Source organism: Rhodoferax sp. (genome assembly GCF_012927445.1).
In the GTDB taxonomy this organism is placed as follows: domain Bacteria; phylum Pseudomonadota; class Gammaproteobacteria; order Burkholderiales; family Burkholderiaceae_C; genus Rhodoferax.
The window spans coordinates 1-57,671 of sequence record NZ_JABBPD010000008.1 but is presented as its reverse complement, the minus strand read 5'-3'; the positions used below and the strand labels follow the sequence as shown (position 1 = coordinate 57,671).

General features: G+C 58.5%; 53 protein-coding genes (1 of these 53 running past the window's edge). 30 read left to right on the top strand and 23 right to left on the bottom strand.

The genetic code is table 11. From position 1 onward, the window contains the following. The 11 genes from ntrB to HHJ17_RS15810 all read left to right on the top strand — a co-directional run. A protein-coding gene (gene ntrB / locus HHJ17_RS15860) for a nitrate ABC transporter permease (RefSeq protein ID WP_296506458.1) crosses the window boundary here: on the top strand, nt 1–354 show its 3' end. The gene continues 603 nt to the left of window position 1, outside the view; only the last 354 of its 957 coding nucleotides appear in the window; its start codon lies off the left edge, out of view; it ends in the stop codon at nt 352–354. Further along, nucleotides 351–1,175: an ABC transporter ATP-binding protein gene (locus HHJ17_RS15855; protein ID WP_296506457.1), complete on the top strand. Its 825-nt coding sequence runs from the start codon at nt 351–353 to the stop codon at nt 1,173–1,175. Before ntrB ends, HHJ17_RS15855 begins: the two co-directional genes overlap by 4 nt. 23 nt (nt 1,176–1,198) lie before the next feature. Continuing rightward, nucleotides 1,199–3,682, top strand: coding sequence for a nitrite reductase large subunit NirB (gene nirB, locus HHJ17_RS15850; protein WP_296506456.1), 2,484 nt, complete (start codon nt 1,199–1,201; stop codon nt 3,680–3,682). 86 nt (nt 3,683–3,768) lie between these two features. Further along, complete coding sequence (gene nirD / locus HHJ17_RS15845; RefSeq protein ID WP_296502573.1) at nt 3,769–4,164, top strand: nitrite reductase small subunit NirD; 396 nt, start codon at nt 3,769–3,771, stop codon at nt 4,162–4,164. Continuing rightward, nucleotides 4,161–7,067, top strand: coding sequence for a nitrate reductase (locus HHJ17_RS15840; RefSeq protein ID WP_296506455.1), 2,907 nt, complete (start codon nt 4,161–4,163; stop codon nt 7,065–7,067). The genes nirD and HHJ17_RS15840 overlap by 4 nt, the downstream gene beginning before the upstream one ends. A gap of 66 nt (nt 7,068–7,133) precedes the next feature. Then, nucleotides 7,134–8,048: a DNA-binding protein YbiB gene (ybiB, locus tag HHJ17_RS15835; protein ID WP_296502567.1), complete on the top strand. Its 915-nt coding sequence runs from the start codon at nt 7,134–7,136 to the stop codon at nt 8,046–8,048. Then, nucleotides 8,045–8,842: a uroporphyrinogen-III C-methyltransferase gene (gene cobA, locus HHJ17_RS15830; protein WP_296502566.1), complete on the top strand. Its 798-nt coding sequence runs from the start codon at nt 8,045–8,047 to the stop codon at nt 8,840–8,842. Before ybiB ends, cobA begins: the two co-directional genes overlap by 4 nt. A gap of 141 nt (nt 8,843–8,983) precedes the next feature. After that, entirely contained in the window at nt 8,984–9,709 is a 726-nt protein-coding gene (locus HHJ17_RS15825; protein WP_296502563.1) for a methyl-accepting chemotaxis protein, read from the top strand. Beyond that, nucleotides 9,624–11,006: an NAD(P)/FAD-dependent oxidoreductase gene (locus tag HHJ17_RS15820; RefSeq protein ID WP_296506453.1), complete on the top strand. Its 1,383-nt coding sequence runs from the start codon at nt 9,624–9,626 to the stop codon at nt 11,004–11,006. The genes HHJ17_RS15825 and HHJ17_RS15820 overlap by 86 nt, the downstream gene beginning before the upstream one ends. Nucleotides 11,007–11,167: 161 nt before the next feature. Next, complete coding sequence (gene rpsU, locus HHJ17_RS15815) at nt 11,168–11,380, top strand: 30S ribosomal protein S21 (RefSeq protein ID WP_011465162.1); 213 nt, start codon at nt 11,168–11,170, stop codon at nt 11,378–11,380. A 115-nt stretch (nt 11,381–11,495) separates the two neighbouring features. Further along, on the top strand, nt 11,496–11,957 hold the full coding sequence (locus tag HHJ17_RS15810) for a GatB/YqeY domain-containing protein (protein WP_296506452.1): 462 nt from the start codon (nt 11,496–11,498) through the stop codon (nt 11,955–11,957). Nucleotide 11,958: 1 nt separating this feature from the next. On the opposite strand, the gene pmbA is transcribed toward HHJ17_RS15810, so the two are convergent. After that, nucleotides 11,959–13,353, bottom strand: coding sequence for a metalloprotease PmbA (gene pmbA / locus HHJ17_RS15805; RefSeq protein WP_296506451.1), 1,395 nt, complete (start codon nt 13,351–13,353; stop codon nt 11,959–11,961). Between the two features lie 66 nt (nt 13,354–13,419). Between pmbA and yjgA the strand changes: the two genes are divergently transcribed. Together yjgA and mog are read left to right on the top strand one after the other, a co-directional pair. Beyond that, on the top strand, nt 13,420–14,046 hold the full coding sequence (gene yjgA / locus HHJ17_RS15800) for a ribosome biogenesis factor YjgA (protein WP_296506450.1): 627 nt from the start codon (nt 13,420–13,422) through the stop codon (nt 14,044–14,046). Next, on the top strand, nt 14,043–14,654 hold the full coding sequence (gene mog, locus HHJ17_RS15795) for a molybdopterin adenylyltransferase (RefSeq protein ID WP_296506449.1): 612 nt from the start codon (nt 14,043–14,045) through the stop codon (nt 14,652–14,654). The genes yjgA and mog overlap by 4 nt, the downstream gene beginning before the upstream one ends. Before the next feature lie 77 nt (nt 14,655–14,731). Here mog and cysE read toward each other — a convergent pair whose 3' ends face one another. Both cysE and HHJ17_RS15785 read right to left on the bottom strand, forming a co-directional pair. Next, a complete protein-coding gene (gene cysE, locus HHJ17_RS15790; RefSeq protein ID WP_296506448.1) occupies nt 14,732–15,505 on the bottom strand; it encodes a serine O-acetyltransferase in 774 nt (257 codons plus the stop codon). Between the two features lie 9 nt (nt 15,506–15,514). Then, complete coding sequence (locus HHJ17_RS15785; protein WP_296506447.1) at nt 15,515–16,348, bottom strand: RNA methyltransferase; 834 nt, start codon at nt 16,346–16,348, stop codon at nt 15,515–15,517. A gap of 145 nt (nt 16,349–16,493) precedes the next feature. Here HHJ17_RS15785 and HHJ17_RS15780 point away from each other — a divergent pair, with 145 nt between their 5' ends. Then, complete coding sequence (locus tag HHJ17_RS15780) at nt 16,494–17,411, top strand: inositol monophosphatase family protein (protein ID WP_296502541.1); 918 nt, start codon at nt 16,494–16,496, stop codon at nt 17,409–17,411. 28 nt (nt 17,412–17,439) lie between these two features. Here the strand turns inward: HHJ17_RS15780 and HHJ17_RS15775 are convergent, their stop codons facing one another. Beyond that, on the bottom strand, nt 17,440–20,418 hold the full coding sequence (locus HHJ17_RS15775) for an EAL domain-containing protein (RefSeq protein WP_296506446.1): 2,979 nt from the start codon (nt 20,416–20,418) through the stop codon (nt 17,440–17,442). Between the two features lie 256 nt (nt 20,419–20,674). Between HHJ17_RS15775 and HHJ17_RS15770 the strand changes: the two genes are divergently transcribed. From HHJ17_RS15770 to HHJ17_RS15755, 4 genes are all read left to right on the top strand, one after another. Continuing rightward, nucleotides 20,675–20,989 (top strand): BON domain-containing protein, encoded by a 315-nt coding sequence (locus HHJ17_RS15770; protein WP_296502534.1) that lies wholly within the window; start codon nt 20,675–20,677, stop codon nt 20,987–20,989. 291 nt (nt 20,990–21,280) lie between these two features. After that, nucleotides 21,281–21,430 carry a hypothetical protein gene (locus HHJ17_RS15765; protein WP_296506445.1) on the top strand — a complete coding sequence of 50 codons (150 nt, stop codon included), beginning with the start codon at nt 21,281–21,283 and terminating at the stop codon, nt 21,428–21,430. 37 nt (nt 21,431–21,467) lie between these two features. Next, nucleotides 21,468–22,046: a BON domain-containing protein gene (locus HHJ17_RS15760; RefSeq protein ID WP_296502526.1), complete on the top strand. Its 579-nt coding sequence runs from the start codon at nt 21,468–21,470 to the stop codon at nt 22,044–22,046. Nucleotides 22,047–22,255: 209 nt separating this feature from the next. After that, entirely contained in the window at nt 22,256–22,651 is a 396-nt protein-coding gene (locus HHJ17_RS15755) for a hypothetical protein (protein WP_296502523.1), read from the top strand. A gap of 43 nt (nt 22,652–22,694) precedes the next feature. On the opposite strand, the gene HHJ17_RS15750 is transcribed toward HHJ17_RS15755, so the two are convergent. From HHJ17_RS15750 to HHJ17_RS15740, 3 genes are all read right to left on the bottom strand, one after another. Then, nucleotides 22,695–31,415, bottom strand: a complete 8,721-nt coding sequence (locus tag HHJ17_RS15750) for a glucoamylase family protein (RefSeq protein ID WP_296502520.1) — start codon at nt 31,413–31,415, stop codon at nt 22,695–22,697. Nucleotides 31,416–31,418: 3 nt separating this feature from the next. Next, nucleotides 31,419–31,661 (bottom strand): hypothetical protein, encoded by a 243-nt coding sequence (locus HHJ17_RS15745; RefSeq protein ID WP_296502518.1) that lies wholly within the window; start codon nt 31,659–31,661, stop codon nt 31,419–31,421. A 1,232-nt stretch (nt 31,662–32,893) separates the two neighbouring features. Next, nucleotides 32,894–33,268, bottom strand: a complete 375-nt coding sequence (locus tag HHJ17_RS15740) for a carboxymuconolactone decarboxylase family protein (protein WP_296506443.1) — start codon at nt 33,266–33,268, stop codon at nt 32,894–32,896. A 92-nt stretch (nt 33,269–33,360) separates the two neighbouring features. Here HHJ17_RS15740 and HHJ17_RS15735 point away from each other — a divergent pair, with 92 nt between their 5' ends. From HHJ17_RS15735 to HHJ17_RS15725, 3 genes are all read left to right on the top strand, one after another. Beyond that, nucleotides 33,361–34,260 (top strand): LysR family transcriptional regulator, encoded by a 900-nt coding sequence (locus HHJ17_RS15735; RefSeq protein WP_296506442.1) that lies wholly within the window; start codon nt 33,361–33,363, stop codon nt 34,258–34,260. Between the two features lie 389 nt (nt 34,261–34,649). Next, entirely contained in the window at nt 34,650–35,162 is a 513-nt protein-coding gene (locus HHJ17_RS15730) for a DUF6088 family protein (protein WP_296506441.1), read from the top strand. Nucleotides 35,163–35,355: 193 nt separating this feature from the next. Then, nucleotides 35,356–35,784: a DUF6088 family protein gene (locus HHJ17_RS15725; RefSeq protein WP_296506440.1), complete on the top strand. Its 429-nt coding sequence runs from the start codon at nt 35,356–35,358 to the stop codon at nt 35,782–35,784. 31 nt (nt 35,785–35,815) lie between these two features. Here HHJ17_RS15725 and HHJ17_RS15720 read toward each other — a convergent pair whose 3' ends face one another. The 5 genes from HHJ17_RS15720 to HHJ17_RS15700 all read right to left on the bottom strand — a co-directional run bounded on the left by HHJ17_RS15720 (nt 35,816) and on the right by HHJ17_RS15700 (nt 39,072). Then, a complete protein-coding gene (locus HHJ17_RS15720) occupies nt 35,816–37,147 on the bottom strand; it encodes an MFS transporter (RefSeq protein ID WP_296506439.1) in 1,332 nt (443 codons plus the stop codon). Between the two features lie 4 nt (nt 37,148–37,151). Then, a complete protein-coding gene (locus tag HHJ17_RS15715; RefSeq protein WP_296506843.1) occupies nt 37,152–37,952 on the bottom strand; it encodes a helix-turn-helix transcriptional regulator in 801 nt (266 codons plus the stop codon). Nucleotides 37,953–38,154: 202 nt separating this feature from the next. Beyond that, nucleotides 38,155–38,502 carry a hypothetical protein gene (locus tag HHJ17_RS15710; RefSeq protein WP_296506438.1) on the bottom strand — a complete coding sequence of 116 codons (348 nt, stop codon included), beginning with the start codon at nt 38,500–38,502 and terminating at the stop codon, nt 38,155–38,157. Then, nucleotides 38,499–38,801, bottom strand: coding sequence for a hypothetical protein (locus HHJ17_RS15705; RefSeq protein WP_296506437.1), 303 nt, complete (start codon nt 38,799–38,801; stop codon nt 38,499–38,501). The genes HHJ17_RS15710 and HHJ17_RS15705 overlap by 4 nt, the downstream gene beginning before the upstream one ends. A gap of 58 nt (nt 38,802–38,859) precedes the next feature. Then, entirely contained in the window at nt 38,860–39,072 is a 213-nt protein-coding gene (locus HHJ17_RS15700; protein WP_296506436.1) for a hypothetical protein, read from the bottom strand. A gap of 303 nt (nt 39,073–39,375) precedes the next feature. On the opposite strand from HHJ17_RS15700, the gene HHJ17_RS15695 reads away from it, so the two are divergent. The 5 genes from HHJ17_RS15695 to HHJ17_RS15675 all read left to right on the top strand — a co-directional run bounded on the left by HHJ17_RS15695 (nt 39,376) and on the right by HHJ17_RS15675 (nt 42,542). Next, on the top strand, nt 39,376–39,678 hold the full coding sequence (locus HHJ17_RS15695; RefSeq protein ID WP_296506435.1) for a hypothetical protein: 303 nt from the start codon (nt 39,376–39,378) through the stop codon (nt 39,676–39,678). Between the two features lie 191 nt (nt 39,679–39,869). Continuing rightward, nucleotides 39,870–40,475, top strand: a complete 606-nt coding sequence (locus HHJ17_RS15690) for a DUF4755 domain-containing protein (RefSeq protein WP_296506433.1) — start codon at nt 39,870–39,872, stop codon at nt 40,473–40,475. A gap of 75 nt (nt 40,476–40,550) precedes the next feature. Then, nucleotides 40,551–40,847, top strand: a complete 297-nt coding sequence (locus tag HHJ17_RS15685; RefSeq protein ID WP_296506431.1) for a hypothetical protein — start codon at nt 40,551–40,553, stop codon at nt 40,845–40,847. Between the two features lie 311 nt (nt 40,848–41,158). Beyond that, nucleotides 41,159–41,884 carry a hypothetical protein gene (locus HHJ17_RS15680; protein WP_296506429.1) on the top strand — a complete coding sequence of 242 codons (726 nt, stop codon included), beginning with the start codon at nt 41,159–41,161 and terminating at the stop codon, nt 41,882–41,884. 82 nt (nt 41,885–41,966) lie between these two features. Beyond that, nucleotides 41,967–42,542: a DUF4755 domain-containing protein gene (locus HHJ17_RS15675; RefSeq protein WP_296506427.1), complete on the top strand. Its 576-nt coding sequence runs from the start codon at nt 41,967–41,969 to the stop codon at nt 42,540–42,542. A gap of 494 nt (nt 42,543–43,036) precedes the next feature. Here HHJ17_RS15675 and HHJ17_RS15670 read toward each other — a convergent pair whose 3' ends face one another. Both HHJ17_RS15670 and HHJ17_RS15665 read right to left on the bottom strand, forming a co-directional pair. Beyond that, nucleotides 43,037–43,894, bottom strand: a complete 858-nt coding sequence (locus HHJ17_RS15670; RefSeq protein ID WP_296506425.1) for a hypothetical protein — start codon at nt 43,892–43,894, stop codon at nt 43,037–43,039. Further along, nucleotides 43,833–44,483 carry a hypothetical protein gene (locus tag HHJ17_RS15665; RefSeq protein WP_296506422.1) on the bottom strand — a complete coding sequence of 217 codons (651 nt, stop codon included), beginning with the start codon at nt 44,481–44,483 and terminating at the stop codon, nt 43,833–43,835. Before HHJ17_RS15665 ends, HHJ17_RS15670 begins: the two co-directional genes overlap by 62 nt. Nucleotides 44,484–45,416: 933 nt before the next feature. Between HHJ17_RS15665 and HHJ17_RS15660 the strand changes: the two genes are divergently transcribed. Then, the gene (locus HHJ17_RS15660) at nt 45,417–45,653 is read left to right on the top strand and encodes a hypothetical protein (protein WP_296506419.1); all 237 of its coding nucleotides are present in this window, start codon (nt 45,417–45,419) and stop codon (nt 45,651–45,653) included. Nucleotides 45,654–45,946: 293 nt separating this feature from the next. On the opposite strand, the gene HHJ17_RS15655 is transcribed toward HHJ17_RS15660, so the two are convergent. From HHJ17_RS15655 to HHJ17_RS15625, 7 genes are all read right to left on the bottom strand, one after another. Continuing rightward, a complete protein-coding gene (locus HHJ17_RS15655) occupies nt 45,947–47,278 on the bottom strand; it encodes a hypothetical protein (protein WP_296506417.1) in 1,332 nt (443 codons plus the stop codon). A gap of 196 nt (nt 47,279–47,474) precedes the next feature. Beyond that, nucleotides 47,475–48,683 (bottom strand): MFS transporter, encoded by a 1,209-nt coding sequence (locus HHJ17_RS15650; protein ID WP_296506415.1) that lies wholly within the window; start codon nt 48,681–48,683, stop codon nt 47,475–47,477. A 155-nt stretch (nt 48,684–48,838) separates the two neighbouring features. Continuing rightward, nucleotides 48,839–49,420, bottom strand: a complete 582-nt coding sequence (locus HHJ17_RS15645) for an HAD domain-containing protein (protein WP_296506414.1) — start codon at nt 49,418–49,420, stop codon at nt 48,839–48,841. A gap of 501 nt (nt 49,421–49,921) precedes the next feature. Next, nucleotides 49,922–51,259, bottom strand: coding sequence for a hypothetical protein (locus HHJ17_RS15640; RefSeq protein WP_296506412.1), 1,338 nt, complete (start codon nt 51,257–51,259; stop codon nt 49,922–49,924). A 31-nt stretch (nt 51,260–51,290) separates the two neighbouring features. Continuing rightward, complete coding sequence (locus tag HHJ17_RS15635) at nt 51,291–53,051, bottom strand: P-loop NTPase fold protein (protein WP_296506408.1); 1,761 nt, start codon at nt 53,049–53,051, stop codon at nt 51,291–51,293. Nucleotides 53,052–53,084: 33 nt separating this feature from the next. Beyond that, nucleotides 53,085–53,243 (bottom strand): DUF4113 domain-containing protein, encoded by a 159-nt coding sequence (locus tag HHJ17_RS15630; protein ID WP_296506841.1) that lies wholly within the window; start codon nt 53,241–53,243, stop codon nt 53,085–53,087. 227 nt (nt 53,244–53,470) lie between these two features. Continuing rightward, nucleotides 53,471–53,662, bottom strand: coding sequence for a hypothetical protein (locus HHJ17_RS15625; protein ID WP_296506405.1), 192 nt, complete (start codon nt 53,660–53,662; stop codon nt 53,471–53,473). A gap of 200 nt (nt 53,663–53,862) precedes the next feature. On the opposite strand from HHJ17_RS15625, the gene HHJ17_RS15620 reads away from it, so the two are divergent. After that, a complete protein-coding gene (locus HHJ17_RS15620) occupies nt 53,863–54,927 on the top strand; it encodes a hypothetical protein (protein ID WP_296506403.1) in 1,065 nt (354 codons plus the stop codon). A gap of 227 nt (nt 54,928–55,154) precedes the next feature. Next, nucleotides 55,155–55,451, top strand: a complete 297-nt coding sequence (locus tag HHJ17_RS15615; protein ID WP_296506401.1) for a hypothetical protein — start codon at nt 55,155–55,157, stop codon at nt 55,449–55,451. A gap of 35 nt (nt 55,452–55,486) precedes the next feature. Here the strand turns inward: HHJ17_RS15615 and HHJ17_RS15610 are convergent, their stop codons facing one another. Further along, on the bottom strand, nt 55,487–56,035 hold the full coding sequence (locus HHJ17_RS15610; protein ID WP_296506400.1) for a DUF6088 family protein: 549 nt from the start codon (nt 56,033–56,035) through the stop codon (nt 55,487–55,489). Nucleotides 56,036–56,338: 303 nt separating this feature from the next. Beyond that, nucleotides 56,339–56,551 carry a hypothetical protein gene (locus HHJ17_RS15605; RefSeq protein WP_296506397.1) on the bottom strand — a complete coding sequence of 71 codons (213 nt, stop codon included), beginning with the start codon at nt 56,549–56,551 and terminating at the stop codon, nt 56,339–56,341. A 199-nt stretch (nt 56,552–56,750) separates the two neighbouring features. Here HHJ17_RS15605 and HHJ17_RS15600 point away from each other — a divergent pair, with 199 nt between their 5' ends. Beyond that, a complete protein-coding gene (locus HHJ17_RS15600) occupies nt 56,751–56,948 on the top strand; it encodes a hypothetical protein (protein WP_296506395.1) in 198 nt (65 codons plus the stop codon). The last annotated feature ends 723 nt before the right edge of the window (nt 56,949–57,671 follow it).

The window sequence follows — 57,671 nt, the reverse complement described above, 5'->3', positions numbered from 1 at the left end:
ATCATCAACACCGCCGTCGGCGTGCAGCGGGTGCCGCAGGACTACATGAACGTGGCGCGCGTGCTGAATTTGAGCGAATGGAAGATCGTGACCAAGATTCTGTTCCCCTCGGTGCTGCCTTACATGCTGACCGGCGTGCGCCTCGCCGTCGGTACCGCCTGGCTGGTGATCGTGGCGGCCGAGATGCTGACCGGCGGCGTCGGCATCGGCTTCTGGGTCTGGGACGAGTGGAACAACCTGAACGTCAAAAACATCATCATCGCCATCTTTGTGATCGGCATCGTCGGCCTGATCCTGGAATACGCCCTGATCAAAATCGCCACCGCATTTACGTTTGAAGAGGTGAAATCATGACCGCCAACTACATTGAAATCTCCGGCGTCGAGCAAACCTTCAAGACCCGCAAAGGCCCATTCTGCGCGCTGCAAAACGTCAACCTGACGGTCGCCAAAGGCGAGTTTGTGGCGCTCATCGGCCACTCGGGTTGCGGCAAGTCCACGCTGCTGAACCTGATTGCCGGGCTGACCCTGCCGACGCAAGGCCACCTGTTGTGCGCCAACCGCGAAATCGCCGGCCCCGGCCCGGAGCGGGCGGTGGTGTTCCAGAACCATTCGTTGTTGCCCTGGTTGACCTGTTTCGAGAACGTGTATCTCGGCGTCGAGCGGGTCTTTGGCGCCGCCAACAAAACCACCGGCGCTCCATCGGAGAGCAAAACCCAGCTCAAGGCCCGCACCGACGCCGCGCTGGCGCTGGTCGGCTTGACGCCCGCCGCGCAAAAACGACCCGGCGAAATCTCGGGCGGCATGAAGCAGCGCGTCGGCATTGCCCGCGCCCTGGCGATGGAACCCAAAGTGCTGCTGATGGACGAGCCGTTTGGGGCGCTGGACGCCCTGACCCGCGCCAAGCTGCAGGACGAGCTGCTGGAGATCGTGGCCCGCACCCACAGCACCGTGGTGATGGTGACGCACGATGTCGACGAAGCCGTTCTGCTGTCCGACAAGATCGTGATGATGACCAACGGCCCGTCCGCCACCATCGGCGAAGTGCTCAGTGTCGAGCTGCCGCGTCCGCGCAACCGGGTGGCGCTGGCCGACAGTGCGCAGTACCTGCATTACCGCAAAGCGGTGATTGATTTCCTCTACACGCGCCAGGCGCATGTGGAAAAAGCCGCCTGAACCCGATCAGATTAGGAGCCATCATGGACATGCGCGTAGAACCCAAGACCAAACAAAAACTCGTGATGATCGGCAACGGCATGGCCGGCGTTCGCACGCTCGAAGAGCTGCTGAAAATTGCGCCCGACCTGTACGACATCACCGTGTTTGGCGCCGAGCCGCACCCCAACTACAACCGCATTTTGTTGTCGCCCGTGCTGGCCGGCGAGCAGACCATTGACGAGATTATTCTCAACTCGTGGGACTGGTACACCGACAACGGCATCACGCTACACGCCGGCAAAAAAGTGGTGGCGGTGGACCGCGCCCGGCGCCTGGTGCGCGCGCTGGATGCGCAAGACAAGGTCACCGAAGTCCATTACGACCGGCTGCTGATGGCCACCGGCTCCAACCCCTTCATCCTGCCGATCCCCGGCAAGGATTTGGCGGGCGTGATTGCCTACCGCGACATTGCCGACACCAACGCCATGATTGAGGCGGCCACCCAATACAAGAACGCCGTCGTCATCGGTGGCGGCTTGCTGGGGCTGGAAGCGGCCAACGGCCTGATGCTGCGCGGCATGCGGGTCACGGTGATTCACGTCATGCCCACGCTGATGGATCGCCAGTTGGACAGCGTGGCGGGCAAGCTGTTGCAAAAGTCACTGGAAGAGCGCGGCCTGCGTTTTGTCATGGGTGGCCAGACCCAGGCGCTGATTGGCGACCAGGATGGCGGATTGGGGGGCCGGGTCATGGCGCTGCAGTTCAAGGACGGCAGCGAGATTCCGGCCGACCTGGTGGTGATGGCGGTCGGCATTCGCCCCAACACCGAGCTGGCCGAAACCATGCACCTGCATGTGAACCGGGGCATTGTCGTCAACGACACGCTGCAGACCGTGACCGATGCCCGCATTTATTCGGTGGGCGAATGCGCGGCGCACCGCGGCATTGCCTACGGCCTGGTGGCGCCGCTGTTTGAGCAGGCCAAAGTGGCGGCCAACCACCTGGCCGAGTTTGGCATTGGTCGCTACATGGGCTCGCTAACCTCGACCAAACTGAAGGTCACCGGCATTGACCTGTTCAGCGCCGGTGAGTTCATGGGCGGCGAAGGCACCGAAGAAATCGTGATGAGCGACCCCTTCGGCGGTGTCTACAAAAAGCTGGTGCTGAAAGACGACAAGCTGGTCGGCGCCTGCCTCTATGGCGACACGGTCGACGGCAGCTGGTACTTCAAACTGCTGCGCGACGGCCGCTCGATTTCCGATATTCGCGACAAACTGATGTTTGGCGAATCCAACATTGGCGACGTCGGCCACCAGGGCCACAACAAGGCGGCCGCGATGCTGGATGCCGACGAAGTCTGCGGCTGCAACGGCGTCACCAAAGGCACCATCTGCAAGGCGATCAAGGAGAAGGGTTTGTTCACGCTGGACGAGGTGCGCAAGCACACCAAAGCCAGCGCCTCGTGCGGCTCCTGCACCGGTCTGGTGGAGCAGCTGTTGATGTTCACCGCCGGTGGCGACTACTCGGCCACGCCGAAGATGAAAGCCATGTGCGGCTGCACCGAGCACGGGCACCAAGCGGTGCGCGAAGCGATCGTGGCCAACAAACTGCTCACTATTGCCAGCGTCTTCAACTTCATGGAATGGAAGACGCCCAACGGCTGTGCCTCATGTCGCCCAGCGGTCAACTACTACCTGATCAGCAGCTGGCCGAAAGAGGCCAGAGATGACCCGCAAAGCCGCCTCATCAACGAGCGCAGCCACGCCAACATCCAGAAAGACGGCACCTACTCCGTCATCCCGCGCATGTGGGGGGGAGAGACCAGCGCCGACGAGTTGCGCCGCATCGCCGACGCCGTCGACAAATACAAGATTCCGACCGTCAAGGTCACCGGCGGCCAGCGCATCGATTTGCTGGGCGTGAAGAAGGAAGATTTGGCCAACGTCTGGAAAGACATCGGCATGCCAAGCGGCCACGCCTACGCCAAGGCGCTGCGCACGGTGAAGACCTGCGTCGGCTCGGAATGGTGCCGCATGGGCACACAAGATTCAACCCAGATGGGCAAGGACCTGGAGCGCGCCATGTGGCGCATGTACGCCCCGCACAAAGTGAAATTTGCCGTGAGCGGCTGTCCGCGCAACTGCGCTGAAGCCGGCATCAAGGACGTCGGCATCATCGGCGTCGACAGCGGCTGGGAGATGTACATCGCCGGCAACGGCGGCATCAAAACCGAGGTGGCGCATTTCTTCACCAAGCTCAAAACCGCCGAAGAAGTGCTGGAGTACACCGGCGCGTTTTGCGAGTTGTACCGGCAGGAAGGCTGGTACCTGGAGCGCACCGTGCATTACGTGTCGCGCGTCGGGCTGGACTACGTCAAGAAGAAGATTCTGGACGACCACGCCAACCGCAAGGCGCTGTGGGAACGCCTGCAGTTTGCGCTGGATGGCGAGCCGGACCCGTGGTTTGAATTCAACAAGGCCGAGGTCGATATCCGCCAATTCGACAAGCTGGCGATTCCTGCCTGAAGCCCCTGAATTTATATGAAATTTGCCTCTAGCCCCCGTGCTATATGCGCAAGCAGCTATTTAAACAATAGCAAAGGGATTGACACATGAGCAACTGGAAAAAAATCTGCCTGGTCACGGACATTCCCGTGTTGGGCTCGCGCTGCATCCAACGGCCGCAAGGCATGGACGTGGCGGTGTTTCGCAACGACCAGGACGGCGTCTTTGCCCTGCTCGACCGCTGCCCGCACAAAGGCGGGCCGCTGTCGCAAGGCATTGTGTTTGGCTCCAGCGTGGGCTGCCCGCTGCACAACTGGACCATCGGACTGTGCACCGGCCAGGCGGCCGCGCCTGACGAGGGCTGCACGCCCAAGTTCAGCGTCAAAGTGGAGAGCGGCGTGGTGCATCTGGATGGCGACGAATTGGCGACCCACGCCCTCGACTTGGTGGCCCCGGTCGCCGGGCCCGGCTGCAAAGAAACAGTGGCACTGGACAAAGCATGAATTTACCCACGGTGCGTGAAACCAAATCGACCTGCCCATATTGCGGCGTCGGCTGCGGCGTCATCATCGAGTCCAGCGCCAACCAGATTACCGGCGTGCGGGGCGACCCGGATCACCCGGCCAATTTCGGCCGACTCTGCACCAAAGGCGCCACGCTGCACCTGACCGCCAGTGCCGCCGTCAACCAGCAAACCCGGCTGCTGCAGCCGATGCAGCGCCTGCAGCGGGGCGCCCCGGCGCAGCGCGTGGGTTGGGACGCGGCGCTCGATTTAGCCGCCGATAAATTCGCCAGCATCATCACCGCGCACGGCCCGGATGCGGTGGGCTTCTACATCTCCGGCCAGCTGCTGACCGAGGACTATTACGTCTTCAACAAGCTGGCCAAGGGGCTGATCGGCACCAACAACATCGACAGCAACTCGCGCCTGTGCATGAGCAGCGCGGTGGCCGGCTACAAGCAAACGCTGGGCATGGACTCACCGCCCGCCTGCTACGACGATGTGAAGCAAGCTGGCACGATTTTCATCGTCGGCGCCAACACCGCCTACGCGCATCCGATTCTGTTTCGCCAGATTGAAGACGCCAAAAAAGCCAACCCGGCGTTGAAGATCGTGGTGTGCGATCCGCGCCGCACCGACACCGCCGAAATCGCTGACTTATTTCTTCCCATTCAGCCCGGCACCGATGTCATGCTGTTCAACGGCATGCTGCACCTCATGCTGTGGGAAGGCTGGCTGGATACGGCTTACATGGCGGCCCACACCAGCGGCTTCGACGCGCTCAAGGCCACCGTGCGCGACTGCACGCCCGATGTGGTGGCGCAGACCTGCGGCATTTCCAAAGAAGACCTGTTCACGGCGGCCCAACTGTTTGCGGGTCTGCACGGCCCGGCACTCTCCCCGCGGCCAAGCGATGCCGCTGGCCGCGCTGCCGCTGAAGTTCGCCGCACGCCCACGCTCAGTCTGTACTGCCAGGGCCTGAACCAATCCAGCAGCGGCACCGCCAAAAATGCGGCGCTGATCAACCTGCACCTGGCGACCGGGCAGATCGGCAAACCCGGCGCTGGTCCGTTTTCACTGACCGGCCAGCCGAATGCCATGGGCGGGCGCGAAGTCGGCGGCATGGCCAATTTGCTGTCCGCCCACCGCGACTTGAGCAACCCGGCGCACCGGGCGGAAGTGGCGGCGCTGTGGGGCGTGCCGGACGTACCGTCCAAGCCCGGTAAAACGGCGGTCGAGATGTTCCAGGCCGCCGCCGACGGTGAAATCAAAGCTCTGTGGATTGCCTGCACCAACCCGGCGCAATCCATGCCCGACCAGGCCACCGTGCGCCGCGCGCTGGAGCGCGCCGAGTTCGTCGTGGTGCAGGAAGCCTTTGCCAGCACCGCCACTTGTCGCTACGCCGACCTGCTGCTGCCGGCGACCACCTGGGGCGAAAAAGAAGGCACCGTCACCAACAGCGAACGCCGCATCTCGCGCGTGCGTGCCGCCGTCCCAGCCCTGGGCGGCGCCCGCCACGACTGGCAAATCGCCGTCGATTTCGCGCAACGGCTCGAAGCCTTGCTGCCGCAGCACCGAGCAGCAGCGCCCGCAATCGGGTCCACCACCCTCTTCCCCTACCCCAACCCAGAAACCATCTGGAACGAACACCGCGAATCCACGCGCGGCCGCGACCTTGACATCACCGGCATGACGTACCCGATGCTGGAGCAAGCGCCCCAGCAATGGCCTCTGGCTGAAGGCCAAACCCAAGGGAAAGTCCGCCTCTATGAAGACGGCATTTTTCCCACCGCCGATGGCCGCGCCCGCTTCGTCAACACGACGTACAAAGCTGTCGCCGAGCCACGCGAAGCGCGCTACCCGTTTTCGCTCACCACCGGCCGTCTGCGCGACCAATGGCACGGCATGAGCCGCACCGGCACCTTGGGCCGCCTGTTCGGTCATGTGCGCGAACCGGTTCTGCAGATGAACCCGCAGGACATGGCGCGCCGCCTGTTCAAGGAGGGCGATCTGGTGCACGTCACCAGCAAACGCGGCTCGATTCTGGTGCCGGTGCAGGCCAGCAGCGAGCTCGGACTGACCCAGGTCTTCATGGCGATGCACTGGGGCGAGGAATTCCTGAGCGGCCTCAGCGCCACCGGCCAGCGGCTGGCGGGTGTCAACGCCCTCACCACCTCGGCTTTTTGCCCGGACGCCAAGCAGCCCGAGTTCAAACACGCCGCCGTCAAGGTCTTGAAGGCGGAGCTGCCGTGGTCCCTGCTGGCCGTGGCCTGGTTGCCTGCGGAGCACCTGCTGTCGGCGCGCACCGAGCTGCAGCAGTTGATGACCCGCTTTGCCTACGCCAGTTGCGTGCCTTTCACCAACAACGCGCCGCTGGATGCCCCGGCGCAGGAGCGCAGCGGCCTGCTGTTTCGCGCCAGCGCCCTGGAAGCCCCACCCGATGAACTGCTGGCGCAGATTGAGTCTCTGCTCAACCTGGACAGCCCGTATGTGGTGCGTTACGCCGACAAAAAACGCGGCCAGCGCCGCGCCGCCCTCTTGCAGCGCAGCGCCAGCAACACCACGCTGGAAGGTTTTTTGCTGGCCGGCGACACCAGCGCCCAAAGCTGGATCACCACGCTGCTGCAAGACGAGCTGCCCGCGCAAGCCTACGGTCGCGCCCTGCTGCTGCCGGGCGCCCAGCCGCCGGTGCAGCTGGTGTCGCGCGGCAAACAGGTGTGCGCCTGCTTCAACGTGACCGATGTGGCAATCGAGGCGCAGTTAAGCCAGTGTCAGGGTTCCAGCCAGGAACGGCTGGCTTCACTGCAGTCCGCTTTGAAATGCGGCACCAACTGCGGCTCCTGCGTGCCGCAACTGCAGCGCATGGTGCGCGCCACCCTGGCCCCCCGCCTGCAAAGCGCCTAGGCCGGCCGGCTTAGGCGCATATAAGCTCATAGCCCAAAGTTATCAGCATTCACGGACAATCCACGCATGGGCATTGGCAAATACATCAAGGAAATCGGGCGCGGCAAGGACGGCGCACGCCCACTGACGCGCGAACAGGCGACTGATCTGTTTGGCCAGGTGCTGGACGGCGAGGTGACCGATTTAGAGGTTGGCGCGTTTTGCCTGGCCATGCGCATCAAGGGCGAAACGCCGGATGAGATGGCCGGCTTTCTGGACGCCACCCATGCCCGCCTGCACAAGATTCCCGTGCAGGGACGCACCGCCGTGGTGCTGCCCAGTTACAACGGTGCACGCAAACTGCCGGTCCTGACGCCGCTGCTGGCGCTGCTGCTGGCGCGCGAAGGCTTGCCCGTGATCGTGCACGGCACACCAACCGAGTCCACCCGGGTTTCAGCACAAAATGTGCTCCTGGCCCTTTCTGTACCTGCGCAGACAGCTATTGAACCGATAGCAAATGGCAGCGTGCAGTTTGTCCCGACCGGCCTGCTCTGCCCCGGCTTGGCGCGCCTGCTGGACGTGCGCCGCGTGGTCGGCCTGCGCAACCCGGCGCACAGCCTGGTCAAGCTGATGAACCCATGTGACCGTCCCGCCGTGGTGGTGGGCAGCTACACCCACCCGGAATACGCACTGTCGATGGCCGCCACGCTGCGACTGGTGCAGGCAACCGCCCTGCTGTTGCGCGGCACCGAAGGCGAACCCGTGGCCGACCCGCGCCGCACCCCGGCCATGGACGCCTTTGCCAATGGCGAGGTGACCCGGGTGCAAGAGCCACAGGGCGGCTCACTGGTCAGTGTGCCCGGTTTACCGGCCCCCGATGAACAAAGCACGGCGAACTGGATCCAATCCGTACTGGCCGGACAAGAACCCATTCCAACGTCGATTGCCTTGCAGGTGGCACACATCGTGCAACTGTCTGACCCAACGAGGAAGACACCATGACACATATCACAACGCCCCATCCCGGCCACGGCAGTTGCACCTTGGTAGGCGCCGGCCCGGGCGACCCCGAGTTGCTCACGATCAAGGCCTTGAAAGCCATCCAGACCGCCACCGTGCTGCTGGTGGACGATCTGGTCAGCGACGCCATCGTGGCTCTCGCCTCGCCCAAGGCCCGCATCGTCCATGTCGGCAAGCGCGGCGGCTGCAAATCCACGCCGCAGGCTTTCATTGAAAAACTCATCCTGATGGCCGTGCGTGAAGGCGAAACCGTGGTGCGCCTGAAGGGTGGCGATCCGTTCGTCTTTGGCCGCGGTGGCGAAGAGGTGGAACACCTGCAGGCGGCGGGCATCCCGGTAACGGTGGTCAATGGCATCACGGCCGGCCTGGCCGCCGTGACCTCGCTGGGCGTGCCCTTGACGCACCGCGAACATGCGCACGGCGTGGTGTTTATCACCGGCCACGCCAAGCCCGGTGACAGCGGCACCGACTGGAAAGCGCTGGCCGCCACCGCCCACAGCGCCCGGCTCACCCTGGTCATCTACATGGGCGTCAGCGGCGCCCAGCACATCCAGGATGAGTTGCTGTTTGGCCTGCCGGCAAACACCCCGGTGGCCGTCATCCAGAATGCCAGTCTGGCGAGCCAGCGCCATGCGGTCTGCACCCTGGCCGAACTGGAGCACACCATCACCCGCGAAAAACTGACAAGCCCCAGCGTGATCGTGGTGGGCGACGTGCTGCAGGGCACGCTGGCATTGCAACAAGCACTGCCGGAGGCGCGGGCGGCCTGCGCTTGAGCCTGGCCCCGCCTTCATCAAGCCGGGCCCGTTAGCCGCGTTTTTCCTGGTGTACGCCAGCGACAGGGTCTGAACAGTTTTGATTCAGATCAACATCTGGCTTCAATATTGCTTACCCTGGTAATTACCCTTGGAGAAGCCATGATGTTTGCCCCTACCGTTTCAGTCAAAGCGCACACAAAGCCTTCATTCCTGCCCTCCGCACCTGTGCTGCCTCTCCATGTCGGACCGACGGCAGCCAACGAGCCGATGTCACTGGTCAATCTGGCGGCACGCCAGCGCATGCTGTCACAACGCATGATTTTGCAAACCGTGCTGGCCGCCAGTGGCAGCAGCAGCCACCTGCAGGCGGCGCAAAAAACCTGCCAGTTGTTTTGCGACAGCCAGGTCCAATTGCGCGGCACGGTAACCAAATTTGATGCAGTCAGCGCCCAATTGGTGCGCGACACCTACCAAGGGTCGCAAGGGGTCGGTCCCGTCATTGAGCAATTCATGCAACAGATGCACACCACGCTGCAATGCATCAGCAACGGGGACTCGCACAAGCACTCACTGAATGCCCTGATCACCAGCACCGACACCGTCCTCGAGGCGCTGAACACCGCGACCACGACCTTTGACAACATCAGCAAGGGTAAATCGACCTTGCTGATGAAAGAACTGACCAGCATCGTGTCCGACATCCAGACCGTGGCCCGCGAAGCCAAAGTCGTCAGTTTCAACGCCCAGGTGATGGCCGCACGCGCCGGCCAGCACGGGCGGGAGTTTGCCGTGGTGGCCAATGTGCTGTCGGGCATCACGGTGGAAATTGACGACATGTCACGCAAGGCGATTGATCTGGTGGCCCGCAACAAACAGGCCAGTTGAGGTCCTACTGCCTCTAAGAGCTGCGTCTACACTGCGGCCCATGCAAAATTTTGATGTTGTGATCGTGGGCGCCGGTGCGGCCGGGCTGTTCTGTGCGGGCGTGGCGGGGCAACTGGGCCTCAAGGTGCTGGTGGTCGACCAGAGCGACAAGGTGGCGGAAAAAATCCGTATCTCGGGTGGCGGGCGCTGCAACTTCACCAACCTGGGCACCACACCGGCCAATTTTTTGGGCAACAACCCGAATTTTTGCCGCTCAGCCTTGTCACGCTACACGCCGCGCGACTTCGTCGGCTTGCTGCAGCGGCACCAGATCCCGTTCCACGAAAAGCACAAAGGTCAGCTGTTTTGTGACCGCTCCGCCGAAGACATCATCCAGCTGCTGCTGGCCGAGTGCGATGCCGGGCAGGTGACCCGCTGGCAACCATGCAGCATCAAGAATATCGTGTTTTCAGCCGCTAGCCCAGAAGCTGCGGGCGCAGGCAGCTATGAAATAAATAGCGATCGTGGCGTCATTCAGGCGCGCTCGGTCGTCATCGCCACAGGCGGCTTGTCGATCCCGAAAATTGGTGCCACCGATTTCGGCTACCGCATCGCCCGCCAGTTTGGCCTGCGCATGGTCGAACCGCGCCCCGCCCTGGTGCCGCTGACCTTTGACGGCGATGCCTGGGCGCCCTACGCCCAGCTGGCCGGCCTGTCGCTGCCGGTGCAGATCGAGGTCGGGGCCAAAAAAGAAAAGATGAGTTTTCTGGAAGACCTGTTGTTCACCCATCGCGGCTTGAGTGGCCCGGCCGTGCTGCAAATATCGAGCTACTGGCAGCCGGGCGCGCCGATCCGGCTCAACCTGGCGCCCAACACCGATGTGCTGCATGCGCTCCTTGACGCCAAGGCCCGCTCGCGCAAACTCATCGCCAATGAACTGGCCAGCCAGGTGCCATCGCGCCTGGCCGACGCCTGGGTTCAGCAAGGCAGCAGCGCCGGCCACAACTGGCAGCGCCCCATCAGCGACGCCACCGACAAGGCGCTGGCCGCGCTGGCAGAGCGCCTCACCCGCTGGGAACTCACCCCCACCGGCACCGAAGGTTATAAAAAAGCCGAGGTCACCGCCGGCGGCGTCGATACCCGGGATTTGTCGTCACAGACGCTGGAATCAAAGCAACCGGGGTTGTATTTCATTGGCGAAGTGGTCGATGTGACCGGCTGGCTGGGCGGCTACAACTTCCAGTGGGCCTGGGCCAGCGGCTTTGCCTGTGCACAGGGTTTGGCGGCCACGCTGTTGAAGGAACGCGCCAACACGTAACTCAGCGCCTTGAATTCATTGCAGATAACGCTATAATCCTAGGCTTTGCTGGCAAACCCCCGCTGCCTGATCAACTTTAAAGCGGGGAAATCGCACGATGTTCGTCAAATGGCTCGATCTCCCTTTGATAGAAGTCTGCATATTCTGGATAACTTTACGTAATGACAACGATCCGTGTAAAAGAAAACGAACCCTTTGACGTAGCTCTTCGCCGCTTCAAGCGCACCATTGAAAAGCTCGGCCTTTTGACTGACTTGCGCGCACGCGAATTCTACGAAAAGCCAACTGCCGAGCGCAAGCGCAAGAAGGCTGCTGCCGTCAAGCGCAACTACAAGCGCATTCGCGCCATGCAGTTGCCCAAGAAGATGTACTGATCCAGTACGCCTTCCAAGGCTCAAAAAAAGCTCACCGGGGACGCTCAGGTGGGCTTTTTTTATTTCAGAATCAAAACTGTTCGTACCGCAACTCACCTCACAAGGACTTCATCCAATGTCACTCAAAGACCAAGTTACCGAAGACATGAAAAATGCCATGCGCGCCAAAGACAGCGAGCGCCTGGGCACCATCCGCCTGCTGCTGGCCGCGGCCAAGCAAAAAGAAGTGGATGAGCGCGTGGTGCTGGACGACGTCGCCATGGTGGCGATCGTTGACAAGCTGATCAAGCAGCGCAAAGACTCGGTGGCCGCCTTTACCCTGGCCAACCGCATGGACCTGGCGGACAAAGAATCGGCTGAGATCAAGGTGTTGGAGGCCTACCTGCCGCAGCGCCTGAGCGCGGAAGAGGTGGCGACTGAGGTCAAGGCCATCGTGGCCGAGCTGGCCGTGGAACTGGGCCGCAATGCCGGCCCTGGCGACATGGGCAAGGTCATGGGCGCCGTCAAAGCGCGCCTGGCTGGCAAAGCGGAGATGGGCCAGATTTCTGCGGCGGTCAAGGCCGCATTGGCCAGCTAACTCAGCTTCCGGCTACCTTCATGCGGTTGACCAGGATGGAGCCGACCGTCTTGGCGCCGTAGTTGTAGGTATCGGCCCCCACCGCCTTGATGCCCTTGAGCATGGCTTTCATGTTGCCCGCGATGGTGATCTCATGCACCGGGTACGCAATGCGGCCCTTCTCGACCCAGAAGCCGCTGGCACCGCGTGAGTAGTCGCCGGTGACATAGTTCACGCCGCTGCCCATCAACTCGGTCACAAACAAGCCGGTGCCGAGTTTTTCCAGCATCGCATCCAGGTCATCCCCGGCACGAGTCAAGCGCGACGTCAGGGTCAGGTTGTGCGAGCCACCGGCATTGCCAGTGGTTTTCATGCCCAGCTTGCGCGCCGAGTAGCTGCCCAAAAAGTAACCCTGCACACAGCCAGCTTCCACCACCTGGCGCGCCTTGACTTTGACACCCTCGTCATCGAACGGCGAACTGCCTTTGCCGCGTTTCACAAACGGGTCTTCCAGAATATCAATGTGCTTGGGCAGCACTTGCTTGCCCAGCGAGTCGAGCAAGAACGAGCTCTTGCGGTACAGCGCGCCGCCACTGATGGCCTGCACAAAGCTGCCCAGCAAGCCCGCTGCCAGCGGGGATTCAAACAAAACAGGACATTCAGTCGTGGCAATCTTGCGCGACTTCAGACGGCTCAAGGCGCGCTCGGCGGCATAGCGCCCAATCGCCTCGGGCGAGGCCAGGTCGTCCGGGTGGCGCATCGAGCTGTACCAGGCATCGCGCTGCATGTCGTTGCCCTTGCCGGCAATCGGCGACACCGAGAGGGAGTGACGCGAACTGGCATAGCCACCGCGAAAACCCCGCGTGTGCGCGCTGAAAAAATGCGACTGCTGGGCCGACACGGCTGCCCCCTCGCTGTTGGTGATGCGCTTGTCGGTTTGCAAGGCCGCCGCTTCGCAGGCCATGGCCAGTTGTGCGGCTTGTTCGCTGTTGATCGTCCAGGGGTAAAACAGGTCCAGATCCGTGCGCTGCCTGGACGCCGGGGCCACGTCTTTGGCATCCGGCAAGCCGGCCATGGGGTCGGCGGCGGTGAAGCGGGCAATGTCGTAGGCCGCCTGCACCGTTTGCTGAATGGCGGCCTTGGAGAAGTCGGAGGTGCTGGCATTGCCGCGACGTTTGCCCATATACACCGTCACGCCCAGCGACTTGTCGCGGTTGCGTTCTACATTTTCCAGTTCGCCTTTGCGCACCGAAACGCTCAGGCCGCAGCCCTCGGAGGCTTCAGCGCCGGCATCGGTCGCGCCCAATTTTTTGGCATGCGCCAGCGCAGTGTCCACCAACTCTTCAAAATAAGGGCGGCTGTAGCTGAAGCCGGTGTCAGCGCGGGGCTGGACGGAGGTCGTATTTGGTTTCTTCATATCGGAGGCTATGATACTTGGCTCTGCGAAACCCTGTGTCCGCCTTCTCTCTCCATTGTCCATACCATGTCATCACGCAAATTCAAAAAAGGCTACTTCGTCAGAGGTGAGTTCGTCGCCGAAGGCAGCGAACGCGATCTGGAGCTCAAACGCGAGCTCAAAGGCACCGACGATCAAAGCCGGACCGACCTCAAGCGCGAAAGCCTGGAACTGCAAAAGCTGGGGGAAGACCTGCTGACGTTGCGCGCCGACCTGATGAAACGACTGGCCTTGACCGAAAAGCTCAAGGATGCCATCGTCGAGGCCAAGCGCATTACCAATTTTGAAGGCAAACGCCGCCAGATGCAGTTCATTGGCAAGCAGATGAGGCTGATCGACGAAACCGGCATTTACAACATTCGTGCCGCACTGGCCGAACAAAACAATGGCTCCGCCCGCGAAAACTACGCGCTCCACCAGGCCGAGACCTGGCGCGACCGCCTGATCGCGGAAGAGGATGCGTTTGGCGAATGGATCACCCAATTCCCGGGCACCGACACGCAACAGTTGCGCGCCCTGATTCGCCAGGCGCGCAAAGACGCCAAACCCGAAAAACCCGGCGAGGCCATCCGCCACGGCCGGGCCTACCGCGATATCTTTCAAATTGCGCGCGAGCAATTGCTGGGCGTCGACCAGACGGATGAAGCACCATGACCACCCCCGCCAGCCAGCCGTTTGACACCATCAAAATCGGCATCGTCTCCATCAGCGACCGGGCCTCCACCGGCGCTTATGTCGACAAAGGCTTGCCAGCCCTGCAGGACTGGCTGACCCGGGCCTTGCAAAATCCCTTGCAGTTTGAGCCTCGCCTGATCCCGGACGAACAAGCCACCATCAGCGCCACGCTGATTGAACTGGTTGCGGCCGGTTGTTCGCTGGTGTTGACCACCGGCGGCACCGGCCCGGCCCTGCGCGATGTCACACCCGAAGCCACCCTGGCGGTAGCGCACAAGGAAATGCCCGGTTTTGGCGAACAAATGCGCCAGATCAGCCTGAAGTTTGTGCCGACCGCGATTCTGTCGCGGCAGGTGGCGGTGATCCGCGACCAGAGCCTGATCATCAACCTGCCGGGGCAGCCCAAGTCGATTCAGGAGACACTGGAAGGCCTGCGCGACAGCAACGGCGAGCTGCTCATGGCCGGCATCTTTGCCGCGGTGCCCTACTGTGTGGACCTGATTGGCGGACCGTACCTGGAAACGGTGGAGTCGGTATGCAAGGCCTTCCGGCCCAAAGCGGCGATTCGGCCGACACCAACCGCCTGACCTGCTCCGGCCTTGATTGATCCCGGGCTACGCCGGTATTCATCCTCTTTCGTGACAAGCTCAACCGCAAAGCGGGCTTACTTGCCCACCAGCTGGTTGAGCTTGTCCGCCTCAAAGTGCTCACTGCGGGCGGCGTCGCCCGGTACGCAATTGGTCGCCGACCGATTGGCCTGCAGGGTCTCGATCGCCTTCCAGAGCAAGGCAATCTGATGCTCCTGCGTGGAGGCGTTATCAATCAGGCCCCGCATGGCCTGACTGAGCGGATCGTCATTTTGCGTCACGCCGTAGGCAGAAAACCCCATTTTGGAAGCGGTTTCTTCGCGCTTGACATCCAGTTCGGCCTGAATGATGCGCGCCGGGTTGCCGACCGCCGTGGCGCCGGCTGGCACCGGCTTGGTCACCACCGCATTCGACCCCACCTTGGCGCCATCGCCCACCGTGAAGCCGCCCAGCACCTGCGCCCCCGCCCCCACCACCACATTGCGGCCGAGCGTCGGGTGACGTTTGACCCCCTTGTACAGCGAGGTGCCGCCCAGGGTGACGCCCTGATAAATGGTGCAGCCGTCGCCAATTTCAGCCGTCTCACCGACCACCACGCCCATCGCATGGTCAAAGAAAACCCGCTCGCCGATCTTGGCACCGGGGTGGATTTCAATGCCGGTCAGGAAGCGGGCGAGGTGAGAAATAAAGCGCCCCAGCCATTTGAAGCCATGGCTCCAGCACCAGTGGGCACGCCGGTACAGCACCAGGGCATGCAGGCCGGGGTAACAAGTCAACACCTCCAGAAAGGTGCGCGCCGCCGGGTCGCGGTCAAGAATGCATTGAATATCAGAACGGAGTCGAGAAAACATCGGCTTAGTCTAGTCTTTTGAGGGTGTCGCAGCGTCTGGCAGGGGCTTCAAGCCGGCGGCCGACTGGTCCATCATTTTGGCAATGCCGCGCAGAATATGAATTTCTTCCTGCGTGACTCCGGCCCGGTTAAACAGCTGGTTGAGCCGGGGCATCAGTTTTTTGGGCGCCAGCGGGTCCAGAAAGCCAATCGCGACCAGGGAGCGTTCCCAATGCGCCAGCATGCCCGCCACCTGCTGCGCGTCCGCCAGCACGGGCACCGCCGTCGCTTCCTGCACGGCATAGGCGCCCAAGGCCAGGCGCCATTCATAGGCGATCACCTGCAACGCCGCCCCCAGGTTGAGGGAGCCAAACTTGGGATCACTCGGAATGCTCAGGCAAGTGTGGCAGCGGTAAACGTCTTCATTGCTCATGCCGAAACGCTCGCAACCAAACAGAAAAGCGATGCCTTCCTGCGCAGAAGGCCCCTGCAGCAAGCCGTTATTTTCAGTAAAATCAGGCTCTAGTCCATATGCTGCTTGCGCAGCACGCTCCTTCTTCGATAGCATCTCAAAATGTTCACGCGGCGTCACGGTAGGCGGACCAAAGTCGCGTGGCGTCATGGCGGTGGCACACAAATGGGTCATGCCATCCAGCGCCTCGTCCAGCGTGGCGACAATGCGGGCGTTTTTGAGTACATCCAGTGCGCCGCTGGCGCGCTGGATGGTTTCCTCGCGATTGAGCACGTTGGCCCAGCGCGGTGCCACCAGCACCAGGTCGGTAAAGCCCATGGTTTTCATGGCCCGGGCCGCAGCCCCCACATTGCCAGCGTGGCTGGTGTTGATCAGAATAAAACGTGTTTTCATAAACTTGCTCACGAAGCCAAAATGCAGCCGGAAATTGGAGAAATCGCCGGGGCGGGTAAAATCCCGCTATTGTCGCTGCCCGCATCGCCGGACAGTCCCGTCACGCTCTTACACACAATTTATGGCATCCCCTAATCTTCACCCCATGATCAATGTGGCCGTCAAGGCCGCCCGCAATGCTGGTTCCATCATTAATCGCGCCGCGCTTGATGTTGAAGCAGTTCGTATTTCGCAAAAGCAGGTCAATGACTTCGTCACTGAAGTCGATCAAGCCGCTGAAGCGTCCATCATCGAGACGCTGCTCGCGGCTTACCCCGGTCACGGCATCTGGGCTGAAGAATCAGGTCGGGAACATGGTGCCAAAGATTCTGAGTTTGTCTGGATCATTGATCCACTCGACGGCACCAGCAATTTCATTCATGGCTTCCCCGTTTACTGCGTCAGCATTGCGCTGGCCGTCAAGGGCAAGATTGAACAGGGCGTCATTTACGACCCCAGCCGCAACGACTTGTTCACCGCCACCAAAGGGCGCGGCGCTTATTTGAACGACCGCCGTCTGCGTGTCTCCAAACGTGTTCGCCTGGAGGAGTGCCTCATTTCCAATGGCTTCCCGTTTCGCCCGGGTAACGACTTCAATACCCACTTGAAAATGATGGGCGACATGATGCAGCGTACCTCCGGTCTGCGCCGCTCCGGCTCCGCCGCGCTGGATCTGGCCTATGTGGCCGCTGGTTACAGCGATGGCTTTTTTGAGCCCGGCCTGCAGCCGTGGGACGTCGCTGCAGGCGCTTTGATGGTGACCGAAGCTGGCGGTCTGGTCGGCAACTTTTCAGGCGATGCAGATTTTCTCGAACAAGAAGAATGCATGGCGGGCACCCCCCGAATCTATGGCCAGATGGTCGGCATTCTGGGCAAATACAGCAAGTTTGCCAGCGCGGGCGAAAAAGCCACCGTGCGCCAGGCAGCGCAAACACCCGACGCAGGAGCAGAGACTACGCCCGACGCAACCACAAACAGCGCAGTAGCCACTCCTGACGCCCCAGCGACTGACGCACCCTTTTAAGGCCACCGTAGCGCCACAGCAAGGGGCGCTACGTTCTTGCGGACAGGTCCCCCAGCTGCAGTTGGTTTATCGGGACCGGCTTGCCAAACAAGTAGCCCTGAAACAGGGCGCAGCCGTTTTCCAGTAAAAACGCGCGCTGGCCGGCGGTTTCGACGCCTTCGGCCACCACGTTCAATCCGAGGCTTTGCCCCAAGGCCAGCACGGTACGGGCAATGGCGGCATCGTTCGGGTCGGTCAGCACATCGCGCACAAACGACTGGTCAATCTTGAGTTGCTGCAACGGCAACAGCTTGAGGTAGGACAAAGACGAATAACCCGTGCCGAAATCGTCCAGCGAAAAACTCACGCCCACCGTTTTCAGCTCGGCCATTTTCAAGATGGCATCCTGGGTGTCGGTCAGCAACAGGCTTTCCGTCAGCTCCAGCTTCAGGCGCAGCGGATTCGCCCCGGTCTGGCGCAGCAAGTCCTGCACCTGTTGCACAAACTCCGGGTGCCTGAACTGGCGGGCGCTCACGTTCACCGCCATGGTCAAGCCCTCGGTGGAGGCCTGCGCCGACCAGCACACCAGCTGCTCACAGGCGACTTCCAGCACCCATTGACCGAGCGGCAAAATGAGCCCACTCTGCTCCGCCATGGGAATGAATTCAGCAGGCGACACCAGGCCGCGCGTCGGATGTTGCCAGCGCACCAAGGCCTCCACGCCCACCACTTGTGCATGCACATCGACCACCGGCTGGTAGAACAGCACCAGTTCGTGCCGTTGCAAGCCGTGGCGTAACTCCAACTCCAAAGCAGTGCGTTGGGCCACCAGGGCCTGCATCGCCGGATCGAAAAAACGCAGCGTATTGCGCCCTGCCGATTTGGACTCGTACATGGCCAGATCAGCCTGTTTGAGCAATTCGTCCAGGGTTTGATGGTGGTCTTCAAACAGGGTGACGCCAATGCTGGGCGTGCTGTGGTGCTCCAGCGCGCCCAGCAGATAAACCTGGTTCAGCTGGGCCATAATTTTTTTGCCTACCTGCTCCACCTGGGCGGTAGCGGCCGCCATGTGGGCGTCCAGGTTTTGCAGCATCACCACAAACTCGTCGCCGCCCAGGCGCGCCACGGTGTCGGCCTCGCGAACACTGGCCACCAGACGTTGCGCGACCTGCTTGAGCAGCAAGTCCCCGACATCGTGGCCCTGCGTATCGTTGAGATCCTTGAAGTTGTCCAGATCGATGAACAGCAGGGCACCGGTCGACTTTTCGCGCCCGCTGGTCACCAACGCCTGTTGCAGGCGATCCATCAGCAAACGGCGGTTGGGCAGGTCCGTCAGCACGTCGTAAAACGCCAGCCGCTCAATTTTCTCCTTGTCGAGTCGGTGCGCCGAAATATCACGTCCAATGCCCCGATAGCCCTTGAAACGCCCCTCGGCATCAAAAATCGGACTGCCACTGATGGCGACCCACTTCAGTGAGCCATCTGCACGCCTGCGCTGCATTTCAAAATCGTGAAAGGTTTCATGCGCTTCCAGCGTCGCCCGGTGCGCCGCCCACTGCGCCTGGCTGACACCCTCTGCATCGATATCCCAGCGTGTCGTGCCGATATGAATTTGAGTGGCCAGGGTGCTGGGGGATTCGAGATGACGGTCCACCCGAATGAAACAAAATTGTTCGTCCTGCTCCCAATACCAGTCCGACGAGAGTTCGGTCAGGGCGCGAAAACGCGCTTCGCTGTCACGCAGACGCTCTTCCGACTGTTTGCGCAAGGTGATGTCGGTGGTGAATCCATTCCATAACACTGCGCCATCGGCCTCCCGCTCGGGCATCGCCTGCGAAAGCACCCAGCGCACTTCGCCATCCGGAAAAAGCAGCCGGTATTCGTGGCTCCAGGATGTGATGTCCTGTGAAGCCGTCTCGGTCGAGATGAGGTAGTCGTCCTGGTCCTCCGGGTGAATGAGTCTCAGGATGCAGGCGGGGTCCTGCATGACTTGCGCCGGCGTCAAGCCCCTGTAAATCTCAAGCACCAGATCGCTGATGTACGGACACATGAATGAGCCATCGGCGTTGACCCGCAACTGAAACACCACACCGGGCAAGCGGCTCGTTATTTTTTGAATGAACCCGAGTCTTTCCTGCAGGGCCAGGGAGGCTTCACGCTCGTCCGTGATGTCCTGCACCACGCCAAAGGCCTCCGCGCCATCCCCGGACCAGGGGCGCATGCGCGAACGCTGCCAGTGCGTCCGGCCGTCCGGGTGATGCCAGCGGTACTCCACGATGGCGCCATCCACTTTGCGGCGGGCCTCCACAAACTTTGGCAGATCTTCGGCATGAATACGGCTGCGCCCGGCCGCTACACCCAGAATCGTTCCTGGCTCAAGCCCGGCCAAACGGTACATGCCGTTGGACCAGCGCAAACTACCAGGCTCAGAACCCGACGTCCAGTAACCCACCGAGGCGAGGCTTTCCATCGACTGAAACAACGCGATCTGCTGATTGAGCCGGTTATTGGTCGCTTTTAAAAGCTGCTCGCTGGCCAGCAAGGCCGTTTGTACGGCCCGCTCAGCACTCACATCCTTGAGATAACTCAAAAAATAGGCCACGCCACCGATTTCGATATGCGAGGCATTCAGCTGCAAGATGAGCCTCTCGCCGTCCGGCCTGAGGAACGACACATCCAGATTGCGCAGACGCCCGGAATCACGCATGGGGTCTAGCACGGCCTTACGATGCCGGGTATCGGTCCAGATGCCAATGTCGACCGTGGTGCGCCCCAGAACGTCCTGCAGGGACAGCCCGGTCAGGCGAGACCATTCTTCGTTCACATCCACGTACTCACCGTCACATTCGCGATTGAGCGAAATGGCCACCAGGCTCTGACGGAACACCACCGCCAGTTGCTCCTGCGAACGCATGCCAACGACGGACGTCGAGGCATCGGCCATCCATTGCAGACGGCGCTGCGCCACCTGCAATTCGTCGCGCAGGCGCTTGACTTCTTCAGATAAATTTTCCGGGATTGAACTCATTTCAGAACCTGCATCAACAAAACACCACGCGCGGATCTCATTGTGCCGTACTGCTTATCCCAGCAACCCATCTTCTGAATCACGCTTGGACAGATCAAGACAGGGAAGGTATTCAGGAAAACTGGCGGACGCCTAAAGACTTGACGGACCCGCTTGTCAACTGAAGTTCTTCTCATTATTATATTTTTGGTGGTAATGCTGGCGCCATCACCCATTGATCAAACCCAAGCCCACACCAACTCACAGGAGATTTACCATGATCATTCGCACCACTCTTGCCGCAGCCGTTGCCGCGGTCGCCCTCCTCACAGCGTCTGGCTGCGCGGTCACCCGCGGCCAGGAAACCGTTGGCGCCTACGTTGACGACACCGCGATTACGACTTCCGTTAAGGCGCGCTTCGTCGAAAACAAGCAAGTCGATGCCAGCAGCATCCGGGTCGAAACGCTCAAGGGCGTCGTCATGCTGTCGGGCTTCGCCAAGAACGCGACAGAAAGGACCACGGCCGAGAGCATCGCGAGGGCGGTCAACGGCGTGAAGGCCGTTAAGAACGAGATCGCTATCCGCCCGTGAGCCTTTACACCGGCTCGCACTGGTGATAAAAAATGACGAAACAGCCTTTGATTTTCGCCTGCCCCTTGTCACAGCCCGTCAGCGCCTTTTGAGAGATTGGGTGTCTGCCCTTCTTGAATAGTTGTCAGGCGGCAACTATAAAGATGGGGTGGTTTCATGTAGGACATGGTCAAAGCCAGAAAGTCATTCCATTAAGCGTCGTCCGACCTGGATGCAGCAGTGATATGTCATGGTTTCGGAGTGCAGCAGGTGCACCACTTGGGGGTCACCCTCCTCAGCCGAGGCTTGACCTTGGCTGAGGAGGGCAATCCGGGGCATGATGCCCAAACTCTGCGCATCGCCATGCGCGTGGACAGGGCGCTATCGCAGGGTGCTGCGTTAGCTCAATTTACCCACTCGGTTGAAGAAAAGATCATTCAGATGGTTGACGAGGAAAAATAAATACCCGCCAGCTGTTTTTACACGGAGAAACTTTCACATGAAAACCAGACTTGGATTACTTGTTTCGGCTACTACGCTTGCCGCTGTGATAAGCGTCTTGGTCGGCGGCTGCAGCAAACCGGCAGACGAGACGGGGATGCCGCCACCGAGCACCACTGTCGGGACCGAGATTGACGACAGCGTCGTGACAACCCGGGTTAAATCCGCGTTGCTGGCCGACCCGGATATCAAGAGTTTTGATTTCAAGGTTGAAACCCGCAAGGGCGAAGTCCAACTGAGCGGCTTTGTCGACAACCAGGCACAAATCGATCGCGCGACCACCGTCATACGCGGGGTGGCCGGTGTCAAAAACATCGAGAACAAACTGAGCCTGAAGGGCGAAGCGACGACGGTAGGCAACAAAGTCGATGACGGGATCATCACATCCAAGGTCAAGGCCGCGTTGCTTGCCGATGTGAATATCAAGAGCTTGGACATTGCGGTCGAAACCCGCAAGGGAGAAGTCCAACTCAGCGGCTTTGTCGACAACCAGAGCCAGATCGAGCGTGCCATCGAAACTGCGCGCGGTATCGAAGGTGTGCGCAATGTCCGCAATGAAATGAGCATCAAAAAATAGAACGACCTCTAGCCGTCACCCCTTAACGAAATAGCTGATGAAACCCATGGGTAAATCTGGATCAGTCGTTCGCGTGGTGGCCGTGCTCACGCTCGGTGCAGCGGTGACATGAAGAGTCCCTCAAACTTCAGGACCGCCTACCCGCCATCCAGTAATTTTGGTGGCGTGTAGCGTCGTAGTCGTTAACCATTCACACAAAGGAGTTCAGCATGATCACCGTTCCATCATTAATTCGCAACCTCGCTCTTGCCGCAGCGGGCGCCTTGCTTTGTTCCACTGCCGCGCAGGCGGCAAAGACCGGTGCGCTAGTCGACGCGCAAGCGCGCTACCGGCAGGACATGGCGGACTGCAACAGCGGAAAATCAAACCAGGACCTCGCCACCTGTCGACGGGAAGCACGAAACGCCTTGGCCGAAGCCAGGCGCGGCGGCCTGAAGGATGACCCTGCCCAGTACCAGCAGAATGCACTGCGGCGCTGCGATGCCCACAAAGGTGACGACCGCACCGATTGCGAGGCGCGCATGCGCGACGATAGCCGCATTGAAGGCAGCGCTGCCGAGGGCGGTATCCTGCGCGAAGGCGTGACGGTCGTGCCGGGAAAATAAGGACAGAAGTTGCGCTAAGGGCAACGCCAGAGGGGGCTTGATGTCAAGGAGGATTGGCGACTGACGCGCCAGCCATTAGCGGGAGAGTCTCATCCAGCAAAGGAATCACGAAGCAGGTATCCGGCGCCAGGCCAAGCCAAGGCAACGGTTGCCCCGGGCGCAGCAGCTGTGCACTCCATTGTTCCGTCGCGGCCAGCGCGGCGAGCGGCGTGGCGCGGACAAGAATGAAACGCATCGTCCGGCCATCACGGAGCAACGTCAGTTCGGCCTGCTGCCAATACGTGGGCAGGCAAGGCAGGAAACACAAGTCCTGCGCACCTTGCCGCAAACCAAAAATCGACTCGATCGCCGCGCGGTGCATCCATGCGGCAGCACCCGTATACCAGCTCCAGCCGCCGCGACCGACATAGGGTGGCTGGGTGTACACATCGCCGGCCATCACGTAGGGCTCGATGCCGTACACCGCGCCATGCGTCGGGTGGTGTGCGCGATGTGCTGGGCTCAAGTAGGTGAAGTAGCGGTAGGCAACGTCGCCGTCAAGGCGTGAATCTGAAGGCGCCGCCGCAAGATCAGTCTGGACCTGCGCCTGCGCCATCAACGCCCACACACCGGCGTGCGAATATTGGCCACCATTTTCGCGAACGCCAGGTGGATAAGCCTGGATGTAGCCGGCGCTAGGGAGTGCCTGCTCGAGCGGCGGGTCAAGCAACTTGATCAGCCCGGCCTCATGATCGACCAGATGCGCCTCCACCGCCGCCAGTGCCAGCCGCTGCAGGGCCGGTGGTGCGGCCTTGGAAAGCACAGCCCAGGCTTGTGCAATCAAGTCGATGCGTGCCTCGGGATTGGCGTGCGAGCCCAGTGTTTGTCCATCGTCAAAGAAGGCGCGCTTGAACCATTGCCCGTCCCATGCGGGGCCGTTCAACGCAGTCTTCCAGCCCTGCGCGGCAGTCTCCCAACTCCGCGCTCGCGCTTCGTCACCGCGCTCGCGCGCCATCGGCGCAAAGTCGGCCACCAACTGGCACAGGAACCAGCCCAACCACACCGACTCGCCACGCCCCTCAATGCCGACCCGGTTCATGCCGTCGTTCCAGTCGCCGCTGCCCATCAAGGGCAAGCCGTGCGCCCCCACACGCAAGCTGCGATCGATGGCAAGCGCAGCATGCTCGTAGACCGACGCGTCGTGGTTGCTGATCGTGGGGGTGTAATACGCATCCTCGGCACCCTCCGGAATAGCGGCTCCTTCGATGAACGGAACGTGCTGATCGAGCAGCGTGACATCACCGGTCGCTCGCAGGTAGTGCACACAGGCGTACGCCAGCCACAGCAGGTCGTCGGAAAAATGCGTGCGCACGCCGGCGCCCAGGGGCGCGTGCCACCAATGCTGCACGTCGCCCTCGGCAAACTGGCGTGATGCGCCCAGAATGATTTGCTGGCGCAGCATTTCGGGGGCAGCCCAGGCCAGCGCCAGCGCATCCTGCAACTGATCACGAAAACCGGTGGCACCACCAGCCTGGTAGAAGCCGGCTTTGGCCCACAACCGGCACGACACCGTCTGGTACAGCAGCCAGCGGTTCACCATGGCGTCGAACAAGGGATCGGGCGTCTTCACCGTGGTCGCACCAAGCAATTTATCCCAAGTGCGGCGCACCTGCGCCATGCGCAGCTCGGCGGCGGTTGCCGCGGCCAGGGCGGCCAGCTGCCGGGCAGCGCCCTCATTCTCGGCATAACCCAGCAGGAACACCCGCTGCACCGATTCACCAGCGGCCAAGACAAGGTGGGTCGAAAGGGCCGCGCACGGATCAAGCCCGTCGCCGCTGCGCTGACCGAAATGATCGGGCAACACCAGACCGCCGCGCGCGTCGAAACACTCGCGCCGATCGCAGGTCCAGTCTTCGGTCTCGTCTGCTGCGCCGGCGAGGCCGAAGAACGCGGTGCCATCGCCGAAGCCGGCCGAGCGTTCCCGTTGCGTACAAAGCAGGGCAGTAAGTTTCTGTCCACGATCGGCGTCGGGCTCGACACTCCACTCTGGCAACAGGGGAAGACGCTGACGGTACAAGGCCGTGCGCACCGTGCTGCGGTCAGCGCGGTTCGCGCCCATCATCCACTCGGCAATCCCGATGACGCGCAGTTGCAGCGCCCGGGGACCACGGTTGAGGAGCCGCAACTGCACCTGCTTGACGGAAGTCTGTGCATCCACACACCACGACGCCGTTACCTCCAGATCCCCACGACGGTGACTGATGATGCTGTAGCCCTGCCCATGCGCCACCTGGTAAGTCACGCTATCGTCACCCCAAGCGTTTGGCGCCACGCTCCACACCTCAAGGGTCTTGCTGTCCTGCAGCAAGAACCATTCGGCCGGGGGGTCGGCCACGGGATCATTCGACCACGCGGTGAGCTGGTTCAAGCGGCTGTTCACCGCCCAGGTGTAGCCGCCACCGGCTTCCGAAATCTGGGCGCCAAAAGCCGGGTTGGACAGCACATTGATCCAGGGCCGCGCGGGGCGTAAATTGGCGCTGACTTCAAAACGAAACTCGCCCGAGCTGGCCATAAACTCGCCCACCGGTGCAGGTACAGCAGCATGACCCGAGGTGACCGCTACCGCGGTGCTTGACCTGTCGTGCCGTTGCTCGAAGTCCTGCTCATGCAGCTCGTTCAATTCCTGCACATGGACCACCAGCGGGCGGCCATCGGCATGCAGGCGCACGCGTGCCTGGGCTTGCAGTGTGCTCAGTTCCTCGCGCGATAGCTCGTCAACGCGCAGCATATGGAAGCCTGTGACGGAAGGGCCGGCTTGCGCGCCGCTGTCGGCCATATGGCGCTCGCGCAGTGCAGCGATCTCGCGGTGCAACGGCATCAGGTACGAGGTTGGCTCAGCGTTCACCACCACCAAGTCGCAGGCGATTCCGCCCCAAGACCACAGGCTCAGGGCCTGGGCCAGCGAACGCAACAAGCCCAAGCCTTGCATCACGCTGGCCGACACGAGGATGAGGGGACGATCACCCGAGATATTGAAGCGCCACAGCAGACGCCGGTCACAGACCTCGACCGCTGCGTCTTCGACGCGGAGCGCGCTGACCGGCGGGCGCGTCAGGCTCAGCACCAGCGCAGTGGTCAGCGTCTGGATGGCGGCGAAGTTCTCGCCGCTGATGCGCAGGGCACGCAAACGAATGCCGGTCAGCGTGGCGGACATCAGCGAAGCGCGTTGAATGTGACTGTGTTGCCGGTACTTGTCGATCACGGCGCGCAAAGTACCGCTGTTGCTGGACGCCGCCGTGGCGAAAGTCAACTGAGCTTTCGCGTTGGGCGCAATGCGAAGCTGGACGGCCATGGCACATACCGGGTCGAGGCCAGTGTCAAGCCGTGTTGTCGAATCGATTGACGCCGCCGGCAAGGGGTCGAAAGAGGCCAGTGGCTGGCTCGTACCATGGTTACGCCCGCCCCAGCGCTGCCGGTCGGTCGTCAAACGTACGCCCACCACCTGCGGATCGGTTTCGGCCAGGAAATGGGCGGCCTGCAATCCCTGCTCGGTGGGCAGGCGGGGCTTGCGTTCAAACAACAGCGCCTGGTGCGTGCCCAGCCACTCCGCGCGTACGAAGAGGTTCGTAAATGCAGGGTGCGCTTCATCGGCGCGCGGGTCAGCCAAGGTGACTTCAAAGGCCGAGATCAGTTCAATGTCGAGCGTGCGGTCGCTCAGGTTGCGCAGCTCAACCTGCCGAAACTCAATATCGTCTTCCGGGCTGACCCACACCGTGGTATGGGTCTGCAACTCGGGCCAGACCGCGTCGAAACACACGCGGTCAGCGTGGTAAGTAGCCTGGTAGTCCGCCGCCGGATCGGGCGCCGGGTGATGCGTAATCGAGACCGGTCGCTGTTGTGGGTTCCAGCGCAAGTAAAAAAAGATTCCCTGCGCATCGCGCAGCGCATCATCACGCCAGCGTGTGATACCAGTCTGACCCCAGCGGCTCCAGCCCGCGCCATTGGCGCGCAGCGACACGCTGTAGCGCCCGTTCGACAGCACATGCGTAGGCGCTAACGCCGTCGAGCCCGGCAGCACGTCGCGCAGCAGCCCCGGCGTTCGCCGTCGTTGCCGCGTCTGCAGTGGCGGACCCGACGGCGGTACGTACAGCATCGACACCTCGCGTGGCGCTCGTTCGTGCAGCAGGGACACCACCGCCTCGATGTGTGCATTCGCCATGCCCCAGCGTTGCGCCGGTCCGCCCTGTAGCACGTTGGCCAGCGCCACGATGCTCATACCCTGGTGGTGCGACATGAAAGTATTCACTGGCGTGAACACCTCACTACCGGCCTGCCGCGCGGGGGAGAAGTCGAGCGCTTCGATGAAGCCGTAGCGCGCGCGCCCCCCCAATTTTTCCAGCGCAGCGAAGTTGATAACGGCGAGGTGGGGTGCGATTTGTGCCGCCAGTGCGGTCGCGTAGGGAGCGATCACCAGCTCGTCAGGTGGCGTGCGGCGCAGCGCCAGCCTCGGCACTCCTTGTGGCGCGTATTGGTAGGCCAGCGTGTGGTCGCTGCCCGCATAGGCAGACTCCGATATGCCCCAGGGCACGTCTTGCACCTGCGCGAAAGCGATCTGCTCTTGAAGTGCTGCATGGCCGGCCTCGCGCAACACGCTGCCGTACGGCTCATCGAGCACCAGGTTGGGCATCAGATATTCAAACATCGAGCCCGACCATGAACGCAGGCCGACATTCGCACCGACGGCATAGAACAGCCGGCCGAGCGATGCCCAATGGCGCACAGGCACATCGCCCCTGGCGACGGCCAGCAGGCTGGTCAGGCGTGACTCCGACGCCAGCAAGTCATAAAAACCCGCATCAAGCTCCTGCTCCGCGACCCGGTAGCCGATATGAAAGAGGTTCCGTTTCCGGTGGTACAGGAAGCTGAAGTCGGCTTGCCAAGCCAAGCGTTTGAAGTCGTGGGCTAGCGCCTGAAGGCGCCGGCTCGCTTCATGCGTCCCCGACAGCCCCGGCGCGTGGAGCATCGTTGCCGCCTGCGCGTCCAGCCAGGCTGAGCGCAGTGTCGCCACGTGATCGACCAGGCACCATACCAACTCGTCTCGGGGCGTCGGTTGAGTGGGGGCCACGGATTCAGTCTTGTTGGGCAACAACGTCGCCAGCTCGACGGCGGCCTCACGCAGTAGCCGCTCGCACTGCACCGCGTTGTGGCGGCATTCGGCCAGCGGGTCCGGCATGGCCAGCAGGCGCGCCAGTGCTGCGTCGCTCAGCAACGTCGGCAGCAGGTCACCCCACAGCGGAAGCAGCGGCGCCAACCGTTGCTTTGAAGCGTGAATGGCATGCTGCGCAGCGCCAGCGTCATGTGGCGCGCCCGCCAACTCCAGGCAAGCCTGCGCCACCGCAAGCAAGTGGCCGCTGAGGTTGCCACTGTCCACGGTGGACACATACATCGGCAGCAGCGGTGTGCATGTTTGCGTGTCGTACCAGTTGAAAAAGTGGCCGCGATGGCGTTGCAGCGTGGCCAGCGTGGCCAGCGTAGCTTCCAGGCGTGTCAGCAACTCCTGCGTGCCGATCCAGCCGAACTGCCGGGCGCAGGCCACACTCAGCAGGTACAGGCCGATGTTGGTGGGCGAGGTGCGGTGCGCCACCATGTCGTGCGGCATGGTCTGCAAATTGTCAGGCGGCAGATGATTGTCCTCCGCGACAACGCAACGCTCGAAAAAGCGCCAGGTGTCGCGTGCGATCCCTTCCAGATAGGCCTGCTCCTGCGGCGGTAAGGTGGCATCCTTGCGCGTTGGGCACGGCCGACTGACCCACCAGGTCCAGACCGGTGACGCAGCCCACAGCAGGCACAGCACCAGCGCCACCAGAGGGTGCGGTGTGGCCACGGCGAGCAGTGCTGCAAGCAGCAGCAGCGCAACCACCGGCAGGCTCCAATGCCGACGCGCCAGCGCTGCGAGCCCGGTCTTCACCTGCGCCTGCGTGGCCGCGGCGGTGGTCCACTGCAACAAGTGGCGGCGGCTGATGGTCATGCGGTAGAGCGCACGCGCGATGGCGTCCGCGGCCAGCAGCGCCTGCTGCAGCAACTGTCCCAAAAGCCACAGGCCGCCCCACAGCGCCCGCGCCAGGTCGGTCGCAGCCTGACGGTAGAAATAACGTTTGGCCAAGTCGTCCCGGCTGCTCGAAAAACCCGCCACCGCCCCCATCAACGGCCCGGCGGAAAATGCGGCCATCACCAGCGCCAACGCAGCCCAGGGCGACACAATGCCGCTGGCCAGCGCCAGCAGCAACAGGGCCAACGACATGGGGGCCACGAGGGAGCGACGCAGGTTGTCGAACATCTTCCAGCGGTTGATGACGCGAAAGCGATAGCGCACGGGATTCAGCAGGAACGGCAACAACTGCCAGTCGCCGCGCGTCCAACGGTGCACGCGCATTGCTGCCACATCGGCATGAAACGGCGCGTCCTCAATCACCGTGATATCGGTCACCGCGGCGCAGCGTGCCAACGAGCCTTCGAGTAAATCGTGGCTTAGCACCTGGCCATCCGGCAAGCGGCCGGTCAGCACCGCATGCATCGCCCGCACGTTGAGCAGCCCCTTGCCAGTGAAGGTGCCTTCACCAAACAGGTCCTGATAGACCTCCGAGGTCGCGGCGCTGTAGGGGTCGATGCCGCACTGCCCGGCAAACAGCCAGTGGTAGAGCGTGAAGTCTTTAGGCGCGGGCAGCGGCGTGGCCACGCGAGGCTGCAATATGCCGTAGCCGCCCACCACCGTGCGCCCGCTGGCGTCGAGCCGCGGCTGGTTGTGGGGATGCGCGGCCACGCCCACCAGCTCGCGCAGCCGTCCGGGCGGCAACTGGGTGTCGCTGTCAAGCGTGACGATGTACTGAATGTCATCTGCGATGCGAGATTCACGCCCCAAATCCAGGAAAGCGGCGGACGAACCTTCTGCCAATGCCGCGACCAGCTGTTCCAGCTTGCCGCGCTTGCGTTCCCAGCCGATCCAGCGCTGCTCGGTCTCACTGAAAAGTCGCTTTCGGTGCAGCACGATAAAGCGAGGTGCAGCGCCGGGCTCTTCGGCCTCGTTGGGATAGCGCGTGTTGAGTTCGCGGATCTGTTGTCTCGCGCTGATCAGCAAGGCGTCGTCCGAAGCCAAGTGCGCCGTGTCGGCATCGGCCCAGTCGGTCAGCAGTGCGAACTGGGCCTGGCGTTCTGGGTTGGCAAGGTGGTGCAGGAGCAGCCGGTGCACCAGGTTGTGGATTGATGCGGTTCCGGTCAGCATGCCCGGTATCACCACCATCACCCGGTGCTCAGGCGGTATGCCATTCGCAAAGGCCAGACGCGGCAGGTGTTGAGGGCGGGCCGATTCGCTGATCAGCCGGTTGATCACCGCCACCACCGCCTCGGACGCCGGGAACATCATCAGCGCGGCTCCCAGCAGGGTCAACCACATGTAAGCGCCTGCGCCGCTCAGTCCGGCACCGTGGCGCAACATCATCCACGCCACCAGGCCCGATGTGCCCAGCAGCATCAAGCTCAGGTAAATAGGCAAAGCAATGAGGCGAGCAACAGCTCGCCAGGGAAGAGCCGCGTACTTGTGCAGGCCGAGCGCACGCATCAGTGTTGGCCGGCCCATGCCGCGCAGCCAATAACTGGCCACCGCATCGGCGCTGGCGGGACTCTTGGCGGTGTGCATCAGATCGAGTAGCGTTTGCGCCACCGACACTTCGTTGCGACCACTGCGCCTGGCCAGCAGTTCGATGCCATGCAGCGTCTGGTCCCGCGTGACGGTATGCTCGGCTTCGAACACCGGCGAGGTCAGCATCAGTCGCATCAGCTTGCTGGTGCGCGCAACGATCTCAGCCCAGTCGGCGGCGCCGATGACACGTAACGATGTAACCGCATTGCTCACGCTCAGGTTGTCAGCAGCCCGGTCGGCGCTTTGCTGCGCCTGCGCCGCGGCCAGGTCGGGCAGTGCGTTGTCCAGCCAGTCGTAATACAGATCGGGATAGCCAACGTTACCGGTCGGTCGTCGAACCTGCAAGCGTTGCGCCATTTGCGCCAGAAACACCCGGCCGACGCCGCGCTGATTGAGCAGGGCAAGCAACTGGTCGAGCGCATGCACGGTGTAGGTTTCGATGCGATCGCAGCACAGGTTAGCCACCTCGCGTGCCGCCTTGTTGGTGGCCACGCGCTCGGCCAGGCGGCGCAGGTTTTCGATCAGCACCACGCGCAAGGTGGTGGGCAGTGCCCACATCTCGCTGAGGTTCAGTTCACGGGTTTCCTGGTAGGCGCCCAGAAACTGCACAGCCAAGTCTTCGTCGAACGCACCATCGGTGTGCGCCACGAAAGCCCAAGCCACACCATAGATGCGGGGCAGGCCGGCCAGCGGTTCGTCCAGCAGGATCGGCAGGCCACGAAAGTAGCTCATCGGCAACCCCTCGTGGATTTCCTTGAGTTGCGCTTCGATCAGGTGAAAATTATCGAGCAGCCATTCGGCTGCTGGGCTGATGTCATAGCCGGTGGCCGATTGCACGCCGATATAGTGGTGCGCTTCGCGCAGCGTGTGAATATTGTTTCGCAGACGCGGAAAGAAGGTCGCCACGCGGGAGGTCGCCCTGGCGGCGCGGTGGGTTTCGCCGAGACTGCGGCCATGCTGTGAAAAACGCTGCAGCCCGAAAATTTCGGAGCGTATCGGTGGCTGAACCGGACCGCGCGTACCGTCCAGAATGTCGCACAACGCCTGCGGCGCACCCGGCACCAAGCGCAGCAACTCGGATTGCGCCATGCCCTACAGCACGAGGGAACCGACACCGATCAGCAGTGCAACCACCACCAGCGTTGTCACGAAGCGCGCCGCCACGAAGCCGTGCATGGTCTGTGCGGCGCATTGCAAAGCGAAAAGGCGGCCGCGCGCGCCCCTGCACAGAGCCAAGTGCTCTCCCAATGCCGACAACTCTATTGGCGATATGTCCGCGGCATCGCCAAACGATGCGGTGCTCCAGAACGGGGTGACAATGACAGGAGTACTCACAAAAAGCTCCTAGCGCCCGGCTGAAAACCGAACAAAAGTTAGTGAAAGGATACGGCGTGCACCTGCAATCTGCGTCTTGTCTGCCAAACAGCAACAAGTCATAGGATAGATAGCACACCCCTTTTTTGCAAAGGCGGTCCGCCTGCACGAACACACGGATCGACGACTAATGCGCTACAGCACCAGAAACGGCAATGCAAAAATAGCAACCGCAAAAACTCATTTTTTAGCGCTTCGACCTTTCGTGAATTGAGTTATCTCAATCGAGGCACGCTTCGGCCCATCACCCTCGCAGGTCCAACGGCAGCGCAGCACAAGAAAGAGCTCCTTCGAATTCAACCGCTACCGACGTAAATCAATGATTTCATTGCGTTCGAGTTCAAAACCGACCGCTGCAACAGGCCAAAATTGATCGGTAAATAATGCTGACGATCAGTTTCATCCTCTTGCCCGCCAGCAACTTGCCGACCAGATAAACCGCTCCTTTTTTGACCCCCTTGCTCGCGAATCCTGACGGTGCATCCCTGTGGTCGTCGTAAACCAGATAATTGGGGCCTGAAAAGAATTCCCGTGCCAAAGGCTTTGGGCCAGGTGCGGGGATATTGATGAGCACCCTACTGGAGATTGGCGGAGGGCCTCAGAGGACGCTGAAGGGGATTATGCAAAAGGTTAACTTGTTGAAAACAAACGAAAAAATTGTCAGTTCACAGGGCGAAACAGAAAAGTCATCGGGCCACACACCCATGATGACCCAACATTGGGGTTAGTGATGTTCCATGCGGGTTTCAAGAGTATTTACTAAAATTTGGCTCCAATTTGGCGGCTAATTCCGGTGTGTATTTCATGACTTACGCATACGGATTCACTACCCTGCGTCCAATGTGACGACGCGCCGCCAAATTGCATCCCAAAGAGGCCTGAAGCGGCTCTGAAAGTGCCGCCAAAATTAAGTGGGATTTCACGCTCAATCCATCCAAAATCACGGCTCTTGCGTCACTTCAAAAGCGCAACAGTGGTCATTTAGTGGGCCGCGCTTTTCACTTAGATTCGGTCAGTGGAAGTCTACGCCAATGGCTATGCCAAGCTTCCTGATGGGACCCAAACTACCCTGAACTTGTCTTCAACGCGATTGCTCGCCATGACGGGCGCGCTGCCAAGGATTGGCTTGCGTGGACAACTTCGCGAGACCTTCATCGTCAGGCCAACTGCTCCCATGCAGTATTACCCTGTGGCTAGTCATTCTGCGCAAAGACTTCCTTGGCTGCGAATAGGCCGTTGAGTGCGGCAGGAAAGCCAGCATAGACAGCCATTTGCATGATGACTTCGACGATTTCCTGCTCGGAGCAGCCAACGTTCCGAGCGCCGTGGATGTGCACTTTGAGCTGAGGCGCAGCGTTGCCCAACGCTGTGAGCGCCGCCACCACGGCGAGTTCCCTCGTCTTGAGATCGAGACCGGGCCTCGAATAGATGTCCCCAAAGGGAAACTCAATGAGTAGCCGTGCAAAGTCAGGAGCGATGTCGCGCAGACTTTCAATCACATTTTCGCCAGCTTGACCATCGATCTCCTTGAGCTTTGCCAAGCCCCGCAGATAGCGTTCGTTGTTCATCTCAGTTCCTTTACGTTGACGTTGAATACTGAACGCACTTTATGCCTCGCTTTGCAACGCATCCAATACCATTTTTGTGATACCTTTTCGGTATGAATGAATCTATCGATCTGCGACAGCTTCGCTATTTCCTAGCAGTGAGTGAAGAACTCAATTTCGGACGTGCGGCGCTGCGATTGCACATCTCGCAGCCACCGTTGAGCAGGCAGATCCGCCAGTTGGAAGATCAACTTGGCGTGGAGTTATTCCTGCGGAGCAAGTCAGGAGTAGCACTAACAGAAGCCGGGGCGGCATTCCTGCCCGAAGTAAGACAAACGTTACTTCAAGCGGAAAAAGCAGTTGCTGTGGCCAGAGCGACACGAGGCGCTGAGGATGGGCGGTTTGTTGTGGGCTACACAACTGTGTTCGACCGCAGCGCAATCCCCGACGTCTTCGACCGCCTGCACCAACGCTTCCCGAACTGGCGCATCGTTACGAAGGGCAAGCATTCGATCAGTCTCGTCCGGGACATTAAGAACGGGATCATGGACGCAGCCTTCATTGGCTTGCACACTGATACCCAGGGCTTGACGGTAGAAACAATCCTTGAGGAACCCCTTGTGGTCGCCTTGCCCGCCAACCATCGACTCGCCCATAAGCGCGGGCTCGGCTTTGATGACCTTCGCGGCGAACCGATGTTTTGGTTCGAACGCCGAATGAATCCGGGCTTCTACGACCACTGCCAGGCATTTTTCGAGCAGATCGACTTCAAGCCTAACGTCATCCCGGAACCACCGGACCATCACATCTTGCTGGGGTTGATTGCGGAGGGGCAAGGCATCGCCCTCATATCGGCGTCTTTGCAGAACGTCAAACGGAAGGGCGTCGCCTTCAGGGCGCTAAAGGAAGGCTCCAACAGGCTGTCGATGGGTATTGCTGTCATCTATTCGGAGCGCAACCCTTCACCTGTTTTGCGCCCATTCCTTGATCTCGTAAGGGCGAAAATACCCTGACGTCCTTAAACGTCCGGTTCTCAAACACTGAACGACCGTAACGGGCACGTAGTCGCTAACTCGCAGATCATCCAGATACCGATCCGCGAAATGCGCGAAGCTATGGACAGCGACACGGCGTTTTCCGGCCGATGGGATCAACATGCGCAGCTCCTGCACGCCGCTTGGTCGATTCTGTGATGCTGTCGCGAGCGTGCGTTACAGCGTCATGACTGCTCGTTCAAACCATCCCAGTCATCGGTCACGACAAACCAGAATCAGCGGTCACGATAAACCAGAACGGTCGGTCACGATCGACCGGAATACCCAATGTCGACTTAGCGTTGATTCGCAATCCGTCAAGCTTCCTGGTGGGACCGTATTAACGGTATTCACGATGCAGCCATGAATTGGATCGTTCTAAATCACGGGTAAGACTGTTTTTTGACCTGCAAAAATACGACAATGGTGTCTTATTTTTGTTGGAGGGCCACATGCCAAGGATGAGTCTTGAAGAACGCATTGAGTCGAGCCTTAAACGCACGGCATCCAATGTATTTCTTCGCAGTGACTTCAACCGCTTTGGCAGATATGACCAAGTTGGAAGAGCCCTGCGCTCTGTCATCAAAAATGGGCTGCTGGTCAAAGTGGGCTATGGCGTTTACGTTAAGGCTCGGCCGTCGACGATCACGGGTAATCCGGTGCCTTGCATCGATTTGATGACCATCGGCTTTGAAACCATGAAACGGCTCGGCGTCGAAGCCGATCACGGCAAGGCGATGCGAGAACACCGCGATGGCCTTTCCACCCAAGTTCCAATGGCCACGGTCATCGACACCGGCAAATCTCGCGTCAATCGAAAAATAACAGTCGGCAAGCGCACCATCATCTACGAGCGCGACTTGTCTGGCAGGACTCGTTAGAACATTCGGCCCGCATTTCACAATCAAGCACGCACATCAGCTTTCAGCGCTGAAAGTTCGAATGGCCCATTACGAGCTGGTGACTTTCTAATGCGCATGAATGCTGGATATTCAGGCCATCCATCCCGCCGCTGTCCCCACAGAGCACCCCTTAGACCGATAGGCAACTGAAGGCACTTGAGGGCACTTCCCCATGAGCAATATGACCATTCCCGAACGTATCGAACAACGCGTTAGACGATCCAAACGGATCGTCTTCCTGCGGTCTGACTTCGCGGGTTTGGGGAGCTATGCGCCAGTGGGCCGCGCCTTGCGGTTGATGGTCAAGAAAGGCGTTCTTGCGAAGGTTGGCTATGGAATTTACGTCAAGGCTCGTCCATCGGTGCTGACAGGCAATCCGGTCCCGTGCGCGAGCTTGATGGACATCGCGCTCGAAGTCATGGCAAGGCTTGGGGTCGAGGCGGACGTGGGCAAGGCGATGCGGAATCATCGCGATGGCCTCTCGACCCAAGTCCCAATGGCCGCCGTCATCGACACGGGCCGTTCTCGGGTGCGCCGCAAGATCGCGATTGGCAAGCGCGTGGTCCTCTATGAGGGCGACTTACCCGGAAGGGCTGGTTAGCCCGCCCTTCCGCGAAATCGTGGATTTCGGATTAACGAGGAAGCGTCCTGTCGCGGCACTCAGGCAATGCCAGTATCGCCACGGTGGCAATCGCGCTGGTCAGAGCGACATACCATGCAGGCGCGGCAGGGTCACCCGTCGCGTCGATGAGCCATGTAACGACAAACTGGGTGGTTCCGCCGAACAGCGCGACGCCAGTCGCGTAGGCGATGGAGGAGCCCAAGGCACGCACGCTGCGCGGCAACAGTTCCAAAATCGTCACCAATGCCGCCGCGTTGCTGATGGAATTCAAGGCAGCCAAGAGTGCGCTCACGCCAAGCAGGGCGGCTGTGGTCCTTTGCTCGATTAGAAACATGAAGGCCGGGTATGCCAGCAGGACGGAGAGCGCGCGCGGGATGAGCATCACTACCTTGCGTCCGAAGCGGTCACTGAGCCAGCCACCCAGAAGTGAGAAGACCAGGATGGTGAAGCCGACAACGATAGCCGAGGCCATGGCGACGGCTGGCGAGAGCTTCAACACGACGATGGCATAGGTCGTCATGTAGCTGCCGACGTAGGTGGACACGGTGCCGCCGAGTATGAGCAGCAGGAACAGGGCGAGAAGCCTGCCGTGCTGTCGCAGCTTTGGAACTGCGAGCCCGTTGTCAGCTTCGTGCCTATGCCCGAGCGTCTCAGGCATGGAGCGGCGCAGGACGACGGCAATTGGAATCATCAAAAGGCCAAAGGCGAAAGGCAAGCGCCAACCCCATGCTTGAAGCTCGTCCGGTGTCAGCAAGCTGACCAGGGCTACGCCAAAACCTCCCGCCATGATCGATGCGATGCCTTGGCTCGCGAACTGCCAACTGCTGTAAAAGCCGCGTCGGCCCGGCGGCGCAATCTCCAAGAGGAAGGCGCTTGCGGGGCCGAATTCGCCGCCGTAGGCCAAGCCCTGCGCCAACCGGCAAACGACGACGATCACAGGAGCCGCCATGCCGATGGTCTCAAACGTGGGCGTCAGCGCGAGCCCCAGCGTGCTCAGCGTGATGAGGCCCATGGACAGGAGCAAGGCAGGCTTGCGGCCTGCGCGGTCGGCATAGGCGCCCATCAGGATCGCGCCAATCGGGCGTGAAGCGAACCCCACGCCGAATGCCGCCAGTGACAGCAGAAGGCTTGTCAACGGGGTAGAGGCCGGGAAGAAGGCCTTGCCGATGTAGACGGCAAAAAACACATACGTGAGGAAGTCAAAAAGCTCGAGTGCGTTTCCGGCGACTGCGGCGGCGACGGCTTTGCGAGAGGCGCGAGCGGTCATGGTCGCAATCGTGGAATCGGCGATGCCGCGCGCCGCCTGCGCGCCCATCATGGCGGATGGCATGCTTGCGCTCATGGCCCTATGCCAAGCTGCGAATGATGCTGGGCGACATGCCGCAGGATGCACGGAATGCGCGTGACATATGGGCTTGATCCGAAAAGCCCTCATCCAAGGCGATGCTCGTCAAGCTCTCCGTTGACCGCAGCCGACTCGTCGCGCGGATGAGCCGCGTAGCCGTGCGCAATGCTTCGGCAGTGAGCCCCTCTTCGCGCAGGCGTCGCTCCAGCGTCCGCTGATGGCAGCCGAGTTTGCGCGCCACATCGGCCACCGGAATGTAGCCCTCGCGCTCAAAAACTAAAGCCACCTCCCCAGCGGCAGAAGCCGCCACGCCAAGATAGCAAGCGATATCCACCAAGCTCAAAATCTTCGTCACCAAGTGCTCCCGTTCGTTGCGTTGGACTGTGCTAATCAAAGAGTCCAAGACCATAAGGGTGCCAATCCGGCAAGGCGTGGGGTCTTCGTCCGTCGCAAGCAAGTCGCGCTTGGTGACACTTTGGGAGTCGTTCGCGCTGCGCGGCCCCACGGACGAGACATTCGTGCGCACGGCAAGCCCGGCGTTGGCGTTGAAGGTGTTGAAGGCATAGACCGCTTTCGCCGACTGGTTCACGGTTCGGACCATTTGGACGGCAGGATTGAGGTCTGTCGCCATCCAGTCCCGAACCAGGCAATCGATCTCGCCTTCACCCGCCCGCTCCCGTTTACGAGTGCGCCCGGCAGCGATGTAGCGCGAATAGGGCAAGAAACCATTGATGGCGTGCACGACAGACGAGGCAAAGCGCGAGCGCGGCGTCCAGCCGGCCGCCCCCTCCATTGCATTCACTACCAAGTGATAGGCAAGTCCGCTCACGTTTTATTCTCCCATGGGTGCCCCATTTCGCCCACTGACAGCATGAGCATGGCGCGACGCGCTGACGATTTGAATAATTCGCCTTTGCGCCATCATAGCGTGGGGCAGCAACTGGAATTGCAATGAAAAATAACTCGGTCAAAACGTGGGAACGGGGGGCTTGGCCGGTGCAAGATCATTTGCCTCGTAGAGCTAATTTTTGAAGCACAAATGAAGAGGTCTCACACCCGCTGGCTGATGCTGATTTGAGCCAATGAATCGCTTCCTCATCATTCCGGTGAACATCAGCACCATAAAGGCGCTCGCCATAAAGTAGCATCAATCCGATGGTGCGTTGCGCATCACGGTTCCCTTGTGTAGCCGCCACTCGAAATTGCACTAATGCCTCAGAGTAGCGGTAGTCCATTGCCGCCGCCAGTCCGATTTCATATGCATGGTCCGCAGACATGGTTGCTGATGCCGATGTAGAGAACAGCAAAGCCGAAGCAGCGCTGAGCAACATGGTTTTGTATTTCATATTCATTGCGGTGGTGTTTCATAAGCAGCAATCGCTGCAGCGGCGGGATTTTGCTCAGGAACAATGCGCGGGTCGTTGAGCGAGGAATGATCGATGGTTCCATAGCGCTCTGCAACCTCCCTGTCGGCGGGGCCGACCGGGAACGCGGATTCGGCGCGAGTCGAAGACGGTGTGGTAACGGGGGCGATGGATAAAAGGGTCGATCCTCCGGCAAGTGCGCAGGCGGCGAGGATAGCCGCAACCAACATCACATGGCCCGCCTTGTCGGCGCCGCGTATCGCGTCATTGGCAATTTGAAGCTTCATAGTGGTTCCTCTTGACTGCATTTTTTGACATCAAAATCGAGGTGTGGGGCATGGGCCGTTAAGGCGAGCAGATATACCCTTCGCCCACATAGCCGCATGGGGCGAACTCGACAGAGTCGACGGGTGGCGAAGACGCGGTCGCCAAGCTGGCCGGAGTGTCCGTATTTCTATTGGCGGCATGAGCCTGCGCGAAACCTGGCCACTCAAAAGCGCCGAAGGCGACTAATTCCAGGCACACGACGGTGGCGACATATGCGGTGAGCTTTTTCATGTTTCCCCCTTGATGTTCAGATGGGGGGATTTTTCCCAACAAAAATTGTTATGAATTGAATCTATGCGACAGCCACCAAATTGACACTGTTTCCATTGCGGAGACGGTATCTTTGTTTCTTTTTTGTTTTGTGTCGCATCGATTCAATTCAACATTTTTCAGCTCACTTACATTGCCTATCCAAGTCGTTCAGGACATAAATTTGATCCGGTGTGAATCTGGATATCCAAGAATTGACGACGGGTAGTTCGTATGCGGTGGGACGGCAACTGAAGTTGTCACCCTAACCTTTGGGAGTTCTTCTTGAAAAACGACATCAATTTCACGGCATCTGAGGTAGGCCTGGTCAAACATGGGCTGTCACCTGTCAATTCGCGTCTCGACCCGTTCACGATTACGCTCTTCATTGTCTTTATCGTTGGCGGAATTTCGCTGCTTCTAGTTCGTCCCGCCTCATCTGGTGAGAGCGTCACCGTGCGCTGCGAAAAATCTGCTGTCAGTGCCGCCGGTAATAAGACGAATTTTCGAAAAGAAAGAAAACTGGCTTTTGAGCGATGCATGGATGAATCCCTTCAATTCATATCCCAACCGGCCAGTTCAAAATAATCACCAACAAAGTGAGGCTAGTTCCGGCGCACAAACTTTGACGCTGGATCGATTTTTTTGGCTGTCGCATAGATTCAAGCCAATGCCTTTCTATCCACCTATATTTGCGCGCAAAGTCGTATGCGATACGAACTTGAGTGATCCTCAGTGAGGACGGATTCGATGGCAAGAGCTATCGCTATAACCCAGCCGTGAAATTTCAACGTGACGCTGAACAACAAGTGAAAAGGGAGACAGACATGGGGTTTTTGTGGACAGTTACTGGCTTATGGGCGTTACTGCTTTCCTTTGGAATTTCCGCTGCATTTCATGAGGGAGGTCTTTTTGGTCTCGCTGTGATGCTAGTTGGATGGGGTCCGCTGGGATTGTTGATATGGTTCGTCTTCAACAGGGCGACCAAGCGCGAAGCCGCGCATGCGGCAATGCTCAATGAGGCGGGCGTTCAACCCTCGTCGGGCTGCGACCATACCGAGAAGGGCGCGGGGATTGCCATAAACAAGCAAGCGAAGACCTTGACGATGTTGATCAATGGATTTTGGAAGACATACCCTTACGCCGACGTCAGAGGGTGGGAAACCCGCAAAGAGCGCGCGGGAGAAGTGGTCGGCGTCGGCTTAGCAGCAGGGACCGCCGCGTTGGGCGCAAACTTTCGAGCTGAAAGAGCAGCGGCAGCCAATACGGGTTTGTTCGTGACCGTCAAGGACGTGGAGAACCCAAAGTGGCGCATAGAAATGCGCGACGATGGAATCCAGGCGCGCTGGATGGAAATCCTTCGGCAGGAGATCAACGAAAGTTGAAAAGGCGGCTCGGCGGGCTCTCTGCCCGAGCCATCAACCCGGCTGCAAGAGCCGAATCAATCGAGGGAAAACAACATGGATAAAACCAAGGGAATCGTCTTGGCCGTCGCGGCTGTGTGGGGACTCGCTGGATGCGGGCAGACACCGGGTGATGCGGAGGTCCGCGAGGCGTTGACTAATCAGCTAGTCGCGGTGATTGGCAAAGGAGAAGAGAAGTCGGCGAAAGAAGCCTTTGCTAAGGTTAAGGTGATAGGGTGCGCGAAGGCAGAGCCAAATGGCTTCAAGTGCGACTGGACAAGCCCGGATGGAGTTGGCTCTGGTCGCATTGTGAAGTCCGATTCGGGCTGGGTGCTGGTGGGCGCAGGAGGTTGATCATGGTGAAGTTCAAGTTGCCTGCCGCGTGTTTGCTTCTGTTGGCTGGATCGATGTCACGACCATCCTCGCTCTGGCAATGAGCGCTGCGGCATTGGCCCCCTCCATTGCGGTGCGGCTCTGGGACATGGCAGGGGTCGCCAGATGCCTGCCAACGCGGCATCGCTGTGGCGCTGGCCCGATTGGCAGTTGGCGCGTGGCGGGAAAGTCAGGCTCTGCACGAGTGCAGTTCGACCCTGCGACAGGTAAATATATGGGCGTGTCGGCGCATTGAACCGATGGCGATCAATGATTTCAACAAGGAGGAATCCATGGCTATCTCGACTTCCATTCTCCGCGCGTGCGCGGCCCTGTCTTTGGCGGCGCTGGGCGCAGGCTGCGCCAGTCAACCGGGTGGAACCTCGGCTCAAGCCGCCATTCAAGGTGTGGTCAATGCGATCGGTGCGAACCTCGGAGGCAAGCCAGCAGGCGCGACGGCCAGCGGCGTAACCCTCGGCGCCCCCTCTGAATCGTCGTTCAAGGACATCCTTGTATCGAAATCGGGCTCCACGCAGTGGCCTCGAGTGGCGGTGACCATCACGGCGTTGCCGCCCACGGCCTACAAGAGCATGATCATGACTTGGGGGAGCACAGTCCCCGGAAATGCCTGTATGCGGTTGTCGGCTGTGGTTTGGTCCGACATGAAGACGTCCAAGACCATTCCAGAGGAAACGTTTTGCGCCAGTCAGATGCGTCCGACGTCGCTCAATTCCACAGGCCAAATACTGTCATGGGGCAGCTTTGAAGACTTGACGCACAAAGCTCCTAACACTGGTCATACGCGGACCGATGGGCCGGTTCCGCCTGCCAAGCTGTTCCCGGAAAGCGCGGACTACAAAGACTTTTTTAACTCTTCACAGGCAAGCGGAACATTTTCGGTGTTGATCCGGACGATGGGGTATGACTTGTCAATAGAAGGGGTAAAGGATCGCCGACTCTGGGTGGTGAACCTGCCAAGCTGGGCAGAAATCTACGGTGGGCAGAAAGTTCTTCGGTAGGCGTCGAGAGGGTTGCCTTGCTCTGATGAGCTGAGGCAGTGCCCTTTGATTTGATATTCCAACGCGAACATAAGGATTAGAAATGGCCGTTCTTGCAATTCTTTCTTGGTTATGGGCTTTTTTTGGCATCATGATTCTTTTTAGTGGAAGTTTGTCTTCTCTAAGCTCCTTTCTTCTCACTGTAGGCGTTTTCTTCGGCCCAATGGCTTTGATTCGTTGGAGCATCGTGCGAGATAGAAACCGCGTAAGGTCGATGCATGACAAGGCGATGTCTTCTGGAGGAATCCTAGTCGGACAAGGTTTCGACCATCATGAGGCCAACACTGGTATCGGGATCAATACCGCAGCTAAGAGCTTGACGATGTGGAATGGGGATACATGCGTAACTTATAGTTACGATGCGGTGCGGGAATGGGAAGCAAGCAAGGTGCGAATGACAGGTCAAGCCGTGGGGTTTGGAGTCGCTGGCGTGGTTGCCGCTGGAGCAGCCAACATTTCTGCCGGTAGACAAGCCGACGCCGCTACCGGACTGTTTATCACGGTGAAAGATATCAATAATGCGAAGTGGCGTATCTCCATGATGTCAGAGGCGATCCAAGCACGGTGGATGGAGATCCTGCGGCAAGAACTAAAAGAAGGTGGAATCGCGGCGAACTAGGTGCCATTCTGTTTTCACACAAGGTGGCGAAGCTTTGAACAGTGGCCAGCTACGGACAGGGACATGATCACACGGGACACGACAACTACAGAAACACGCTGGCTCCAATTTCCATCAGCTCCAAACAAGTCAGAACGTTTGGGCCACGAGTTCCAGCCAAGCTATTGCCTGATACCAATCAGGCTGACATTCAGTTTTACTCCAACGGACAACATCTTTTCTCATCGACGTTCATCCAGATGGGCTATCGAGGTCCACTGGATGGGGATCAGCGGTTATGGTTCGTAAACCTGACGAAATAACTGCCGCGACCATGCAAAAAATAGGGCTCTGTTGGCGTTTGGAAATGCATCGTATGTAATGGCCCACTACGGGCGGTCCTTAACCGCGTAGTCTTCGGCGGCAGATTTTTGCCATCTCAACTGCCTTGGTTTGCTCCTTGAGCAGGTTGCGTGGCTTGATCTTCATGCCTCAATCGAGCGGGCTCCCCTTGGTCAATGGGATTTGAATCCGTGGCAATCGATGTTGATGTGCTTGGTCGGCTTGATCGAGTTTGCCGTGCCGCTGGTATCGGTCAACGTGAATTCACGGCCTTGCTGATGCTCCACGTCATAGTGGAAGGCCTCGCCTACATGGAGGGAATACTTCCACTGGCGCGGGAAGGGTGCCTTGGCATAGTAGGGGCCTTTGTCTTTCCAGACCAAGCGGTCCCGGTCAACCATATAGGATGGTTGATTCGCCTGGTAAGGCTTGGTGTGCTCTTTGGCAAAGTGCTTAATCTTTTTCGAGAGCTGCTCAAAATGCTCAACCTCTCGATTGAACATCTCGCACTCCTCCCAAATGTCTGCATGGCCCGCCAGCGGCTCGAATACCTTTTTTGGGAGGATCAGGGGAGAACTCTTGTCAGCCGGCATCACATGCTCCCGCCACCGCGCCTCCTCCATCAGTATCGACTCGACATGCTCCCGAAACTGATCCAAGCTGCCGGCAACGCTCCAAAGCATCTCATTGCTTCCCCAGCGAAATCTGAAATGGGTTCGCAGGGCAACGGCGACGCGACCTTGGCCGCCTGTTTGATGAAACCCAATGATGTGGGCACCATCAGCATTCGCCGCCCGCTGCAGCAAGTCCGGCAGATCCGCATCGGTGATCTCAGGGTTTTCTCCCTTCGCGGGAAACACCCTGATGTCCCACCCAGCAAGCATCTGCTCGGGAATCGCCTTCACCGCCGCCTTGGCCTGCCTGACCAACTTCTGCGGGATGCCCGCAAGCAATGCGACGGCCTCAGGCTCAACCGCGGCTGGATGGCCAAGCCTTGACAACAAGGTCCAGCGGAACTTGAATGCGGGCAAGGTCCTCTTCGGTGATCACGGAAGCGAGCGCGCCCAAGAACTCGCGCGCGACGACGACCGGAACGACAGGCTGGACCGCGATTTGCTCCGCCGCCGGCACATCGCTCGGCTTGGGGCGGACTTCCGCGATCCAATGGGGACTCCATCGAATATTTTTCTCGCTGCTCCACCGGCGCAAGCGCATGAGGATTGCCGACATCCGATAACGATGCCAACTCGACGAAATGTCCAACTCTTTGACGGCAAAAGAAAACGCTCCGAGTGGCGAACTGCTCTCCAATGCGATGGAGAGCGTTGACTTTGCCGTGTGCGGGAGGTTGACCTCCGGCGAGTCGATGAATTCTTTGCGATCGGCAATTTCCTGCTCGAAAGTCGCTGCCGGAAACCTGATCGCCTCCCCTGGCCTCGGCACATCGTGCGCGAACCAAACGACCTCGTCGGTCGAAGGCAGATAGTAGGGAGCCGGGTCATCAGCATGCCTGGGGATTTGGGTCAGCGCCTTGAACAGATCGTCCCGAATGCGGTTCGCGCTAGGATCATCCAGTTCTATCGAAAGCAGTTCCGGCCGATCGACCGGGACAATCAACATGTCTCGGCCGGAGCGGGGCTGAGGAATTACGATGTCCCTGAAAGACTCGATGAAAGCGCGGAAACTCCTAAGCGGTGGCGGCGGAAAGGCTAATCCACCCTCGTCTGCCCTTCGTTTCAGAATGGAGCTGAAACGGGCGCCGCTAACAACTCGCCCCCCTGTGCTCGCCATCGCCTCCTCCAAAGTGTCGCGGACAATTTGGAACCAAATTTGATCCATACAGGACTTTCGCAAGAGGGTTTGAAAGCGAAAAAGGGCGCATGTTATGCACCCTTTCTTCTAATAAAACAGTATCCATATTCCACATTCATGCTCAGGCGAGCTACGACGGCGACGTTGATGTAAGTGAATGTGGAGCACTGCTACACAACGACGCGCTAACCTAAACCGCGAATTCCGCACATGCCAAGAAAATAATGTTGGGTGTTCGGAAACGTATCGATACTACCACAACTCATTCGAAACGCAAGCCACTGCCACAGCCTTGTCCAATGAGGTATGCGACATCTCCGCCGCGTTCTTGCGAGGTCTGACCGACCGAGGTTTGGGAGGCAGGCAGACGTAGGGCTCCGACACTGGGATCGAGAGCCAGTCTTCCGACTTCAATGAGTTGTAGGCGCGCGTTCGCGAATCGTTTGAATTGTCCGCAGGTGATACGCCAGTTTCTTCGCTAGGGTCTGTCGGTCATTTTTCCAAGCTTGACCCTTTTCAATAGGGTGACCCGCTTGCGCATCAACAACGATCAAAAGCAGTTTCAGAAGCTCGGCATGATCTCTTTCGGGGTTGTGAGATGCGTGAGGCATGCCTTGATTGTGATGGCTTCGATGCCAATGGGTTGCTTCGCTTGCATCAAGGCGATTTCCCACACGGCAAGCGATTGACTTTTGCGTTTCGTCGTGCTAGTAAATTAGTCTCGCAAAGGGAGACCTCAAAATGAATGTAGAAGAATTTTGGAACTTGGCTTTCATCGCGGCTATGCATCGATTGTCCCCAGCTGAGGCAGAAATCGAAGCCAACAAAGCTCTTGATATCGTCATTAAGCATTGGCAATCAACGCACGGCGATCTGAAGCCCGTTTGGACCCCATTTGCACAGCAAAGACTTTCAGAAATTTACAGGCAATCAAGATCTTCTGATCAGGGAGCGGGTGAGGCCGCTGACAAATCGTAGCCTTTAATTTGCGCCCATTCAAACGCCGCGCGGTAAGTAGCATGCGACTGCCCCAGCAGTTGCGGCGGAATGTCGAGAGTCGCTACCCAATACTCAATTTCTGGCGGATTGAGGGATCTTCCGTCCTCACCCATTTTTTCAATCTTTAGAATCTGAACACGAGTCTTTGGACTTGAGGACATCTTACCGGCAGGCATCTTTAGCATGATTTGATAATCGTTGTGGGCGAGAATTCGAGACTTGCGAACGCTTGGTTAAATCGAGACAGTCAGCTACGAAGTATCGTAGCTCTCTTAACGAAGGGGAGGCGGTGTGATTTTACGAACAAACAACGGTGTCTGATCTCTTGGACCTGAGGGTTGGGTCTTGGGGGCAGGCACAAGCTTAGCAGGAACAACGGGGTTCGGTGGCGAAGATATGGGTGTTGCTCCGCATTGTTCGTAGACCCAAGAATCCTTGGCTGAGGGTTCAAGGTAGGTGACAACCGCGTCAGAAGCGCGCGAGCCGGACGCCTTCTTTGCAGGCATTGGCGCGAGCCGACTCCACGATGGAATCTCCGACTTTGCAATGGCAATCGCGGTCAACCTAGTCGGCGGATGCACCTGAGGCCAATACCCTTTCTCGTCATACGGCGAGAGCTCTATGAAAAAAGGCGCCCCAATGCGTGAGCGCAATAATGCCGGACACACAGTCGCTGTCTTTTCACCCGCTTCGACGCGGCATACCGGACGCCCGCCTGCCGCTTTGTTCAGATGATCGCACCCCTCCGAGGTCAGCACCAGGGCGACGGGAATTTCGCCGAGGCCTAACATACGAACGGCAGCCATGGGCAACCCAGCCCAATTTCCAGAGACGGTAAGGAGCATAAACAAGCTCATGGCGCAACATCCAGCCATCAGCACCAGTGTGTTGGCTTTGGTGACTTTGACCAAAACCACGTTCGACAGGTAGCACCATGTTGTCCACACAACCAAGCCGATTAGAAATCTGCTGTTATCTCCGTCGCGCGGGAACATGGCAAAGAGCGTGATGAACGCGGAGGCGGCAGTCAACAACCAAAAGTAACTGATGGCCAGATAACCAATCCCTCTGCCGAACTTGGTCCACGCACCATTGTTGGCGCCATCGTTGACCATGTCTGATTTCGGTTTCAATAATGCATAGACGCATGCGAACACCACCATGAGGACGAAAGGGAAAGAGAAAGCCCAATTTGGAATGTCCCCGTTTGGCTTCCATGCCAAATAGCAAGAGACGGCAAACACGCTCAACCATCCAGGCAGAGCCAGAAACACCAAGGCCTTCGGAGTCCTCAACTCATTCGCTTTCGGCTCATTGCCACGCAGAATGAGACCTGCAGCAAGCGCGCAGCCGGTCAATGCTGCGGACAGAACGAATCCGATTGCCGCGACAGCCATCAGTATCGCGCTTGCTCCCGCCAAGTCCAATTCCGGCATTCCGCCAAGCTGGCAAAAAAACATGAGCAAAAAGATGCCCCCTACCGTCGAGACCACCGTGCCAGCGGTAGCCAAGGGACGCGCCCGGACTTGTTGCAGCCACCAGGGCATAGGGCGTTCGTATTTAGCGGGCCGATGACGGCGCGAGGGCTTTTTATCTTCATCCATATGTCGATTTCTCCATTTTTGGATTGCCGAATTCGGCATCGACATCAGTATCGCCCACCCCTGGACTTGGTTCGAGCGAAAGTAGATGTGCGTCCGCCACTGTGGAACCATCGTGAAAAGGGGCTCTTCCGAGCCCCTTTGGCCTAACGTCTCGCGGTTAGATCGTTCGCGAGTGCTGTGGCTGATTCAGACCCAATCATTCATGCTTAAAAAGCCTGAACGCACGCCATAACGCCAAGTCATATGCGATTTTCAGGACCCCACAAACCACCAATGGCGTGGCCGACCAGCCCGATTGAAATAGCCAGCCCGCAAGCAGAGGGCTCACCGCCGATGCAAGGCTTCGAGGGACGGCAGTAAAACTGGCCGCCGCAGCTCGCTCATGGGGTTGCACCACCGACATCACAAATGCGCTTCGAGCTGGCACATCCATCGACGACACCATGGCGCGGACCAACAGTAGACCCAGCGCCACGCCGACATTGGTCGCGAAGGCCGCGGCGATCAAGCACATGCTGGCAGGAATATGCGTGAAGACCATGGTGTTGACCAAGCCGAACCGCTTGGCCAGCTTCGGCGCCGCAAGTTGTGAAGCCGCCCCCAGAAGCCCGGAAGCGAAGAAAAAGGCGCCAGCCGCGGAGAGCGAAAGGCCAAACCTCTGAAAGAGCCAGAGAGCGAGCAGCGAATTGACAACGAGCCCGCCAGCGAACGAATCCACCGAAAACAGAGCGGCCAACTTCACCACCACGGCTCTGGACGGCCCCAGCGGTGCGGGTTTCGCCTGGTCAACCTCCGCCAGGACCGGCAGCTTTCGATACATGGCCCACACCGCGGCGCCGACGATCCCGTAGAGGATAAACATGCCACGCAGGGCGTCGAGCTTTGTCATGCCGGACAAGGCGACTACGCGCTCGGGGAGTCCCGACGCCAAGGCTCCCAAAGCGGCGCACAGTGCTCCGGTCAACGCATACCTCGCGAATAAATCGGTCCTCGACGCCGTGTCGGAGGCGGCCGCCAACCGGGCATGCTCCAAGGGCAGGAAAACGCTGACGTCGCCCGAGCTGGGGTTGAGCGTGCCCATGAACGCGACGATCAGAAGCGGCCAAAACGACGACATGATCGAGAAGCCAAGCCCTGTGGCAACCATGAGAGCGGCCGCTCCCAGCATCAACGCCCTACCCGTCCAACGATGCCCCCATGCTCCAACAGCCAAGGTTGCAAAGGCGGAGCCAAACAAGGTTGCCGTGGCGATGGCCCCGACCTCGACCCCACCCAACCCCATTTCCAACAAGTAAACCGGCAACAGAACGGCGACAAAGCCGTCGGCGAAGCCGCGCATGGCGCGAGCCGCGAATATCGGAGCGATGCCGCGGTCGGAACCCTTGGGAAGTAGGTGATGTATCAAGAGTGAAGGACCTCAATGTGACTGGCCATCCTACCGGCAACCAGCGACAAATCAAACCTCACGTCAAGACCGTTCCTTCATTTGCGTGGCGCCACACCGGCAAGCCCAGAAAAGTTTCCCAGGGGAAACTACGGTGACTACTCTTTTGTGCTGATCTAGCTAAACGCCTTGTCGACAACATGTAAGTGCTGCTCTTGCAAGCCAACATCCGCCTCGCATAAAACAACGCAACCTGCTTTGTCCAAGCGGGAACCACGCAATCCCGTTCCACTTTGGACATCATCCAGAACAACGAGAGACTGTCCAGCATGGTGCTTGCACAACCAAGTCTCAACCGCAGCCAATCGTGTTGAGCCATGAGTTTGGGGCGCCTCCCACGCCTCGTGCAATGACTCGGCTACCGTTTCGAGTCCCGTTCTTCGGAACAAAGACACAAAACCATCACGCTCCATGAATCGAAGCCAACTGGTTGTGATAACGATGCTTGGTGAGTGTTTTGCAAGAATGTCGCGGAGGGCATTGACTGACGGTGGATTCCATAATCGATCCCACAGATCCGCTGGCGCATTGGAGCTGGACTGAATGACGTCGTGCCCCCCATAGGGTTTATTCAAACATATGACGTCATCAAAATCCAGAAAAAGCAGTGGACGCCCTTTGCATCGAATGCCTTTGTAAAACTGGTTCAAAGCGGCTCTGCCGTTTTGATCTTTTAGTTCTCGTGGGGTAGCCATCATTCACACGACTTTATAGCCAAATCAGACTCGACGTCGCGTCCGTTCCTCCGTATGCGTAAATTTGCCCTGCAATGGCTGTGGAAGTTTCCCCTAGGAAACCATGTTCCAACGGCCGAGTGCTACCCAAAGCGCTCCTTCATATGCGTAAATGCCCATCAGAAGCCTGACAGATTGCGAACCATACGCATCGCCATGGCCCCATTGGAGAGCGCGACCTGAAATGCGCCCATTCGCCAGTGGCAACCGACCGTTTCACGCATTTTTCGGAACGCTTTGCGCTGGACACCGCAATGCGGCACCCTTGGCCGGCAAAAAGTATGTAGAAGTGCCATGGAGACGCTGGCCATCGAGTGAGCAAGCTTGTCGACCGTTGCCCATGATGTGAACGAGAAGAATCAAATCCTTGGGCAATGCACCAAAGAGCGGATGGCGAATCCGGGAAAAAAGACTGCTCCCTGATCCGCTCAATGAAAATTGGCCATCAGGTTGGTATGAAAGGCTTCAATCATCCTCTTCAATGCCTTCCTCTTCCTCAGACATCTCCTCATCCGCATGGCCAAGCCCTTTGACAATCTCCCATACCGGCAGAAACGGGTAGAGCATTTTGTATGCGTAGCCTGGCAAATCATCCGAATAGAAAATATCGTCAAAACCTTTTTCGTAAACATGCCTGATGTATTCGAGATATATCTCGCGGAGCAGCCCGGTCGTATGCGCGTTAAGGTTGTGAACAAACACCGAATCGATGGAACTGCTTTTAATTCCGCCCCAGTCAGGCAAGGAAATTTCAATCTTTACTTCGCCAAGCCCGCTGAGAAAGCAGAGCTCCATTTGATCGCGAACGCACCGAATGAGGGCGCTTTGGAAATGGTTTTCAAATGCATCGACCCAGTTGCCTTCCTTTCCCTCATCAGTCAACTGGTCATAAATGGCCTGGACCTGTGCAATTCGACCCTCCTCTGAGTCGCCATACACTTCGCCTTCATGCACCGATGTTCTGTGCGATGCGAATGGATTGATCGCTGCCACGAAGATGACATTTGGGTAAGGGAAAATGGTGGCGATGTTTCCCCACTTTTGATTGGCGTAAACGATGGCATGGTAACCGTCGGCCTCCAATTTTTGAGCAATTGAAGATGAAATGTCGTTCAACGCGTCAGCTGAGTAACTTGGCAGGCTTTGATCCGCACTTTTGAGGTCTGAATCAATCCAGCCCTCAATCAAAGGAAATGCAATCGCCACGCAAGCCATCGAGTTGTCGTGGACAATGTTGTTCTCGAACCCTTGGTAGTAGCTTTCGTTGGGGTAGAAAACTTCCAAAGTGAATTTTTCATTCACTTCATGCGGAATCAATGAAAGAACTTGTTTTTTGTTGAAGACAAGTTCTTGAACATAAGCGTCGCGAGCCGTCCTCGTCTCCATATTCGCCACGAGCACTGAAGTTATTGTCTGCTCTTCAAGTCCAGGAAAGATCGAGCAAAAGTAATTGGCATAGGCCAGCAATTCGGTGAAGGCTTGACGCTCCGTTTGAGCCGATTTTTTCAACTCGATGATCGTGACCCCAGAATCTACGGAACCACCGAAGAGATCCACCCGTGTAGGGTGGTTGGCGCCACGATCAAGTGCGAGCTCCTTAGCTGTCAGGACAAGCGTTTGCAAGTTGTCAAGAATACCGTTGATCCTCCGTTCAGCTTGACGCTGCAGAAGAAAGCGAATGGACGGGAATGAATCCTCTGTCCACTCTACGGGTGCCCTACGTCCGACAATCAGGCTTGCCAAATCCTCTTTGTGATGCAGAAAGAGGTAGTCCCGAAATACGTTTTCGCCAATCGTGATCATGTCAACACCCAATACAAAAGTTACGGGCCTGTTATGGTGCGAGCACAGGCTGGACCGCAGCGACAACTAGCGCCGCCGGAATGGCCGCTGGAACCGCAACGGGCGGCACCAAATGCACTTCGAGTTTTGAGCTCTTGAACAGAATCTCCACGAGCTTGGCAAGGCGGGGAACCGTCGGGTCGTTGTAGATTTTCCTGCATGCGTCCATGAAGCAATCCGTCGCGGTGCCGAAGTGCGGGGTGTAGGTCCCTGACTGAACGCACATCTCCAAAAACCTGCACATGAACAGTCGGAGGTCGTCCACTTCCAAGGTCCGGATGATCGCCTCGAATTCTTGCGCGGTGGCCGCCTTTAAAACAGCCTCCTGCTTGCGCCCCCATCCACTATTAATGACGATGTGCTTGCATGCGTCGAAAACGGTTGAGCTGGCTTGCGACCTGGCTTTGGCCGCATCAAATGCAACCTGTATGTCCGGGTGGATCGGTTGGTTCCAGAAGTTGTCGAAATCGAAGTTTTCAAGCGTCTTCGCTTCGAATACATCGATCCAGTTTTTCAGCAGTGCGTCCGCAATGGGTTGCCCACCTATGAGCTCCGAGACCAACTGATGCTTGGACGTCACAGAATAGGCATCCAACAAATGTGAATTTTTGGCCACTTCCTGAGCCTCAACGAGCAACTCGGCATCGGTCATTTTGTGGTGCCAAACCACATGTTCCTGGAACAGCTTCGCCAACGTCATTGCGTGCATCACGTCGGCTTCACTGGCATACCTGTCGATGACCTTTGCGACATCGGCGGTATCGAAGAGCCCTGATTTCAGGAAGTCGACAACGATGTTCTCATATTCGTCGCAGCCATTGACCCCAATCTCTTGGAGCAAAAGACGCCACTTTGCGCGCTGCTTGCCAGCTTCATCCAGCTCTTCTGCCTTCTTGCCGTAGTCGCCCCAGTTATCCGGGTTGGCGATCTTGAGGATGAATTCGAAATCAGGCCCGTTGTCCAATCCTTTGTAGTGCGTTGCGGCGAGAAGCACCGTCGATGGCACGACGCGGGACAGCACTTCGTCGGACAAGTCCTCCCTTTTTCCCAGTATCCGGTTCACCGCTTTAATCACCTTACCGATGATTCGAATGTTTGTGACTCCGCAGGACTGAGTCGTTTTCTTGATGCGATCGGCGTAAGGGGTGGGAACAATTTTCGTTGCAATACCGAATGCTTCGGCTGGCGTCGTGTCGAGACGCACCTCTTGATCTATCACCTTCTCCCGCAGCGTGTCCCACATCCCCTTGTCAGAAAGATGGTCGCTGTTAAGGATCAAAATGATTCGCGCGCCATGTTGTTGCGTGAACTCGTCAATGAACCCCATCACCTCCTCGACATTCAATTTGTCGTGCTTGCGCTCAATGTCGTCGAGGACAATGACCTTGTTCCTCAACATAGCGGGCGCGAAAATAAGGCTGAGGTCATTGAGCGACCCGAATCCCTTATGGAAGCCTTCAAGCACTTTTACGCCTGAGCTCACAGCCTGCTTTGCGCTCTCCCACATTCCGGGGTTCGATTCGACGCCCGGTATGACCATTTCAATGAGCTTTTTCTTCATTTGATCGATGCTCGAAAGACCAAACAAAGAGACATAGAGAGCCCCTCGGACTTTTTCGTCACCGGAAGCCTCTTTGACCTCTCGCCAGAGGTGGCTTTTGCCTGTGCCCCATTTGCCTGAAAGCGCGACGACCTTATTGTCTTGATCGTCGAGAAGTTGAATCAGGTGATCTTTGGTTGATTGCAATGACATGCCGCCCTCTCATTTAGTTTTGTTGATCATGCACTACGCCTTCGCCACCGGCATGTCGTCCCATACGGTGGTGTAGCCCGGTGTCTTGCGCTCTTGCTTCATGCCCCAGTCTCTCGGCGCATCCCCAATCTTTGAGCTTCCGACCTTGACCGAACCTCGACCCCATCGGTCATTCACCGCATCCATCGCCATCATCAAACGGCTTCGGTCCCGCGCAGGCTCGTGCTCGCCAAGGTCGAGCTCAAACTGCTGGCGTCTTCCTTTTTGGAGTAATGCTTATCATCGCAATTGCCCATGGTGCTGGCAAGTGGAGCCCTCAACAACTTGCGTGGTTATTAGCAAGGGTTCGAGACGAAGCCTCCTCTGCCATTGTGAGCGTATCTTCAATCGGTATTTTTATTGGACTAGGCGCGAAAAACTTAGCTATGGTCTTTGGATGTCTCGCCGGTTACCTTGGGGCTTGGTTTTTTCTTTAAAGCCTTCTCCAGACTGCGATCTAAATCTCGCTGCATGCTTGGGAGCAGAAACAACATCACAATAAAAAGCACGAGAATCACAGCAAAAAAGACATACTCGCCTGTTGTATGCGGGTCGATCTGGAATGTAAACATAGCTCCCTCCCTGTGTTTATGACACCCTCTCAAGAACCCATGCTTAAGTCAACAGCAATCCGAAAGCTTCGGGCGCAACAGGAGCGGATGACCTTGAACGGATGGGCCGGGTCTTGCCATCCGCGAAAAATCCGACAAATGCACCCCGCGACAAGTTGGCGCGGCAACTCGGTTGGTGTAAATAGAGGGCGGGAGATGAGATGAAGAAAAACCTGACCCATGGCCAGCAAGAGCGCATGCGACGGCTTGCGCAGATTTTGATTCTCGCGGGCCTCAGAAATGAAGAGATTCAACTCGGAACAGACCCACTACAAACCACTGCGTATGACGACGCACGAAGCTGGTGGTTGAACTACCCCGAAGGGTGTCCTGCCGAGTCGATGGTTTTGAGCGACTTTGACCATTCGATGGAGAGTCAAAACCTGTTCTCGCGGAGCTACCAGACCTTCTTCGAGGGGGATCAGGACATTCTTGGCCGACACTTCCCCCTAGGAATTGAGGATCCAAATGGAATTCGTCGGTGGCTGGCCGCACTGTCGTTGACCAATACGCAAGGGGCCAAGCAGGCCGCATTCCTTCGCTTTCCGAGCAAGGTCGTGCTGCCGAGCACCAAATCCGCATCGTTCTCCGTCGAACATGTCACTTTTGATTTCACCTTCAACGCGGGAGTGCCGTCGATTGCAGACGCCCATCTGACTTCAAGCGCGATTCAGCCCAAAAGCAATGAAGGGGCACGGCGAAGCAAAGCTCCTTCCTGCTCGGTGCCATATGCTCCCCTTGCATCCTGGATTTGCCCTCTCCCCGCTCTTGCGTTGTTGCCATTGGTCGCGCAGTGGTCTCTCCTAGGCTCTGTTGCCAACAAACCTCTTCCCAAGCAGGCTGCGACGCAGGCCCACAAGAAGACGCTTCTAAGCCGCGCGAACATCCAGCATTTCCTTGGCAAGCAGCTCTACGGATGGATTTCACCGCCAAGCCGCATACCGAGTCTTGTGGGGCAGCCTTTCAAACAGCAAGTTCTTACACAGACAGAGCTCGCTCTCCTGCTTATGCCTTGCATGATGCCGAGCAATCCCAGTGCTCACGAAATCGAAACCGTCCTGCATGGACTTGCGGCCTCACATGGCGTCCAGATGATCGACACAGGACGGTATTGGCCATCAGGGGCTTCACCGTTTCCTCGCCATACCGATTGGCAACTTGTATTCGCCTACGCGTTTATTGAATCGAGCTCTTCGGGCTACCCGGCCGACGTGCGCGTTTACTAGCCCCTGCGTTAACCCGCCGGGTTTGGGGCTTTGTCGCTGGATTTTCGCACTAGGGCTAACCCAGTGCGCAATCAATGGAGCACCGTCGCAACATTCTCGCCAAATCGATTGTTCCAAAGGTGACGGAGGCTACTGGCCGCCGATCAGCGAGGCTATGAAGATGAAAAACCACGCATACGGAGGAACGGGCGCGACGCTGAGTCTGATTTGGCTATAAAGTCGTGAGAATGACGACTACCTCACGAGAACTAAAAAATCAAAACGGCAGAGCCGCTTTGAACCGGTTTTACAAAGGCATTCGCCGCGAAGGGCGACCACTTCTTTTTCTGGATTTTGACGACGTCATTTGTCTGACCAAACCCTATGGGGGGCACGACGTCATTCAGTCCAGCATCGAAGCGCCAACAGACCTGTGGGAGCGCTTATGGAATCCCCCATCCATCAAGGTGCTGCGCAACATCCTTGCAAAGCATTCTCTTTTTCCACTACGGGACGCATGGAAGCCAAGGAAGATCTTTGTTTGATCACCTTTCGACTAACTCGTCGAAGTCTTTCTTGCTCATGGTTCAAACTCCTCTTCCAGCTCTTCTTCGTCGATCATGTTCGTGTTTCTGCCTACGCGATACAAATCTTGCACGGCGGCCTTTTTGCTTGCAATTCTCAAAGGACGCCTTTTGTCATGAATTGTTCGGCTGATCAATTTTTCAGGAGATCGCTTGGTGTGGGTGAACTCAATGGTCCCAAAGGGTGTTTCGAATACACCCTTGGCCCCCGTGGTCATGATGGTGATTCGACTTATTGGAATTTGAGAAATGACTCCATACTCAGACAAGATAGATTCCAGGCTGACGTATGAAAAACTATCCGGCCTCAACGCCTTGGCGATCTCTTCAATCGCCCAACTGTTTCGCGATGAGGCATACGGATTGAGATAAATCCCTTTGGCAACCCTTAACAAAAGCCTGTCCGCGACCAATCGTTGGAGAGACTTTTCCAGCGCTTTCGCGTCTTCATTGGGGAACAAACGCTCGATATCGCGCTTTGCAAGGACGTAAATCCCCTTCCGATCAAGCTCCGCCAGTTTATGAATGAAGTCGACTTTTCTCATATGTGCCTTAGATACCCATCAAAACGTAGGGTATTACTACACTTAATTTAACACCGCCATCGCATAGAATCAATAATAAGTCTATTTTCACCCTAATTTTTAATAGGTTAAAAATATCCTTATCGACGGCGAGACTTTTGGCATGTGCAATTAACGGGCGATGCGGCCCCTGAGTCCTGAGTGTGGCGAATTCGGGCGCTAGGCAGCAGTTTTGGCATGTCGTTCGTCATCAATTTCTAACCGCCCGCCCCCGAAACTGTCGCGCATATCTCGGAACGCTTGCGACTGGCCATTGGCTTTTTCTTAGGCGGCCTGTTGCAATTTCATCGCGCCTTTTGCGACCGACTCGGCCTTGGCCGCTGCCTTGATTTGCTCCATCACCGCGTGGAAGTCCCGAAACGCCGGTTTCACTACGTCCGAAGTTTTAAAACTTTCCATTCCAGGTTGCTTGGTCCTGTGGAAACGCGCGAGAACTTTCATCTCCACGGCGAAGGTGGGTTGGGACGGCTTGGACAATGATGCCTCTTTCGCATACTCACGTTTTTACCGACCTCTCCATGGAGTGTGGCTGCTGCTCGGCCTGGGAGTTTCCGACGTCTCTGTTGATGTGAGCGTCGCGATGTAAGTGATTGATTTATATGGGTTGGTCACGCATTCCGAGGAACGCTTGCACTCGCCTGGCTCGGTCGATGCCGAGTTTTACTGATTCGCCCCCATGAAGCCTATTCCCAAAAAAGTATGCAAAGTGACTATGTTTCGAGTAACGATGGCAGCGAGGCCCGTCTCCGTGCCATCGATCCAAGCATTGATGGCAAAGTTGCGCACTGGCTTGCCATCTCTGGGCCAGAACTCACCTGAAAGCGGGCAGCCACGTCACTTTTCGCTTGATGACGATGAAGAGGGCGTGGCGTAAACGTGCTTGATGATTCTTGCGTTATCGACGCTTAGGCTTGACGCACATTTGTTCATCAACCGTTAGCGATTTGCGGCCACCGATTTTGGGCTTGGTCGTTCTGGTGGAGAAAAGCCGTGTGAAGATGATGGCTCTGCCAATTTGAGGCCCGCGCCCGTTCCAGGGGGCTAGTCCCATCCAGGAGCACCATCGTTGGCCATGGATGTCTCCCACATTTTTACTATAAATTGCCCCATGGCGCATTCTAGAGACCATGGCTTTTCTTAAAACAGAAGCGACACTCGATCAACAACAAGACTTGCTTTCAATTGCCGGCGACTTAGTTTCAATCGCTCCCAAAGACTTCGCGGAAAACTTTCAGTCGACTCTGCACATCTTGGCCCGCCGACTCCAGTGACCAAAGCGTCAATTGAGTATAGGTAACGAAGCGCGGCCTTGACTGAGCGATGTCCGACACGACAGTTGTCGACACCAGGATTCCGTCACACTTTCCTTCCGCAATGAACCGTTGGACCTTTGGTCGATGCCGGTCAATAAAGTCGTGGTTTTGTTTTGCCAAAAAATCAGCGGCCTCGGACTGACTTGCCGATTGAAGAATCGCTCCCTGATGGCCACCCAAATTCCCCCACTTGTGGCCACCTCAAATTCCCCCACCCCGAGCGCAGCGAGATGACGGGTTAAATCCCGCTGTTTCACAGCCTCGGTCAGTACCAGGCAGGACGT

Bases quoted from the DNA above. Each gene is read 5' to 3' on its own strand.
- HHJ17_RS15855 (WP_296506457.1), top strand. From the start codon at position 351: ATGACCGCCAACTACATTGAAATCTCCGGCGTCGAGCAAACCTTCAAG.
- nirB (WP_296506456.1), top strand. From the start codon at position 1,199: ATGGACATGCGCGTAGAACCCAAGACCAAACAAAAACTCGTGATGATC.
- nirD (WP_296502573.1), top strand. From the start codon at position 3,769: ATGAGCAACTGGAAAAAAATCTGCCTGGTCACGGACATTCCCGTGTTG.
- HHJ17_RS15840 (WP_296506455.1), top strand. From the start codon at position 4,161: ATGAATTTACCCACGGTGCGTGAAACCAAATCGACCTGCCCATATTGC.
- ybiB (WP_296502567.1), top strand. From the start codon at position 7,134: ATGGGCATTGGCAAATACATCAAGGAAATCGGGCGCGGCAAGGACGGC.
- cobA (WP_296502566.1), top strand. From the start codon at position 8,045: ATGACACATATCACAACGCCCCATCCCGGCCACGGCAGTTGCACCTTG.
- HHJ17_RS15825 (WP_296502563.1), top strand. From the start codon at position 8,984: ATGATGTTTGCCCCTACCGTTTCAGTCAAAGCGCACACAAAGCCTTCA.
- HHJ17_RS15820 (WP_296506453.1), top strand. From the start codon at position 9,624: ATGTGCTGTCGGGCATCACGGTGGAAATTGACGACATGTCACGCAAGG.
- rpsU (WP_011465162.1), top strand. From the start codon at position 11,168: ATGACAACGATCCGTGTAAAAGAAAACGAACCCTTTGACGTAGCTCTT.
- HHJ17_RS15810 (WP_296506452.1), top strand. From the start codon at position 11,496: ATGTCACTCAAAGACCAAGTTACCGAAGACATGAAAAATGCCATGCGC.
- pmbA (WP_296506451.1), bottom strand. From the start codon at position 13,353: ATGAAGAAACCAAATACGACCTCCGTCCAGCCCCGCGCTGACACCGGC.
- yjgA (WP_296506450.1), top strand. From the start codon at position 13,420: ATGTCATCACGCAAATTCAAAAAAGGCTACTTCGTCAGAGGTGAGTTC.
- mog (WP_296506449.1), top strand. From the start codon at position 14,043: ATGACCACCCCCGCCAGCCAGCCGTTTGACACCATCAAAATCGGCATC.
- cysE (WP_296506448.1), bottom strand. From the start codon at position 15,505: ATGTTTTCTCGACTCCGTTCTGATATTCAATGCATTCTTGACCGCGAC.
- HHJ17_RS15785 (WP_296506447.1), bottom strand. From the start codon at position 16,348: ATGAAAACACGTTTTATTCTGATCAACACCAGCCACGCTGGCAATGTG.
- HHJ17_RS15780 (WP_296502541.1), top strand. From the start codon at position 16,494: ATGATCAATGTGGCCGTCAAGGCCGCCCGCAATGCTGGTTCCATCATT.
- HHJ17_RS15775 (WP_296506446.1), bottom strand. From the start codon at position 20,418: ATGAGTTCAATCCCGGAAAATTTATCTGAAGAAGTCAAGCGCCTGCGC.
- HHJ17_RS15770 (WP_296502534.1), top strand. From the start codon at position 20,675: ATGATCATTCGCACCACTCTTGCCGCAGCCGTTGCCGCGGTCGCCCTC.
- HHJ17_RS15760 (WP_296502526.1), top strand. From the start codon at position 21,468: ATGAAAACCAGACTTGGATTACTTGTTTCGGCTACTACGCTTGCCGCT.
- HHJ17_RS15755 (WP_296502523.1), top strand. From the start codon at position 22,256: ATGATCACCGTTCCATCATTAATTCGCAACCTCGCTCTTGCCGCAGCG.
- HHJ17_RS15750 (WP_296502520.1), bottom strand. From the start codon at position 31,415: ATGGCGCAATCCGAGTTGCTGCGCTTGGTGCCGGGTGCGCCGCAGGCG.
- HHJ17_RS15740 (WP_296506443.1), bottom strand. From the start codon at position 33,268: ATGAACAACGAACGCTATCTGCGGGGCTTGGCAAAGCTCAAGGAGATC.
- HHJ17_RS15735 (WP_296506442.1), top strand. From the start codon at position 33,361: ATGAATGAATCTATCGATCTGCGACAGCTTCGCTATTTCCTAGCAGTG.
- HHJ17_RS15725 (WP_296506440.1), top strand. From the start codon at position 35,356: ATGAGCAATATGACCATTCCCGAACGTATCGAACAACGCGTTAGACGA.
- HHJ17_RS15720 (WP_296506439.1), bottom strand. From the start codon at position 37,147: ATGAGCGCAAGCATGCCATCCGCCATGATGGGCGCGCAGGCGGCGCGC.
- HHJ17_RS15710 (WP_296506438.1), bottom strand. From the start codon at position 38,502: ATGAATATGAAATACAAAACCATGTTGCTCAGCGCTGCTTCGGCTTTG.
- HHJ17_RS15705 (WP_296506437.1), bottom strand. From the start codon at position 38,801: ATGAAGCTTCAAATTGCCAATGACGCGATACGCGGCGCCGACAAGGCG.
- HHJ17_RS15700 (WP_296506436.1), bottom strand. From the start codon at position 39,072: ATGAAAAAGCTCACCGCATATGTCGCCACCGTCGTGTGCCTGGAATTA.
- HHJ17_RS15685 (WP_296506431.1), top strand. From the start codon at position 40,551: ATGGATAAAACCAAGGGAATCGTCTTGGCCGTCGCGGCTGTGTGGGGA.
- HHJ17_RS15680 (WP_296506429.1), top strand. From the start codon at position 41,159: ATGGCTATCTCGACTTCCATTCTCCGCGCGTGCGCGGCCCTGTCTTTG.
- HHJ17_RS15675 (WP_296506427.1), top strand. From the start codon at position 41,967: ATGGCCGTTCTTGCAATTCTTTCTTGGTTATGGGCTTTTTTTGGCATC.
- HHJ17_RS15665 (WP_296506422.1), bottom strand. From the start codon at position 44,483: ATGTTGATTGTCCCGGTCGATCGGCCGGAACTGCTTTCGATAGAACTG.
- HHJ17_RS15660 (WP_296506419.1), top strand. From the start codon at position 45,417: ATGAATGTAGAAGAATTTTGGAACTTGGCTTTCATCGCGGCTATGCAT.
- HHJ17_RS15655 (WP_296506417.1), bottom strand. From the start codon at position 47,278: ATGGATGAAGATAAAAAGCCCTCGCGCCGTCATCGGCCCGCTAAATAC.
- HHJ17_RS15645 (WP_296506414.1), bottom strand. From the start codon at position 49,420: ATGATGGCTACCCCACGAGAACTAAAAGATCAAAACGGCAGAGCCGCT.
- HHJ17_RS15640 (WP_296506412.1), bottom strand. From the start codon at position 51,259: ATGATCACGATTGGCGAAAACGTATTTCGGGACTACCTCTTTCTGCAT.
- HHJ17_RS15635 (WP_296506408.1), bottom strand. From the start codon at position 53,051: ATGTCATTGCAATCAACCAAAGATCACCTGATTCAACTTCTCGACGAT.
- HHJ17_RS15630 (WP_296506841.1), bottom strand. From the start codon at position 53,243: ATGGCGATGGATGCGGTGAATGACCGATGGGGTCGAGGTTCGGTCAAG.
- HHJ17_RS15625 (WP_296506405.1), bottom strand. From the start codon at position 53,662: ATGTTTACATTCCAGATCGACCCGCATACAACAGGCGAGTATGTCTTT.
- HHJ17_RS15620 (WP_296506403.1), top strand. From the start codon at position 53,863: ATGAAGAAAAACCTGACCCATGGCCAGCAAGAGCGCATGCGACGGCTT.
- HHJ17_RS15615 (WP_296506401.1), top strand. From the start codon at position 55,155: ATGACGACTACCTCACGAGAACTAAAAAATCAAAACGGCAGAGCCGCT.
- HHJ17_RS15610 (WP_296506400.1), bottom strand. From the start codon at position 56,035: ATGAGAAAAGTCGACTTCATTCATAAACTGGCGGAGCTTGATCGGAAG.
- HHJ17_RS15600 (WP_296506395.1), top strand. From the start codon at position 56,751: ATGAAGCCTATTCCCAAAAAAGTATGCAAAGTGACTATGTTTCGAGTA.